Genomic DNA, 57,671 nt, shown 5'->3' with positions numbered 1-57,671 from the left:
CTCACATGCGGCAAAAGTGCCGTTCCTGGAAGTAAAGGGCCTGTTCACCAACGCCTTTGAGGCCATGGAGCACCTGAATAAAGAGCGTACAGACCTGCTTTTCCTGGACATTAAAATGCCGGACATCACCGGCATTGATTTCCTGACCAGCCTTACCAACCCACCCATGGTGGTTTTTACCACCGCTTACTCAGAACATGCCGTGCAAAGTTTTGAGCTGGATGCCATTGATTACCTGCTGAAACCCTTTTCCCTGACCCGTTTCCTGAAAGCCTGCAATAAAGCTCATACCCTGCTGCAGCTAAAACAGCAAAGCACCGCCGCCGGTTATGTACCTGATTACATTTTTATTAAAAGCGGCTATGAGCAATGCAAGATCCGGCTGGATGAGATCCTGTACCTGGAAAGCGCCGGCAACTACGTGAATTTTGTGCTGAAAGACCGTAAGGTTATTTCCCGCCTTTCCATGCAGGAAGCCCTGGACCTGCTGCCCACAACCCTGTTTACCCGGGTGCACCGTTTCTTTATTGTAGCCAACAGTAAAGTAGAGCGCATAGACCGGAACTACCTGTATATACAGCAGGCCTCTATCAGCATAGGAGCGGCGTATGCAGATGCGGTAGGGAAGATCTGGGGGAGAAAGGAAGGATAAAACAGGTGCTGTACAGGATCTGAAATAGATACGTAGATTATTCAACATTCATTCTTAACTAATTGATCTCTAAATTTTTGATATAAATTGTGACATAACTCCATCTTGCATTTTTTTAATTCCTAAAAAACAATACCTTTGCAGTCCTTTTCCTGTTTTGCAGCGTAAAAGACGCGGGTGTGGTGAAATTGGTAGACACGCCAGACTTAGGATCTGGTGCTTCGCGGCATGTAGGTTCGAGTCCTATCACCCGCACACTAAAGCGTGAAAAAGTGTTCATTTTAGAACATTTTTTCACGCTTTTTCTTTTATGGTATGTATGAATGAGGCAGTGGCAGGCTTATTTGCCACTGCCCAACCTATTAAGGTATCCTGTAATAAGGATTTACGCAGGCATCTTTGTACCAGCTTCGAAAAACACCACCTCCCAATGCGGTTTCACATAATACCCCTGTATTTGTTTCAGTACAAACACCTGGCAATGTGGTGGGTGGTAAACAAAGTGAACCCAGGTTACTCTGCGTATAACGCGCCTGAATGCTTTGTTTCTTCATTATTGAACTGCTAAACGCAATTAGGAAGGAGGATAGAATAACTATTCTTACTACGGTAAACTGAAATTTTTTCATACTTTGAAAATTTAGGTTTACTTAAATAGCCGTTTTTCGGCAGCGGCTTTTCCATATAAAAAATGATCCGGAAGATCAATATTTTATGGTTAGAGCAATGGCCAGTACTAAATGGCGAAAATAGTATACTTAAAATGAAAGCTGAATACCTGCAGTTAAAATCCGCAGAGGCGGGTAAGCCTCTACTGACGTAGTCATTTCAGGGTCTCTTCCTTTATAGTTCGTTAAGGTAAAAAGATTTACCCCCTGCAGGTATAGCTTACAGTTCTTCATTTTAATCCGCTCCAGTTTTTTGTTGGATAAATAGTATGCAAAGGAGAAAGACTGCAGGCGCACATAACTGGCATCTGTTATTCGCCGGTCGCTGAACAGGGCCGCGGAAAATAATTGACCTGCTTCGGTTTCCATATCAGCTGTAAATTTTTGAACGGCTGCCTGGTCGCCTGTGCGTTGCCATCTATCCCAAACAAACAAAGCCTGATTAATATCCGTACCGGGACTTGGGGCGCCGGATGCAAAAACATAATCGTAATTGTTTTGTTTGGCAAAGCGGATCAAAAAGTCTATCTCAAATGCCTTTATACGAAAAGTGTTCTGTAACCCTCCATAAAAGGTTGGGGCAAGCTGCTGCCCATATTTTAGATCTTCAAATTTGGAGGGGATATCTTTACCCCCACTTTCAAACTTGTACAATCCCGATGAGGGATCTACCTCCAAAAAGTGATATGACTGCACCATATCCAATTGCATTCCTAAACTATATAGGTATTTATAATTTGTTTGCGCAATGTCAGGGAATGAAACGAGTTTATTTTGCGGTAAGCTAAAATTAAAGGTACTGTTCCAGGTTATTTTGCCTGTATTTACCGGTACGGATGTTACATCTATTTCAAGCCCGCTGTTTTCCACAATAGCCGGAGAATTTACCGGAGTATATCTTATCCTTCGCCGGCCGGCATAAATATCACTTTCAAGCGTTTCGTATTGCTTTAATGAAAGCAGCTGATCCGTACTGCGGTTATTATAATAGCACAAAGTTGTTGTTACCCGTTCATTCATAAAGCCCAATTCCACAGCCAGTTCCGCCTTACGAAGTTTTTCCCAGCTATAGAAAGTGGCATAATTACGGCCATTAGTTCCCGGAATTTTTTTCTGCAAAATAAACGGTGGTAAATAAGTATCATTATTAAAATCGCTTGTATATTGATCATTCCCTGTGAACCCCAGGCTACCACGTATCTTCCCATAACTTATGAAGCTATTTCCGCTTAACCATTTTTCCCGGCTAAATACCCAGGCTGCCCCCAGGGCACCAAAAGTGCGATCCCTGTATGAAGGACTAAGTCTCGAAGATCGATCCCTGCTAATAGTCAGCGTTAATAAGTACTTATTAGCATGTTTATATTCAAAATGTCCGTATAGGGATTGATACCGGTAACTGGTATCAACAACTCCCAGTTTGGAAAGGGGGTTAGCGGAATCTCTGCACTCCAAAAAGGCATCGTTCCCATAGAATCCCATCTCACTCTCCTGTTGCTGTTCATCTTTTTGAAACCGCTTTCCAAGTAATAAACTTAGCTGTTCTTCACCAAAGCTTTTTTTCCAGGCCCCCTGGATATCCAGTGATATATTTCGATATTGATTATCAAAAAAATAAGAAAATCCACCCGATTGATAAAGTCCTTTCGATGGGTTTGCCTGAATCGCGTTGGACTTCATTAAACCATAACCTGCATTTACCCGAAACTCCAGGTCCTTGGTAATTTCATAGTTCAATTTCATATAAGCGCCAAGATTTTTCGATTGGGCTTTGTACGTTCGCAGCAGATAGGCAAATGGATTCTTAGAAAAGGTCCCATCAGCAAAATTCAATGTTTTGCTATCTGTATAAACAGGGGGTGTATTTGGGGGTAAGGAAGATAGGGTGGTCAGATCTGTTTCCGGCAAAAGATTTTGATCTGCGACATAGTTAACAGAGAATGCTAATTTTAATTTTTGATGGATTGCTTTTGTATTAACCTGTATACTTCCTCCGTTTTTCCTGTATTCAAATTCATTTGACGGATACACCGTGCTTTCTTTTCTAAACAAGCCGCTCAACCGGTACAAAGTAGTGGTATTGCCTAAGTTGAGATCCATGCTACCCTCATTAATTCTGGCGGTTCCACCGATCAGCGTCTTTTGCCAGTCAGTATATCTTGTGGTATCCCAGGCTTTAAGATCATAATCCTGGTCGGCCGGCTCTCTCCCGTCGTTCTTTATACCTTCCCTTCTCATTTGCAGGTATTGCCTGGTATCCAGGTAACGGATAAGTTTAGTAGCCTTTCCTATTCCGGTATACACATTAACATTAAATCCTTTTTTACCCCCAGGCATTTTCCTGTTGATCAATATGATCCCATTGACGCCTTTATTTCCGTAGATGGCAGTAGCGTCCGCATCCTTCAGTATATTAACGCTTGCAATATCATTGACATTTAGTAAGTTCAACGGGCTGGCTGCAACCGTTGCACCTTGTACGAAACCACTTCCTGCTATATTCAAAAAGTTCTCATTGAAAGAAACGGAGGGATAAGGAAAACCATCTATTAATATTAACGGAGTGCTCACGCTCTGAATACTGTTCCTTCCCCTTAACCTGATCTTATAACCTCCACCGGGTAACCCGGTAGTTTGATTGATGTAAAGCCCGGGTATCCGGCCCTGCAAAGCACTCAGAACATTGGCTATAGGCTGGTCATTTATATCATTTTCTGTGATACTGCTGATGGACCCTGTAAGAGTAGATTGCATAACACCATTTACGTTCACTTCACGTAACGGCGTTATCATAGGTACAAGCTGAATTAGAATAGAATCCGCATAGGTGGCAAGTTCCATAGATTTATAACCAGACCTGGAAACCAGTAGTTTTGCCTCACATTCAATATCTCTTAAAAGGAATTTCCCGTCTTTATTTGTAGTTGTCCCTTTATGGCTTCCCTTTACTGTAATTGAAACAGTATCTAATGGCTCATGTTTCTCATTTTTTATAAATCCGGTAACCGTTCTTCTTTTACCTTCCGGTAGCCTATCCTCATCAGGATTTACTCTTTTGGGAGAGCTAATAATAAGTGTTTCATCTTTATAGCACCAGCTCAATCCCCTTTTTTTTATAAGCAATGCAAGTACATTGTCCAGGGGCTCATTCTGAAAATTAACGGTGAGCCTTTCATGCAGGCTTAGCTGCTCTTCATTATAGAAAACCTCCATGCGGGTTTGGGCGTAAATAATTCTAAAAAGATCCGGAAAGCTGATGTTCTTCTGCTGGCATGAAACCAATCTTTTACCCGGATAGGATTGGGAGTACAGGTTCTTTGTAGAAACAGTGACTAAAAGTAAGAGGGGGAACATGAACTTATAAGGCATAAAACCATTGGTTCATTGTTATAATATAGTTATAACCTTATTAGATACCTACGGCATTTACGAAGTAGCGGATTTCTTGCAGGTCATTCCCCAGCTATTATTCCTTATCATTCTGAATATGTCTGTAGCCGGGCATACATGCCGGGGGCCTCTTCCTATCTAATTCTTAAATACAGTGTCTGTTTTACACGTTGGTTTGCGCCCGTCATACTTATGATGTATGTTATTGACGCTGTATATAAAATGTATTTTCAATTTCCATTAATAAAGCATTTCTTTGAAATGCAGGTGTTGCTCTTTATCAAAGTAATATGCAATTTTCCCGTTGACGCTGAGGGTCTCAAGAAAATCCTTCAAAGGTTTGCGGGTGTCAAAGAAGCCCGAAAATTGTTTACCGGCTATTTCTTTTTCATGATCCAAAATAACTTTTACACCATAGTTCGTCTCAATCATATCAGCTATTTCATGAAGCGTTTTCGTGGACATCACTTTAACCTTTTCTTCTTTTACTTTTTCTTTTTTAACCTTTTCTACTTCTTCTTTTACCTTTTCTCTTTCAACCGAAATATAGCTCCAATACCGGACAACAGCATATGTACATACGGCAAAAGCCAGTACCGCTATGAGTATGGCAACCCTTTTCCCATACTTGGGTTTAATAGGTACCACTAATGGAAACCGTTCATTCCGGAAAGTCTGCCGCACATCCTCCAATGCCCGTTTGGCTTCCGGGTTGTATTTTAATTCCCTTTGTATATAGTTATTTTCTTTTCGAGTGGTCAATTCCTTATTGCGCAGCAATAGAAGCTTTGTAAAGATCTCAACATCAAATGGCGCTCCTGGTGTTGGTATTAATTGCCTTAGAGGAACCTTATGTTTGATAGCCCTATAAATTATTATATAAATGTCTCTTATCATATGGTTAGGTTTTATTTTCATACTCCCCCCTGCTAACGATAGCACAATTGGCAGGTAGTTTAGGGTTGTTGTAGCATTTATGAAGATTTTTGTAATGAGGTTTTTTTCTTTTCTTAGTTGGGATCCTGTAAATATAGGGGATGATCGTCATCAGACTTGAATCCGAAAACTGATTGTTTTGGTAATAGGTTCTAAAATACGCCAACAAATCAAAGCTATCAGGGCTTTGTTGTATATAACAGTACATGTCCTCCCCGGACAACAAGAAATCTTTTGTTATTTATATCATGAAGTATCGGTTTATCATTAGTGCTGAAATACTAAATAGTTGGCAACTACCTCTTTTCAGCATATTAGTTTAGTTGTGATAAATTAAATCTATAAATACCATATTGACAATACAAAGTCTGATATAAATACTGTGTTCTCATATAATTGTACTACTTACTGAAAAAAAACAGCTTAAAATGCAGCCGGCTATTGTATCAGCAATACCTTATGCACCGCCTATTTGCAAAAGTTTTGTTGCTCGCGCTGTTTCCAAAGGAAATTATCCATTACCTTTGTCCACCAAATTCAAGGCTAACACTTACATAAAATATTTAATAAGTATGCATAATCAATGGGTTAAATGGCTTAAGCAATCAGAAAAGTGGCCGCGGAAATTCATATTAAAGATCCAATACCTGTAAGCGCAGCAACTGGTATTGCATAGTTATAAGGCATTGGCCATTTAATGCACATTTGCACATTTTTTAATATATATTTTGCCATAAAGGCGCTAAGTCACTCAGTACCTCTTTCCCTGCTGCCATTCCTTCGTGCCTTTTGTGACTTCATGGCAGAAATATAATCACGGAATCATTATTGCTTCATAAAGAACATTTTTATTAATAATTATTATGGCAACCGTTACCAGAGAAAACATCGGTTTATTGAATGATAAGATCACTGTGAAAGTGAGTCAGGAAGATTACCTTCCTAGTTTTGACAAAGCGGTAAAACAATTCAGCAAATCCGCCAATATCCCCGGTTTCCGGAAAGGGATGGTGCCCGCTGGTATGGTAAAGAAGATGCACGGACCGGCCCTGTTTGCCGATGAAGTGCTGAAAACCGTGGAAAAAGAGCTGACCGGCTACCTGCAGAATGAAAAGCTGGAGATCTTTGCCCAGCCTATCTCTATGGACAAAGAAGCCAAAAACCTGGACTTTAATCAACCTTCCGAATACGAATTTGATTTTGAAGTAGGCCTGAAACCCGCTTTTGAAGTATCTCCCCTGGAATCCGGCAAAACCTCCCTTACTAAATATAAGATCAAGGCTACCGAAAAAGAGGTAGATGAGGAAGTAAGCCGCCTGCAGCTGAAAGGTGGTAAAATGAACGAGCCGGAAGTAATTGATAATGAAGACAATGTACTGAGCATCACTTTTGAAGAAAGCGACGCGCAGGGCAATGTAGTAGAAGGTGGTATCAAAAAAGACAACTCCCTGCTGCTGAAATTCTTCTCTCCTGCCATCCAGGAACAGCTGAAAGGCAAGAAAAAAGACGACAGCATTGTGTTCCAGCTGGCTACTTCTTTTGATGAAGAAAGACTGGGCATGATCCTGAAAGACCTGGGCTTTGATGAACATGATAAAGAAGCTGCCCAGAAATATTTTAAGCTGACCCTTACCAAACTGGGCCTGATCGAAAAGCGCGAGCTGAACGAAGAGTTCTTTAAAGAGGTATACCCGAATGAAGAGATTACTACCGAAGCCGCTTTCCGGGAAAAACTGAAAAGTGAAATAGAAAAATACTGGGATTCCGAAAGCCGTAACCGCCTGCACAACGAGCTGTTTGAAGTGCTGGTGCATGAAACGCCTATGGAGCTGCCCAAAGACTTCCTGAAACGCTGGCTGCAAACCGGTAGCGAAAAGCCAAAGACTGCCGAAGAAGCCGAAAAAGAATATCCGAACTTTGACCATCAGCTGCGTTGGACGCTCATTAGCGATAAACTGATCCGCGATAATAAACTGGACGTATCTTTCGAAGAACTGAAAGAGAGCGCCAAACAAAAACTGCTGGGCTACTATGGGGCCGGCGCTGCTTTAGAAGGAGCCGACTGGCTGGATAGCTACCTGGACCGCCTGATGCAGGACGAAAAATTCGTGGACCAGACTTACCGCGAAATGGTGACCCAGAAATTGTTTGACTGGGCAGAAACGAAGGTGGATCTTAAAGAAGAGGAAATAACAGCCGAAGAATTTGCTAAATTACCTCATAAACATCACCATCATGAACATGAATAACGAATTTAGAAAATATGCGATCCATCATCATGGAATCAGCAGCCTGGTAGTAGATAGCTATGCCCGTCATCAGTTGAATTCGCTTACCCCGTACATCATCGAGGAGCGCCAGCTGAACGTAACGCAGATGGACGTGTTCTCCCGCCTGATGGCTGATCGTATCATATTCCTGGGCGACCCGATCAACGATTACGTAGCAAATGTGATCACTGCACAGCTGCTGTTCCTGGAATCAGCAGACCGTAACCGTGATATCCAGATGTATATTAACAGCCCCGGTGGCAGCGTATATGCCGGTTTAGGTATTTATGACACCATGCAGATCATTTCCCCGGAAGTGGCAACGATCTGTACCGGTATGGCCGCCTCTTTTGGCGCTGTACTGCTGGTAGCCGGTGTAAAAGGTAAACGTACGGCCCTGAAACATGCCCGCGTAATGATCCACCAGCCGCATGGCGGCGCAGAAGGCCAGACCTCTGACATCGAGATCACCGCCCGCGAGTTTGTGAAGCTGAAAAAGGAGCTGAACGAGATTATTGCCACCCATTGCGGCCAACCGTTCAAAAAGGTGGAAAAAGACTCTGACCGCGACTACTGGATGACCGCCGATGAAGCCAAAGAATATGGCATTATTGACGACGTGCTGGACCGGAACCCGAAGAAAAAACAGGAAAATACGCCGCAATAAGCGTATACCTAATTATAAAGGAGAAACGGGGTAAGCGCGCCTTGCTCCGTTTCTCCTTTCCTTTTTTCCGTTCCTGCTATTTTGCCTAACTTTGTGGGCTTACATTAGCTGCGAAAAAACAAATAAATCATTACGGATGAAAGAATCCAAAATACGTTGTTCCTTCTGTAACCGTTCCAAAGACGAGGTGCAGATACTGATTGCCGGTGCAGAAGGTCATATTTGTGAGAACTGTGTGGCCAATGCCCAGGAGATCATTGAACAGGAGCTGTTTCAGCACAACAAGAAAGCGCCCTCCCACTTTGTACCCAAAGTGGCTAAGCCGGTGGAGATCAAGACCTTCCTGGATGAATATGTGATTGGCCAGGACGACGCCAAAAAGATCCTTGCCGTAGCGGTGTACAACCACTACAAAAGGCTGAACCAGCAGGTAGGCGATGATGAGGTGGAGATAGAAAAGTCCAACATTATAATGGTGGGCGAAACCGGTACGGGTAAAACCCTGCTGGCCAAATCTATAGCCAAGCTGCTGAACGTGCCCTTTACTATTGTGGACGCTACCGTATTTACCGAAGCCGGTTACGTGGGTGAAGATGTGGAAAGCATTTTAACCCGCCTGCTGCAGGTATGTAATTATGACGTGGAAGCCGCCGAAAGAGGCATTGTGTACATTGACGAAATTGATAAAATAGCCCGCAAGAGCGATAACCCCTCCATTACCCGCGATGTTAGCGGCGAAGGCGTACAGCAAGGTTTGCTGAAGCTGCTGGAAGGTACCGAGGTGCTGGTGCCCCCGCAAGGCGGCCGTAAACACCCGGAGCAAAAACTGATCAAAGTGAACACCCAGAACATCCTGTTCGTTTGTGGTGGCGCTTTTGATGGGGTAGATAAGATCATTAGCAGAAGGGTGCAAACCCACTCTATTGGTTTTACAGTAGATAAGGAAAAGGAAGAAGCTACCAAAAAGCACATCCTGCGCTACGTAAACTCACAGGATCTGAAATCCTTTGGGCTGATACCTGAGCTGCTGGGCCGCTTACCCGTAGTAACTTACCTGAATTCCCTGGACCGGGATGCGCTGAAAGCCATTCTTACCCAGCCCAGGAACGCCCTTATCAAACAATACAAGAAACTGTTTAAGGTAGAAGGCATTGATCTGACAATAGAAGATGATGCCGTGGATTATATAGTGGACAAAGCCATGGAATTTAAGCTGGGCGCCCGCGGACTTCGCTCTATCTGCGAAGTGGTGATGAGCGATGCTATGTTCCATATGCCTTCCACTACAGAAAAAACATTTATCCTCACCAAGGTATACGCCCAGGAAAGACTGGAGCAATCACCGCTGGTAAAATTGAAAGTCGCTTAACTTTTTATATGCAGGATCTTATTCAACAACTACAGGAAAAGGCAGGGCTTAGCGCAGAGCAGGCCACGCAGGCTATTACGGTTATGCGCGACTATGTAAAAAGCAAAGTGCCCCCCTTTATTGGCGATACCGTAGATAAATGGTTTGCCGGTATGGACAGCCCGCAGCAGCCGGCTAAAGATGTAGCAGCCTCCGATGATTTCCTGGATGGATAAACCAAGATGACAGCACTTTTTTCATAATAGGAACATCCCGCTTTTTATGGCGGGATGTTCTGTTTTTGTACTACAGGCTTCTCAGATAAAGATAAAGCGCAGATAATTCTTCTTCCGTATAAGCAGTGGTCATTTGCCAGGGCATATCCTCATTATTCAGCTGTTTGCCCTCCGGCGTTTTACCCGTGCGTAAAGCCATCATAAACTGCTCCTGTGACCATTTGCCTAAATTCCCTTTAGTGGTAATATCAGCCACTGGCACACCGCCCGGTACGTGGTTAGGCCCGCCATGTAAATCGTCACGGTGGCATCCCGTACAGGAAATAGAAAGGTACTTGCCATAGGCCGGAGTAATTTCCTTTTTCACCATAGCCGGCGCCTGGTAGTGATGGTCTACTTTTTCTGCCGGTATCAAAGGTATTTTATCAAAAAATGTGAGCAGGTGCCCCAAAGGCCCTACCTGTATGAGTGGCAGCTCATGATCTACCGCAGGTTGCGTTTTACACCAGGCAATAATACTGGCCACATCGTAATCTGACAGCTTTGCATATTCGTAAGAGGGCATAATGAGCAGTGGTTTACCTTCCGGTGTTAAGCCATGGCGCAGGGCCATTAACCAGGCTTTATCATCATAACTAACCGGCAAACCACCCTTGCCTTTAGTAAGGTTAGATCCTGCAAATACACCCAGCTTGGGATCATTAATAAATACCCTGCCTTCCAGGTTGCGGCCATGGCAATCAAAACAACCTTTTACAACAAACAGATGGCTGCCATAGGCCAGCATGGCAGAATCCACAGTAACATCGAGCGGTTTTACCTGTACAGTATATTGTTTGTGAATACGGCGATTGGTAGAAAGATAGGTGACCAGGTAAAATATCAACAGCAAGGCCACAAGGGCGCCAACAGTGATGCCGGTCCACTTCAGAAGTTTACGCATATTTTTTGGGGTTCTGATTATGGAGGCAAAATTACAGGGCAGTGTTTAACTGTATCTCAGTAGAAGTACGGATTTTTTATAAACGGGAAGGCAAAAGTCTTGTTGGAAGGGGGTTATAGCGTGTATGTTATTGGGAGATCAGCGGGGTATCACAGTAAAAAAGCATCCTGTTGGTCAGGATGCTTTTTCGATTGCGTAAAAGTGTTTCAATCGTCTGTGTTTTGGGTTTAGGTTGATAAAAGGTAAAGAGTGATTGACTTAACCCAAATTTAACATTCCTTTTTCATACTTCCATAACACTTAAGGGTTATTGTTCATTTTTTTGTCAAAAACCGTGAACGGTTATGAATTGTCGTACCTTTTACATTATATATTTTAAAATATATACTTTGTTGACAAAAAGTTGGATGTCTGATCGCTTACTATTTTGTTGATAAGCGCTTTATTTTCATCTGTTTGTTTGGTTGCTACCATGGAACGGATGGAGAATGCACGCAATGCATCTGGTACGCTCAAAGTAGCCTCTGCACTGTCTTTACGGCCGGTGAAAGGAAAGGTATCCGGACCGCGTTGGCACTGGCAGTTAATGTTTACACGGCTTACCTGGTTCACCAGCGGATCTATCAGGGACGCCAGTTCTGATGCATTGTTGGTGAACAGGCTTACCTGCTGCCCATGTTCTGAATGTATCAGGTATTCAATAGGCGTGGTAATGTCATCAAATGGTAAGACCGGTATTACGGGCCCAAACTGCTCTTCGCTATACAGCTTCATACGCTCATTCACCGGGTACACAATAGCCGGGAACACCAGCGACTCGTAAGCCTTGCCACCATTGGGATTGATCACCTTTGCACCATTGGCCACCGCATCTTCAATACAGCTTTCCAGGTAAGCAGGCTTTTGTGGTTCCGGCAGGGGTGTTAAGAACACATCTTTTTCCCAGGGCATGCCTACTTTTAGCTTGCTCACCGCTTCACTCAGCTTGCTCAGGAAGCTGTCTGCAATACGGCGGTGCACAAATATGATCTTAATAGCGGTACAACGCTGACCATTAAACGATAAAGAGCCTAACACGCATTCTTTTACTGCCAGGTCAATATCTGCCTTATCTGTAACAATAGCGGCGTTCTTGGCATCCAGCCCCAGTATAGCCCGCAGGCGGTTTACCTTGGGATGCATTTTCTTCAGCTGGTTAGCCACCTTGCTGGAACCTATCAGCGTTAGTACATTGATCTTACCGGTTTCCATTAACGGCTGCACGATCACATTACCACGGCCGTAAATAGTATTTACCACGCCTTTAGGGAAACAGGTACGGAACGCTTCCAGCAGCGGATAATGCAATAAGGTTCCGTGTTTCGGAGGTTTGAAAAGCAGGGTATTACCCATTATGAGCGCCGGTATCAGCGTAGTGAACGTTTCGTTTAACGGGTAGTTAAAGGGCCCCATACATAATACTACGCCCAGGGGGGAACGGCGTATCTGCCCGATAATGCCCTGCTGTATCTCAAAGCGGGAGGAGTTACGGTCCAGGTCTTTCAGCGCATCAATAGTAGCATGTATGTATTCTACCGTGCGGTCAAATTCCTTCAGGGAATCTGTATAGGATTTACCTATTTCCCACATGATGAGCTTTACAACTTCTGTCTTACGCTCAATCATTTTACCGGTGAATTTTTCAACGCAGGCTATTCTTTCAGCCACCGGCATGGTAGGCCATTCGCCGCGTCCCTCATCATATGCAGCCAGCGCATCATCTAAGGAAGCCATGGCTTCCTTGGCGCTGCATAAGGGGTAGGAGCCTATTACCTTACGCTCCAGGCCATTGGCCGTGCGTATGCCCAGGGGGGATACTACAGTATGTACATCGCCGCTCCATTGTTTCATTTCACCACCAGACAAATACTCCCGCTGATGGATCTCTGCCGGCAGCTGGTATTCTGCCGATATCTCATTTTCCTTAGTTGGAAAATACTGTTGTAATTTTTCTTCAAAACTCATAGGAATTTATATTGCGACAACCAAGATAATTAATAATGAATAATTTATAATTAATAGTTTGGAGTGCGGGGTTGTAAGTGGCTGCCAGAACGGGGTTGGGACATGCTAAATAAATTAAGATGAAAGAGTGTACCTTAATTGATCACTCAATAAAAAAACCTGAAAGGCTCTAAGACCTTTCAGGTTTTAACTATCTTCAGCAGCTGTACTTCTTTCCTATTAATTATTAATTACCCTTTGAGTGCTTCACGTGCAATCACAATTTTCTGTATCTCTGAAGTGCCCTCTCCAATGGTGCAGAGCTTTGCATCGCGGTAATATTTCTCTACCGGGAAGTCTTTGGTATAACCGTAGCCACCAAAGATCTGCACTGCATCATTGGCCGTTCTTACTGCTACTTCAGAGGCGTAGTACTTAGCCATGGCCGCCTGTTTGGTACATTTTTGCCCGCGCTGTTTCAGATCAGCAGCCTGCATAGTCAGCATTTCTGCAGCTTCTATCTGCGTAGCCATATCAGCCAGCTTAAATGCAATGCCCTGGAAGTTGGCAATGGGCTGGTCAAACTGGTGGCGCTCCTGTGCATATTTTAACGCCGCTTCATACGCGCCTTTGGCAATGCCCAGGGAAAGAGCGGCAATGGAAATACGGCCGCCATCCAGCACTTTCATGGATTGTATAAAGCCCTCTCCTACCTCACCCAATATGTTGGATGCCGGAACCCGGCAGTTGTCAAAGATCATTTCTGCGGTTTCTGAAGCGCGCATACCCAGCTTGTTTTCCTTTTTGCCGCCACTGAAGCCGGGTGTGGCCTTTTCTACTACAAAGGCCGTCATTCCGTGGCTGTCGCGCACTTCACCGGTGCGGGCTATTACTACGGCTACATCGCAGCTTTTGCCATGCGTGATCCAGCTTTTTGTGCCGTTCAATACCCAGTGATCACCATCCTGTTTGGCTACGCACTTCATATTCATAGCATCGGAACCGGTGTTGGGCTCCGTTAAGCCCCAGGCGCCAATCCACTCTGCAGTGGCCAGTTTGGGCAGGTAACGCTGCTTTTGCTCTTCTGTGGCAAATTGTAAAATATGGCCGGTGCAAAGGGAGTTATGCGCAGCCACGCTTAAGCCAATGGCGCCGCAAAATTTAGCTACTTCGCTGATAACAGTTACATATTCCGGGTATCCTAAACCGCTGCCATTGTATTTTTCGGGCACCAGTACGGACATAAGGCCCAGCTCTCCCAGCTGTGTGAACAGGGGCCGTGGAAATTCCTGGGCTTCATCCCAGTCAATAACGTGGGGTTGTATATGTGTTTTTCCAAAATCGCGGATCACTTTCGCAATCTGTTGCTGCATTTCCGATAGCTGAAAATCCATATTAGGGGGTTTAGGTTTTGATGCTGTTGGCTTTTTGCCGTTAGCCATTGGCTTTTTGCCAACAGCTAATGACTAAAAGCTAATAGCTGATATATGGCTCAAGTTTACGATAAATACTATCATCTACCAATGGAATGTTCTTAAGCGCCTCCGGCTGGCCAAAAGGCCCGTGTACACTGCGATAGCGCGTTATCAGGCGGGCCAGTTTATAGCGTATATATGGATGTTGCGCCAAAGATTGCTCATCCATCTTGTTGATATCTACTTTTTTTAGAGAAACATTATCCGCACGCAGCGACGGTTGAATTTTTTTAAACGTGCTATCCGGCAAGCCATAGGTTTCTGCCACCTGCTCAATGGTATAAAAACCTCCCAGCTTGTCCCGGAAGCGGATAATACGCGCTGCCAGTACCGGGCCAACACCCGGCAGGGCTTCCCAGGCGGTAGAATCTGCCGTATTAATATCCAGCACTACCGGCTTGCGGGCGGGCCGGGGCGGGAAAGGCGTAAATGTTTTGCGCACATACGGACTATCCCGGTGAAAGTTATGCTGGTAGCCATTTACCGGCCGGTCCCATTTTTTGGAGTACCGGTTACGGTTATATGAAAAATTACGTTGCGCAGGTGTATCCGCTGCTTTTAGCTGCTGCTCAAATGCAGCTACTTCTGTAAGAAAGCTGCTGTCAGTATTCACTGTTACCGGGGTGAACGCTTCCCATACCAGCGGTATACAGCGGCATAGCCCAATGAGCACCAGCAGTACAATAATACCGGTACGCTCTCTTTTAGTGAAGGTAAAGTATTCCCGCAGCGATCTTTTTTCCATAAAAAGATGCCAAGTTAGGGGTTGGGGGGATGTGGGGAAGTTAATCCGGAGTTAAGAGTAGGTCCATGGTCGATAGTCCATAGTCCATAGCATACATCGGGTTAGCTGTATAAAAGCAATGGGAAGATGGCCGAAATCAAATGGGATATATACAAGCTGTAAACCGGTACCCAATGGGCATTCCATTAAAGAACTTCACCAACGCAGCCCGCCATGGACCATCGGCTATGGACCATGGACCTTTACCCTACCTCCAGCCCGTCATACGCCAGCGCCATACCGGCCGGCAGCTCCGCATTTATTTCTTCGTGAAGGCCCAGCTGGTGGCTAATGTGGGTAAAATATACCTGGGGTACCTGCAGCTCCTGCGCCAGGGCTATGGCTTCGTCCAGGGTAAAGTGGGAGATATGTTTTTCCTTACGCAGCGCATTCAGCACCAGCACTTTGGAGCCTATGATCTTTCCCTTTTCCTCGTCGGCAACAAAATTGGCGTCCGTAATGTAGGTAAAATCACCAAAGCGGAAACCCAGCACCGGCATTTTGTGGTGCATAACCTGTATGGGTATAATGGGAAAACCTTTTACGCTGAAAGCTTCGTCTGTAATGGTTTGCAGGTTCAGCTCCGGGATACCGGGATATTTAAAATCGGCAAAAGCATAGGCAAATTCCCGCATGATGGCATTCTGCGAAAAATCAGTGGCGTAAATATCAATGGGCTTTTGCTGAAAATAGTTAAAGGCCCGTATGTCATCCATACCGGCTATATGATCTTTATGAGAATGGGTAATAAGCACAGCTTCCAGGTGTTTTACCTGTGCCCGCAACATCTGGTAACGGAAATCCGGTGTGGTATCTACTACAATATTTCCTATCTCAGATTCAACTAATATACTACTGCGCAGGCGGGTATCTCTTTTGTCGGGAGAGGTGCATACCCGGCAATTGCAGGCAATAACCGGTACCCCCTGTGAGGTGCCTGTTCCAAGAAAAGTGATCTTCATTCTGCGGATTGTTCTTCTGAAGGTGGCAACTGTTCCGGCGTGCCGGGGTTTTCTGCATCGGCAATATTCTTATTGTTCTGCACCTGCTGGTACAATTTGGCAGATTCCGGGCTAAGCATCGTGGAATCCAGCTGCAGGCTGCCCAATATGTCCAGCAAAGTATTGATACGCCCTTCCAGGTTCAGGAACTTATTGATCACCACCACCTTCTTATGTTCCAACAAACAATACCCGGAGGTAAAGGTACCTTTCTCAAAACGAAGCACATACTTGGCCTCATCAAAGACCTTTTCCAGGCGGGTAAGGTTATTGGGTGTGATTTTAATGTTCATCCTGCAAAAATAAATATTAATGTGTTGATGTGCTAATATGCTAATGTGCTGATTTTTGTTGTTTCCAGCATATACCAGCACATTAGCATATTAGCATACCAGCATATAGCTCATTATTTGCTTACCAGCCTGGCCACCGGCACAATCATCTCCTCCAGGGAAATGCCGCCGTGCTGGAAGGTATTGCGGTAATAATTTACAAAGTAGTTGTAATTGTTGGGATAACACAGGTAACCATCCTCACGGGCAAATATATACGATGAGTTCACATTCGGCTTGGGCAAACCTGCGTCCCGCGGGTCACGGAAGGCCAGCACCTCTTTAGGATCGTAGTTCAGGTTGCGCCCGTGCTTGTAGCGCAGGTTGGTAGTAGTTTGTTTATCGCCTATCACCTTAACAGGCGTTTTTACCCGCACGCTGCCGTGGTCTGTAGCTATAATAAGGTTGATCTTCTTATCAGCAATGCGTTTAAGGGCCTGGTGCAGGGGCGAGTGCTCAAACCAGCTGATAGTAATGGAGCGGTAAGAGGTTTCGTCGCCAGCCAGCTCTTTCAGCACTTCCATTTCTGTACGGGCATGGCTCATCATATCCACAAAGTTATACACGATCACGTTCAGCGGATAATTGAGCATATTATGCACGTTGTTCACCAGGTGCTGCCCGTCGTTATGGTTAATAACCTTGGTGTAGGAAAAACGTTCGTCCATTTTCAAACGCGCCAGCTGGGCGGCAAAAAATTCTTCCTCATACAGGTTCTTCCCCCCTTCCTCATCATCATTCTTCCACTGCACGGGAAATTTGCTTTCAATATCCACCGGCAGCATCCCGGCAAAAATGGCGTTCCGGCTGTATTGGGTGGAGGTAGGCAGTATGCTGTAAAAACTATCTTCTTCCACCAGGCGGAAAGATTCCTGGAAAATGGGCAGAATAGCCTTCCACTGGTCATAGCGCAGGTTATCTATCAGTATAAAAAAGTTAGATACCTCCGGATCCAGGTTGGGCACTACCTTATCACGGAACAGGGTGTGCGACATAACAGGCGCATCTTTAGCTTTAGGCTGCACCCAATCCGCATAGTTACGGCTTATGAATTTGGCAAATTCCGTATTGGCTTCAGCCTTTTGGGTATTGAACACCTCCAGCATCTCCGGGCTGTTAGCCTTGCTCATTTCTATTTCCCAGTACACCAGCTTTTTGTAAATGTCCATCCATTCCCGCTGGTCGGGGTTAGAGCTCAGCGCCATGAACAGGGTGCGGAACTCCTGTTGGTAGGCGATGGTGGTTTTTTCTGCTACCAGGCGTTTATTATCTATGATCTTTTTCAGGGAAAGCAGCACCTGGTTGGGGTTCACCGGTTTTATAAGGTAGTCTGTGATCTGGCTGCCAATGGCATCGTCCATCACATTCTCCGCCTCGTTCTTGGTGATCATTACCACGGGGATCTGCTGATCTATTTCCTTAATTTTTCCCAGCGTTTCCAGGCCGGTAATACCAGGCATAGACTCATCCAGCAGCACCACATCCACTACCTGCTCTTTCAGGAATTCCAGCGCATCGTACCCATTGGTAAGGGCAGATACCTTGTAGCCCTTATTTTCCAGGAACAGGATCTGTGATTTCAAAGATTCTATTTCATCGTCTACCCAAAGTATATTTATTTGGCTCATGTACAATTATTAAAAGATTGTAAGGAAATGGAAAATCGCTGGCAGGCACCTGCAAGCCGGAACAATTTAACCCTATTTCAGGCAAAAATCATTCCCCGGCACTATCAACGAATTGTTAAAACATAAGATTGCCTTTGCAGCGCTTTATTTAGGTAGTGCTTAGCATAGTTCATTGGCGCGCAACATATTAAAAGTTTTGTTAAAATAGTGAAATTCCAGCCCGGCCCAATAAACTTTCTGCACTTTAAACGTTCTATTCAGAATGGCCGGCCAGGCCGTTGTATGGCCTGTTGCAGAGGCCTGTTGCAAAAAATGGATCTTAGCCGCAGTAACATATAGGGGTGATTTATTCATTAATCGTCTATACATTAGAAAAAGTTACCGATTGAAACTGTAGCTTTGTATATAAGCAAAGAGCGTATAATACAATGACGGAGCGTAAGCGGAAGATTGTAAACGACCCGGTGTATGGTTTTATAACAATAGATCATCCGTTGATCTTTAACCTCATCTCCCATCCGTACTACCAGCGGTTGCGGCGTATACACCAAATGGCCCTGGCACACCTGGTGTACCCGGGCGCCATGCATACGCGCTTTCACCATAGTATGGGCGCTTATCACCTGATGAGCTGTGCCCTGCAGGAGCTGAAAGGGAAAGGGATAACGATCACGGAGGAAGAGGAAGTAGCGGCCAGGATGGCCATTCTGCTGCATGACGTAGGGCATGGACCGTATTCACACGCACTGGAGCACGGCATTATAGAAGGAGTATCGCACGAGGCTATTGGCCGCTGGCTGATGGAGGACCTGAACAAGCAGATGAATGGAGCGCTGAGCCTGACGCTGGAAATATTTAATGACCGCTATCACAAAAAGTTCTTACATCAATTGGTTTCCAGCCAGTTAGATGTGGACCGGATGGATTATCTGAACCGGGATAGCTTTTATACCGGCGTATCAGAAGGTGTAATTGGCTATGACCGGATCATTAAAATGCTGACTGTACATAACGGGGAGCTGATGGTAGAAGAAAAAGGCATTTATTCTATAGAAAAGTTCATTGTGGCCCGGCGCTTGATGTATTGGCAGGTGTATTTGCACAAAACGGTGCTCAGCGCGGAAAATATGCTGGTGAAGATCCTGATCCGGGCAAAGGAATTAGCGCTAAAGGGAGTGGAATTATTTGCGTCTCCCCCGTTGCAATACTTTCTGTATCATACCATTACGGCCAGTAATTTTGAGCAGGAACCGGCCTGTCTGCAACAATTCTGTTTGCTGGATGATTATGATATCATGGGGGCCATTAAAGTATGGGCCCAGCATGAGGATAAGGTACTGTCGCTTTTGTGCAACTGGCTGATAAACAGGAATTTGTTGAAATGTATATTGAGTAATGAGACATTTGAGGATGATGCGATAGCCGTGCTGAAGAACCAGGTACAACGGAAATGGGGGCTGGAAGGCAATGAGCTGGATTACCTGGTATTTTCGGGAACTGCCAGCTTAAGGGCGTATAATATCAAGGATGAACAGATCAACATCCTTTTTAAGGATGGAACGGTGAAAGATATTTCCTCCATAGACAATGCCCTGGTAAGCCATACATTGGCTATACCCGTAAAAAAATTCTACATTTGTCATCCAAAAATGTAGGTAAGCAACGTTTTATAAGGAATTAAAATGTTAAAGAATAACTTTATACAATCCGGTGAGGGTAACTTTTATAACTTTTAACTATGCAATTTAGCGCAGTACAATTGGCTACCATGTTAGATGGTAAGCTGGAGGGAAACCCGGACGTTAAAGTGAGCAACATTGCCAAAATAGAAGAGGCCGGCAATGGAATGCTCAGCTTTATTGCCAATCCTAAATACGAAGAATTTATATATAGTACGCAGGCATCTATCCTGATCGTGAATGAAAGCCTGGTGATCGAAGGCACCGTGAAACCCACGCTCATACGGGTAAAGGACGCCTACAGCAGCTTTGCCCTGCTGCTGGAAAAGTATAAACAAATGGTGGGCAACAAAACCGGCATACAACAACCTTCCTATATTCCAAGCTCTGTTAAATTAGGCGCTAATGTTTTCGTAGGTGCGTTTGCGTACCTGGGCGAAAATGTAGTGCTGGGGAATAATGTAAAGATCTACCCCGGTGTATACCTGGGCGATAATGTGATCGTGAATGACGATTCTACCATTTACCCGGGCGTAAAAGTGTATGATAACTGTGTGCTGGGCAAACGGGTGATCTTACATGCCGGCTGCGTAATTGGCGGCGATGGGTTTGGCTTTGCCCCGCAGGAAGACCGTTCCTACAAAAAAGTACCGCAAATTGGCAATGTAGTGATCCATGACGATGTGGAAATAGGCGCCAATACCACCATAGACCGCGCTACCATGGGCTCTACCGTTATACGCCAGGGCGTAAAGCTGGATAACCTGATCCAGGTAGCCCATAACGTAGACATTGGTACCAATACGGTAATTGCCGCCCAGACAGGGGTATCCGGCAGCACCAAAATAGGCCAGAACTGCGTAATAGGCGGGCAGGTAGGCATGGTAGGCCATATACATATAGCGGATAATACCAAAATAAATGCACAGAGCGGCTTATCCAAATCCATCTCTAATCCAAATACCTCTCTGACAGGCTCCCCGGCGTTCGATTATAAAAGTTCGCTGAAAAGTCAGGCAATTTTTAGAAATTTGCCGGACCTTGAAAAAAGGGTAAAGGAGCTGGAAGACATGGTGAAACAACTTCTCTCTGAGCGGGAAGGGGTTTGAAGGGATTAAGTAAACAGTAAAACAACATGATGGAAAATTTAGAGTCGCAGAACCAACATACGCTAAAAGGACCTGTAACCATATCGGGTGTTGGTTTGCATACTGGAGCGCAAGTAAATATGACCCTGAAACCGGCCCCTCCCGGGTTTGGTATTAAGTTCCAGCGTATAGATCTCCCGGAACAACCTGTAGTAAAAGCGGATGTGGACTACGTAGTAGACACCACCCGCAGCACCACTTTAGAATATAACGGCGCCCGCGTAAGCACCATAGAGCATATTATGGCAGCCCTGGCCGGCACTGGTATAGATAATGTGCTGGTAGAGCTGAATGGTCCGGAAATACCCATTATGGACGGCAGCGCCCAGCCTTTTGTGGAGGTGATAGATGAAGTAGGTGCTCAGCAGCAGGATGCTAAAAAGATCTATTATTCTTTAGATACCAACATCTCTTATTACGACGAAGTAAAAAAAGTAGAAATGGTGGCCCTGCCCGCTGTTGACTACCGCATTACCTGCCTTATAGATTTTAACTCACCCGTACTGGGCACCCAGCACGCCAACTTAAAAGGCCTGCAGGAGTTCAGTAAAGAAATAGCGCCCTGCCGCACCTTCTGCTTCCTGCATGAGCTGGAATACCAGCTATCCCTGAACCTGATCAAGGGCGGAGATATTAATAATGCCATCGTGGTGGTTGACCGCCCGGTAACAGAAGAAGAGCTGCAGCGCCTGGCCAAGGCTTTTCAGCGTGAAAAGATCTCTGTGCAGCGTGAAGGCATTCTGAATAACATACAGCTGCGTTTCCCAAATGAACCGGCCCGGCACAAGCTGCTGGACGTGGTGGGCGACCTGGCGCTGGTAGGTTTTCCTATTAAGGCGCATATCATTGCCAACCGCCCGGGGCATGCCTCCAACGTGGAGTTTGCAAAAAAGATCAAACAGTATATCAAAAAGAACAAGCATGTACGGGACATTCCTACGTATGATCCCAACCAGCCTGCCATTTTTGACCTGCGCCGCATAGAAAAAACACTGCCCCACCGCTATCCTTTCCTGCTGGTGGATAAGATCATAGACCTTACGGATACCCAGGTAGTGGGCATCAAGAACGTAACGTTCAATGAATATTTTTTCCAGGGGCACTTTCCCGGTAACCCGGTAATGCCCGGTGTGCTGCAGATAGAAGCGCTGGCACAGGCCGGCGGTATACTGGCGCTGAACGCAGTGCAGGACCCCGAGAACTATGATACCTACTTCCTGAAAATAGACAACTGTAAATTCAAACAAAAAGTATTGCCGGGTGATACCCTGATCCTGAAAATGGAGCTGCTGAGCCCCATCAGGCGGGGTATTGTGGAAATGCGGGGTACCGTATTTGTCGGTAACAAAGTTGTCACTGAGGCTGACCTGGTAGCACAAATCATTAAAACTAGAGAAGGCAAATAAGCATGATCCACCCGCTTACGTACATTCATCCGGACGCCAAAGTTGCGCCTAATGTAAAAATTGATCCGTTCACCGTTATTCACAAAAACGTGGAGATCGGGGATGGCACCTGGATAGGTTCCAATGTTACCATTATGGAAGGCGCCCGCATCGGCAAGAACTGCCGCATATTCCCGGGCTCCGTTATATCCGCCATTCCGCAGGATCTGAAATTTGCAGGGGAGGACACCACGGTAGAAATAGGTGATAACACCACTATCCGTGAATTTGTGACCATTAACCGTGGTACCAAAGACCGGTGGAAAACCACCATTGGCAAAAACTGCCTGATCATGGCTTACTGCCATATCGCGCATGACTGTGAAGTTGGCAACAACTGCATTTTCTCTAATAATACTACCCTGGCAGGCCATATCACCGTAGGTGATTACGTGGTGCTGGCAGGGATGGTAGCCGTGCACCAGTTTTGCCAGATAGGACATCATGCCTTTGTAACCGGTGGTTCACTGGTGCGCAAGGATGTGCCGCCTTATGTAAAGGCAGCGCGCGAGCCTCTCTCCTACGTAGGTGTAAACTCAATAGGATTGAAACGCCGCGGTTTTTCCCTGGAAAAGATCAATCACATTCTGGATATTTACCGCGTAATATTTGTGAAAGGCTATAATGTATCAAAAGCCATCAGCATCATAGAAGCCGAATTTCCGGCTACGGACGAACGGGATGAGATCCTTTCCTTTATACGCGATTCCGGCCGGGGTGTGATGAAAGGTTATACCACCCGCAACAATGACGATATCGCTTAACCAGGCAGGCAAGCGCTTTAATTACGACTGGATCTTCCGTCGTATATCCTTTACATTCAGGGATAACGGGCGTTATGCAATCCTGGGGCCTAACGGATCAGGAAAATCTACTTTATTACAGGTTATCAGCGGTCACCTGCATCATAATGAAGGTACCGTTACTTATAGTATAGCGGAAAAGCCCATCGAAAACGATGCGTTTTTCCGCTATTGTGCTATTGCAGCACCCTATCTTGAGCTCATAGAAGAATTTACCCTGGCAGAGATCATACAATTCCATGTGCAGTTTAAAACGCTGCTGCCGGGTATCACCGACAAAGAAATAGCGGGCATGGTAGGCCTGGAAAAATCGATGGACAAACAGCTCCGTTATTTTTCATCCGGCATGAAACAGCGTATTAAGCTGGCACTGGCCATTTTTTCCGATGTGCCGGTGCTGCTGCTGGACGAGCCCTGTACCAACCTGGATGTTGCCGGCGTACAGCTGTACCAGCATTTAATTGAGCAATATTGCGGGCAGCGCATGCTGATCGTAAGCTCCAATGATGAACAGGAATATTATATGTGCCCGGAACGGATACAGATCGTAGACTACAAGTAAGAATTACGGATTGTCAATTACGAATGGGGTGGCATGTTGGGAAGATGAGCGTATTTGTAACTGGTAATTCATAATTTCCCTAAGTACTTTCATCACGCATTACATAATTCCTAATTACCCATGCAGACTGCCAGTAAAAAAGTGATCAACGGATGGGCCATGTATGACTGGGCCAATTCTGTTTATAACCTGGTGATCACCACCACCTTTTTCCCTATTTACTTTACAGAAGTTACCAAAGATCATTTTAAGAGCGAGATCATTCCCTTCTTTGGGATGAAGTTCGTAAACTCTGCGTTGTACGATTATGCATCTGCAGCAGCTTATTTGCTGATTGCGCTGCTGTCGCCCATACTGTCCTCTATTGCAGATACACGGGGCAATAAAAAGAACTTCCTGTTCAGCTTTACACTGCTGGGCAGCTTAGCCTGCAGTGCATTATTCCTGTTTTATGGCGATAATGTGGAGTATGGTACCATTTGCTTCTTACTGGCCACAGTAGGCTATTGCGGCGGCCTGGTATTTTATAATTCTTACTTACCGGAAATAGCTGCCCCGGAAGACCGTGACCGCATCAGTGCAAAAGGTTATGCGCTGGGGTATATTGGCAGCGTGATCTTACAGCTGGTGGGATTTGTGCTGGTAGCAGTACATCCTTTTGGATTAACGGGCGCTACACCGGTAAGGGTAACCTTCCTGTTAGTAGGCATCTGGTGGTTAGGTTTTGCGTTGTTTAGCCTCAGCCGCTTACCCGCATCCAAAGCCACTGTGCAAACACATTATGGCGGCGCTTTTAAAGAAGGTTTCTCTGAGCTGCGTAAAGTGTATGCACAGGTAAAGCTAATGCCCGTGTTAAAACGCTTTTTGCGCGGTTTCTTCTTTTACAGCATGGGCGTGCAAACCGTAATGCTGGCCGCCACGCTGTTTGGCAGCAAAGAGCTGAACCTGCCTTCCACCAACCTGATCATAGCTGTGGTAGTGATACAGCTGGTAGCAGTGCTGGGCGCCTGGGGCATGGCCAAACTTTCCGCCAAATTCGGCAACCTGCGTGTATTGATCGGCGTTATAGTGTTCTGGTTAGGTATTTGTATAGCCGGTTACCGTATGCAAACCGCTATGGACTTTTATATACTGGCTGTTGCAGTAGGTATTGTAATGGGCGGCGTGCAATCCCTGAGCCGCTCCACCTACGCCAAGCTAATGCCCGAAACAGAAGATACTACCTCCTTCTTCAGCTATTATGATGTAACGGAAAAGCTGGCCATTGTAGTAGGCATGTTCAGCTTTGGCTATATTGAAGAGCTTACCGGCAGCATGCGTAACTCTGTGCTGGCGCTGATGGTGTTCTTTGCCATTGGTTTAGGCTGGATCATATCTGCGTTGCTGAAGCAGCAGAAAGAATTAATAATGAAGAATTAAGAATTAATATATTGGTGTAGTAGGTGAAATAAGATTACTGCATTTAATGTACCTTCATTAGTGATGTACTGATATTAATTATTAATTATCCATGGAGCTTTACACAATAGATACAGGATTTTTTAAACTGGATGGCGGGGCCATGTTTGGTGTAGTACCTAAAAGCATCTGGCACAAGCTGAACCCCGCTGATGATAATAACATGTGTACCTGGGCCATGCGCTGCCTGCTTATTAAAGAAGGCAACCGGCTGATACTGGTAGACACCGGTATTGGCAATAAACAGGATGCAAAATTCTTCAGCTATTATTACCTGCATGGAAATGCCACGCTGGACAGCTCCCTGGCGGCACATGGCTTTCACCGGGACGATATCACCGATGTATTCCTGACGCATTTACACTTTGACCATTGCGGCGGCAGTATTATACGCGAAAGTGATAAGCTGGCACCAGCATTTAAAAATGCCGTTTACTGGAGTAATCCTGATCACTGGAAATGGGCTACTGAACCCAATGAGCGGGAAAAAGCATCTTTCCTGAAAGAAAATATTTTACCCATCCAGGAAAGCGGACAGCTGCAATTTATTGATCAGCAGGATGGCATTAAGTTCACTGAAAATATAGCAGTGCGTTTTGTACATGGCCATACAGATGCCATGATGCTGCCGCAGATCCGTTATAAAGACCAGACCCTCCTTTACATGGCAGACCTGCTGCCCTCTATAGGCCACCTGCCTATTCCCTATGTGATGGCGTATGACATGTTTCCCCTTACCACCCTGCAGGAAAAGAAAAGTTTTTTACAGGAAGCATTGGATAACAAGTACATCCTGTTCTTTGAGCACGATCCGAAAGTGGAGTGCTGCACGCTGCAGCAAACAGAACGCGGCATACGGGTGGAGAACATGTTTGCTTTGAAAGAGCTCTAGTGCCAGAATGGCACGCTCCCCCTCTCCTGCACGCAATTTGATATACCTTTGGTCTGAAAAGAGCAAATCAAATGGCTATACATCTCACACCCGATAATAAATTAAAGAAGCTGATCGTGGTAGGCGACCGCGTGCTGATTAAACCTTCCCAACCTAATGAACGCACAGACAGTGGGTTATACCTGCCGCCCGGCGTAGGAGAACGTGAAAAAGTGCAGCAGGGTTACGTGATCAAAACCGGCCCGGGTTACGCTATCCCGGTACCTGCAGAGGAAACGGAATCCTGGAAACCGGAAGAAGAAAAAGTAAAATATATTCCTTTACAGGCCAAAGAAGGCGATCTGGCCATTTTCCTGATCAGTGGCTCTACTGAAGTAGTGTACCAGGGCGATAAATTTTTTATAGTACCGCAAAGCGCAATCCTGATGCTGGAAAGGGAGGAAGATCTATAAATGTGCGAATGTGCAGATATGCAAATGTGCAAATTTTTTAATCATCAGCACATTTGCATATCTGCACATCTTCATATCAGTTTCCTTTCCGCCAGCTCCTTCTCACCCACATACTCCAATATATCTGCCGGCTGGCAGTGTAACACTTTACAGATCTCTTCCAGGGTAGAAAAACGGATGGCTTTTGCCTTACCGCTTTTCAGCACACTTAAATTGGCAATGGTAATGCCTACACGTTCGCTCAAAGCAGTGAGCGACATTTTACGTTTAGCCAGTATCACATCCAGGTTCACAACAATCGGCATAATTATATGGTTAGCTCCAGCTCCTGTTTATACGTAATTCCTTTTTTGTAGATGGCGGCCAGTACCAATACGCCCAGGCCAAGCAGGCAATAAGGCCAGTAATTCAGTAATCCATCCAGGAACATCATAACGCCCATGCCTCCCCCTGTTTCGCTACCGGCTATGAGCAACAATGCAAACAACAGGCTGGGAACAGGCGTCAGCAATAACAGATAGCCAATACGACGTATGTAATGCAGATTAAGATTGTCATACGTGTAACCTTTTAAGATCCGGAATATTGTTTTGTTAAGCAGTACCAGCATGTAGATCAGCCCTCCATAGTAAACGGATCTTAATAAAAGCATCAGCAATTCCGTCTTCAAAGAACCGGGGTTGCCGTGATGCGCATTGAACATAAAGAATGCAGGATATAAAAATAAAAGTATTACACCTGCAATAACAATATTCAGCGCCCAGAATAACATGCGAAGCATCATTATGTGGCTGTGTTTCATAGTAGATATTTTAAATTTTATGTTGATCTGATTTCATAATGAAGATAAAAGCCTTTTATCATTTAGCAAAATATTTTTATCGTTTTTCGATAAATAATATCCGATTAGGAATAATCACTATTATCTATCAACCAGTTATACTAACTGTAAAAAATTAAGCTATCTTCAACCAAATTTTATACACCATGGCAAATCAGGCAGCCTTCCTGGAAGCTATCAAAAACGGCTATACCTTTAAGGGAGAACATTTTAAACTGGGTTGCGCCATACTGGATGGCGAAGTAGTAGCTGGTGCAGATGTGAACCTTCCCCTGAAAACACTGAACAGGCACGGTTTAATTGCCGGGGCCACCGGTACCGGTAAAACCAAAACCTTGCAGATAATAGCAGAAGGTTTAAGTGATGCCAGCGTACCCGTGCTGCTGATGGATATAAAAGGTGACCTGAGCGGCATTGCAGCTGCCGGTGCCAACAATCCTAAAATTGAAGAACGTTATCAAAAAATAGGCGGCCAGTGGTCGCCGGCTGCATACCCTGCAGAATTACTCAGCCTGAGCCAGGAAAAAGGCGCCCGTTTACGCGCCACCGTTAGTGAGTTTGGTCCCGTATTATTATCCAAAATACTGGAGCTGAATGATACGCAGGCAGGCCTGGTAGGCATGATCTTTAAATACTGTGATGATAGTAAAATGCCCCTGCTGGACCTGAAAGATTTTAAAAAGGTGCTGCAGTACGTAGCTGCAGAAGGAAAGGCTGAGCTGGAAAAAGACTACGGGAAAATATCCACCACCTCTACCGGTACTATTTTACGTAAAGTAATTGAGCTGGAACAACAGGGCGCCGGTTTATTCTTTGGCGAAAAATCTTTTGAGGTGGATGATCTGCTGCGTATCAGCGATGATGGCCGCGGCATGATCTCCATTGTACGCGTATCCGATATCCAGGACCGGCCCAAACTCTTCTCCACCTTTATGCTTAGCCTGCTGGCAGAACTCTATGCCACCTTACCGGAAGAAGGTGATATGGATAAACCCAAGCTGGTAATGTTCATTGATGAGGCGCACCTCATTTTCCAGGAAGCCAGCGATGCGCTGTTGCAACAGATAGAAACCATTATTAAGCTCATTCGCTCAAAAGGGGTAGGCATCTTTTTCTGTACGCAAAATCCGATGGACGTACCACCTTCTGTGCTGGGCCAATTAGGCCTGAAAGTGCAGCATGCCCTGCGCGCCTTTACTGCCAACGACCGCAAGTCCATTAAACAAACAGCAGAGAACTATCCTTTATCTGACTTTTATAAAACCGATGAGCTGCTTACGCAGATCGGTATTGGTGAAGCGCTGATCACCTGCCTGAATGAAAAAGGCACCCCTACGCCGCTGGCTGCTACCATGCTAACCTCGCCCCGCTCCCGGATGGATGTGTTAACAGGCACAGAAATGGACAGCCTCGTAAGCGGCTCTAAGCTGGCTAAAAAATATAACCAGGAAATAGATAGCCAGAGCGCTTATGAAATACTAACTGCCAAGCTGGAAGAAGCAGCAGAAAAAACCGCGGCTGCTCCTGCCCCTAAAGCCGGCCGGCCCAAAGAAGAAAAGAGCGTGCTGGAAAGTATGCTGGATAGCCCGGTAGCCAGGCAGGTAGGCCGTACAGCAGCCAGCGTAATTACCCGCAGCCTGTTAGGCGCCCTGGGCTTAGGTGGCAAAAGTAAGAAAAAGGGCAGCTGGTTTTAAGACCGCCCGCCTGCTTTACCGGTACTTGTTTTTACAGCCCTGCCTTTATATCTTACGCAGCGAAAGCTGAAAAGCAATTTTGGTAACCATCGCTAAATAATAACTACCATATGGATAGGATCATTCAAACAGGCGTTTGCTCTTATGGCATGTCTGGAACAATATTCCACGTACCGTTTATACACGTGCACCCCGGATTTGAATTTGCTGCAGTAGTGGAAAGAAGTAAGAATTTAGCCCAGGAAAAATATCCTAACGTAAAAGTATACCGGAGTGTAGAAGATATGATCAAGGATCCCACCCTGGACCTGATTGTTGTGAACACGCCCAACTATACCCATTACCCATATACCAAAGCTGCGCTGGAAGCAGGCAAGAACGTAATTGTAGAAAAACCTTTTACCGTTACTTCTGCAGAAGGACAGGAGCTGATGGAGCTGGCCAAATCCAAAGGGCTGTTTTTAAGCGTATTCCATAACCGCCGTTATGATAGCGATTATAAGATCATTACAGAAGTAGTGCAGTCCGGCGTGTTAGGCGATATACAGGAAGCAGAAATCCATTATGACCGTTTCCGGGAAGAGCTCAGCTATAAAAAACACAAGGAAACTGCTAACCCCGGCACCGGTGCGTTATACGACCTGGGGGCGCACATTATAGACCAGGCTTTGTTGCTGTTTGGCATGCCTAAAAGTTTGTGGGCCGATATCCGCATTATCCGCAAAGAATCTGTAGTGGATGATTATTTTGAGCTGGTGTTCTATTATGACAACATGCGCGTAAGGCTGCATACCAGCTACCTGGTAAGGGAACCCATGCCCTCCTACCAGTTCCATGGCCGTTTAGGCTCTTTCATTAAAACCAAGGCAGATGTGCAGGAAGCGCAGCTGCAAAGAGGTTTGTTGCCTAACAGCCCGGGCTGGGGCGAAGAAGGCATTCATGAATGGGGGCTGCTGCATACGGAAAAAGATGGGAAAATTGTAAAACAGTTCCTGCCCTCTCCTGCCGGCAATTACCTGAACTATTACCAGGATGTGTATGATGCACTGGTGAATGGCGCCAAAAACCCGGTTCCTGCGGCTGACGGCTTGCGGATCATAAAAATTATTGAAGCGGCGTTCCAGAGCAGTAAAGAAAGAAAAGCAATAGATCTTTAATACTGAGATGATGTGGTGATGTGCCGGCATATCACCACATCATCTCATCTTCAATATTCCATCTTTATCACGGGTTACTTTTTCTTCTGATACCAGGAATTGTAACACGTCTAAGATCCGGTCTTCTTCTATACCGGGCAGCTGTTCCAGCAGCAGGGGCAGGTGCATAGGCAGCTGCAGCTGCTCCATAACTAATGCGGCTATACGCTCAAATTCAGTTTCGTTCAGGGGCTTGCGCTTACGGGCTGCGCATATATCGCAAATACCACACTCTTTACTTTCTTCTTCCCCAAAATAAGCTACCAGCGCTTGCGTACGGCAGGTTTGCCGGTTGCGCACATAGCGGAACATGGCGTGCAGCCTTTCTGTATAAGTACGTTTGCGCTCGGCTACACGCTCCATATTAATGCGCAGGTACTGCGCCTGCAAACGCTCCTGCAAAAAGCAAAGCTGCGGCTCATCTTTTTTAGGCCGGTAAAGGATAATACCGCGCTGGTGCAGCTGCTGCAGCTTTTCTGTTACCTGCGCTTCCTGCAGGCGTAAAATGCGGGCCAGCTGTTTTTCAAATACCCGTACCTCAATATCAAAAATACCTTCGTAGGTGCGTAACAATGCTTTTATAAGCGGATCCAGCGCGGGTTGCGTTTCCCCTACAGCATACAGCGTTTCCCGATCAGTAATGAACATGGCGCGGGAAGGCAGGTACACACTTTCACTCAGCTGCAAAATACCTTCCTGCTCCAGTATGCGCATAGCGCTGTAGGTGGTGGTAATATTTAGCTGGAAATGTTTTACAAATTCATTGATATCAAAATCAAAATAAAGGCCTTCTGCGCTGCCTACCGGCACCTGCAGGTAGTTCATAATACACTGGTAAATATGTTTTATTTCCGGCAGCGTAGGATATTGTTGTGCAATCCTTTCCTGCAGCTCATCCAGCTCCGGCTCGTTATATAACAGCACTGCATAGGCTTTCTGCTCATCACGGCCGGCACGGCCAGCCTCCTGGTAGTATGCTTCCAGGCTGTCCGGCATATCGTAGTGGATCACCAAACGTACATCAGGTTTGTCTATGCCCATTCCAAAAGCGTTGGTGCAAACCATTACACGCACTTCATTTTTGATCCAGGCTTCCTGCCGGGCCGTACGCTCTTCCGGCGGCAAACCGGCATGGTAGTGCGCGGCGGAAATGCCTTGTAAGTGCAGCAGGTCTGCCAGCTGGCGGGTACGTTTGCGGTTGCGGCAGTATACGATGGCGCAGCCGGGGACTTTGTCCAGTATATGTTTCAGCTTATGCCGCCGGCTTTCTTCTTCCAGCACGCTGTAAGAAAGGTTAGCCCGCGCAAAGCTTTTGGTGAATACTTTGGGCTGCTGCATCAGCAGCTGATCACAGATATCTGTTTGTACCCTGGGTGTGGCAGAAGCAGTAAGCGCCAGCACCGGTACTTTCGGGAAATAGCTGCGGATAGTGGCAATCTGTAAATAAGCCGGGCGAAAATCGTATCCCCATTGGGAAATACAATGCGCCTCATCCACTGCCAGCAGGTTCACCGGCATACCATCACAATACTCCAGGAAACGGCGGCCCTGCAACCTTTCCGGCGATACATACAGGAATTTATATTGCCCGCGCCGCGCATTTTCCAGCACCTGCTCCACCTCTTTATTGGTAAGCCCTGCATAAATAGCCACTGCTGAAATATCACGGCGCTGCAGGTTAGCCACCTGGTCGCGCATGAGGGCAATGAGCGGGGTAACTACCAGGCACACACCTTCCTGCAACAGGGCCGGCACCTGGAAGCAGATGGATTTACCACCGCCCGTAGGCATCAATGCCAGCGTGTCCTGCCCGGCTAATATGGATTGGATTATATCTTCCTGTAAAGGACGGAATTGGGCATAACCCCAGTATTGCTGTAATATGGAAGCAGGTGTGCTCACGGTTGCAAAGAAAGAGAAAAAAGGGGGAATACCTTACATGACCCGCTTATACCGCAACCTTACTGAATTTACCGCCAGCACGATGTCCGATACCGCCATTACCCCTGCGCCTACAATAGGGTTCAGGACGCCTAAAGCCGCTACCGGTATGGCCACTATGTTATAGGCAAAGGACCAGAAAAGGTTTTGCATAATGGTAAGATAAGTATGCCGGCCCAGGCCCAGTGCCAGCGGTAAAGCAGCCAGGCTGTCATTCAGCAGCACCACGTTAGCGCTTTGCATAGCCACATGCGTAGCATCGCTCAGGGAAATACCAATGGTAGCGCGGGCCAGTGCCGGCGCATCATTAATACCATCGCCCACCATGGCTACAGGCGCGGTTTGCATAAAGGCATCTATTTTTTGCAGTTTTTGTTCCGGGGTTTGTTCTGCATACACTTCTTCAATACCCACCTGCTGCGCCAGCTCCTGGCATTTGCGGGTGGTATCGCCGCTTAGCAGCACGGGTTGTAAACCTGCTTGTTTAAGCGCCTGTACGGCACGGGCGGCATCGGGTCTTAATTCATCTGTAAAATCGATCCAGCCGGCCAGCTGCCCGTTGCGGAGCAGGTAAATGTTATGACTGTCGTCCTGTGTGACTTGCTGCGCCATAATAAAAGAGCCCAGCTGCCACTGGTTACCTTCCTTATCCTGCGCCTGCATGCCGCGGCCTTTATACTCGCGCACCTGCTGCAATTGCACTTCGCCCAGGCCTTTCCACTGTGCGGTAACAGAGCGGGCAATGGGATGGGAGGAATACTTTTCCAGGCTGTATACTATTTTCTTAAAATCATCTTCCCCCATATCAAAAAAGCGGTAGCTGCTTAGCTGCAGCTTGCCGGTAGTAAGGGTGCCGGTTTTATCAAATACCACGTAACGTATGCTGCGAAAGGCTTCCAGCGTTTGGGCGCCTTTAATGAGTATGCCATTTTTGGCAGCGCGGCCCAGGCCTACCATTACTGCAGCGGGCGTAGCCAGGCCCATAGCGCAGGGACAGGCTATTACCAGCACGGCTATACTCCGCATCATGGCATTTACAACAGTGGTATGGCCTATCAGCCACCAGCCCAGGAAAGTGAACAGCGCAATACCTAATACCAGCGGCACAAAGATGGCGCTGATACGGTCTGCCAGCCGTTGCATGGGCGGCTTGGTACCCTGCGCCTGTTTTACCAGCTCTATAATATAGGAAAGTACTGTATCCTTACCGGTGGCAGTTACAAACATTTTCAGCGTACCATCTTCCAGGATGGTGCCGCCAATCACCTTTTCTTTTTCATTACGGTTTACCGGTGTGCTTTCCCCGGTGATCATGGATTCATTGATGGTGCCGCCGCCCCAGTAAATGGTGCCATCCATGGGTATCTTATCACCGCTGTTCACCAGCACCCGGTCGCCGGGGCGCAGGGTTTGGTTATCTACTTCGCGGATATGTTCATGCCCGTGACTATCATCTATCAGGCGGGCCATAGTTACCTGCATTTTTGCAAGGGCGGTAATCGCGGTGGTGGTTTGCTTTACAGATCTTTCTTCCAGCAAATTACCCAGGAATACCAGGGTAATAATGGCAGCAGCTGTTTCATAGAACATATAATCCGGCCCCAGGTGCTGCAGGGTACCGGCCAGGCTGTAACCATAAGCAGCAGTAGCGCCCAGGGTTATCAGCACATCCATATTAGCCATGCCATTGGTAAGGGAGCGCCAGGCGCTGCGGCCAAAATGCCACATGCCTACGAGATATACGGGGGTAGCCAATACCAGCTGCACCCAAGGGTTATGCAGCCAGGCCCAGCTTACCCACATGTGTAATAATAAAGGGGCGGTGAATACCAGGCAGGTAAAGAATTTGAACCGGAGTGTTTTAAAAAAAGCGTTCTCAGGGGCCTGCTCATTGGGCATCACTACCTGGTAACCCAGGTCATTAATGCCTTTCAGCACTATTTTGGGATCGTCCTGGCCCGGCATATTAAAGCTCACATCTTCGGTGGCAAAGCTCACCTGCACGTCCTGCATGCCTTTATTTTCAAGGTATTTGGATACCGTTAGCGCACAACTGGTACAATTCATCCCTTTTACCTTGCAACTGATCGTTTCCATGTTGTTCTGTTAATGGTCAATAAACCGCTCTCAACAAAATTAGAAACTGTGGTGGTTTGGTGGTAAAATATTAATGCAACGGAAATGCAAAAGCAATGTGCGTAATGTGCTAATATGCTAATGTGCTGGTGAGTATGGTAAAATGCGATCCTCAACAAATACCGGCACATTAGCATATTGGCATATTAGCACATTTAAAACTAATTTTGATTATGGAATGGATCTTCACTGAAGCCCAGCTACCGGATACTGCCCGGGATTTTTGGGCGCATTTTAGCAGCCCGCGGGTATTTACCCTGAATGGGCAAATGGGCGCCGGCAAAACCACTTTTATTAAAGCGCTCTGCGCCGCCAAAGGCGTGGAGGATGCTACGGCCAGTCCTACCTTTGCCATCATTAACCAGTATGAATATCATAACGGGCAAAACCAGGCGTTTACCATTTACCACCTGGACCTATACCGCCTGCGGGATGAAGATGAAGCCATTGCCGCCGGCATAGAAGATACGCTGTACCAGCCGGATGCCGTGTGTTTTGTAGAATGGCCCGGCATTGTAACCCGCCTGCTGCCGCCGGATAGCGTGCACCTGCAGCTGGAAGTATTGCCTGATCAGCGCCGCCGCCTTTCCGTGTTATTAAAAGCGCAATAACACTAATGAAAGGGCAATCTTTAAATAGCTTATCTTTGAAATCTCGTAATTTCACCGAACAATTTTGACACGAATATGGAGCAAAGGCAAAAACCTGTTGTGAGTGCTGGCTTTACTTATTCACCAATGGAGGAAACGCTGGATATCCCGCAGAAAAATTCCCGTTTATTCATTGGTATTCCCAAAGAAACCTCTTTCCAGGAAAACCGGATTGCCTTAACGCCGGATGCAGTAAGCATCCTGGCCAGCAACGGGCACCATATAGTGGTGGAACACAAAGCCGGCGACGGATCGCACTACTACGATACCGATTACTCAGAAGCAGGCGCTGAAATTGTGTACGATAAAAAAGAAGTATATAAGGCGGAGATCATTGTAAAATCCGCCCCGCTGAACGATGAAGAAATTGAACTGCTGCACCCGCACCAGATCGTAATATCGCCCATACACCTGGCTGCCCTCAAAGCCCCGCAGGTAGAGAAGATGATGGAGAAACGCATTACCCTGCTTTCTTTTGAGAACCTGAAAGACGATGCAGGCACCTACCCTATTGTACGGGCCATGAGTGAAATAGCTGGGGGCGCAGTAATGCTTATAGCCGGCCAGTACCTCAGCAACGGCAATAAGGGCAAAGGTATTTTGCTGGGCGGCGTTACCGGCATTCCCCCTACCAAAGTAGTGATCATTGGCGCCGGCATTGTAGGCGAATTTGCCGCCCGTACCGCACTGGCGCTGGGCTCCTCCGTAAAAGTATTTGACAATAATATCTATAAGCTGAAACGCCTGCAGAATAACATAGGCGTCCGGGTATTTACCTCTGTGGTACAACCCAAAGTGCTGGCAGAGCAGCTGCGTAATGCAGATGTAGCTGTGGGCGCCCTCTCTTCCCAGAGCGGCCGTACCCCTATAGTGGTTTCAGAGGCAATGGTAAGTAATATGAAAGCCGGTTCTGTGATCGTGGATGTAAGCATAGACCGTGGCGGCTGTTTTGAAACTTCCGAGATCACCAGCCATGAAAACCCGGTGTTTAAGAAGTATGATGTGATCCATTACTGCGTGCCCAACATCCCCTCCGGGTTTGCCCGCACTGCCTCAGAAGCCATCAGTAATGTGCTGATGCCCTTACTCCTGGAAGCCGCAGACGATGGCGGTTTTGAGAACCTGGTATGGATAAAGCGGGGCGTGCGCAATGGTATTTACCTGTACAAAGGCGCGCTTACCAACTACCACCTGAGCGAGAAATTCAAATTAAAATATACGGACCTGGAGCTGCTGCTGGCCGTGAAAGGATAATACCAATGTGCCAATAAAAAAAGTCCGGATCAATGATCCGGACTTTTTATTTATCTGAGTAGTGCACACATCTGCACATTACACCGTTAGCTTATACCCCATTGCAATGGCTATCAGGATGGCAATACCTACCAGGATGCGGTAATAACCCCACATTTTAAACCCGTATTTCTTCAGGGAATCAATAAAGAATTTAATAGCCAGCATGGCTACCACAAACGCTACTACGTTGCCTATCAGCAGCAGCTTCAAGTTTTCGGGGTGTCCTATGATCAGCTCCCGGCCTTTTAGCAGCTTATAACCGGTAGCAGCCGCCATAGTGGGCACTGCTAAAAAGAATGAAAATTCAGCGGCCACATTACGGGTAAGCTTTTGCTGCATACCGCCAATAATGGTGGCTGCGCTGCGGCTTACGCCCGGTATCATAGCTATACATTGCCAGAAACCAATACGTAGGGCCTTAAAAATATTCATCTTGTCGTCAGAATCTATCTCCGGATGCAGGAACCAGTTATCTACAAATAATAACACCACACCACCCAGCAGCAGGGTAATACCTACTACCAGCGGGCTTTCCAGCAGAGCGTCTATTTTATCGCTGAACAGGTAACCTATGATCAGGGCCGGTATTACGGCTATGATCAGCTTCACATAAAAGTTCAGGCGGTTCTTGTCAAACACCAGGAACTTTTTCCAGTACAGCACCACTACGGCCAATATAGCGCCCAGTTGAATGCATACCTCAAACAGCTTGGTAAATTCGTCTTTGTTAATACCCAGCAATGCGCTGGTAATGATCATATGGCCGGTGGAGGAAACCGGTAAAAATTCCGTTAATCCCTCTACGATGGCTATTATAATAGCTTCAAATGGTGTCATTCTCGATGGCTGGTGGGTCTACAATCAGGCTTTGGGTTTGCGCATAATAGCATATACTTCTACCAGCAGGCCCAGTACAATTACAATAGGCGCCAGGGTTATTCTGCGAAAGCTGTATACTTCCTCCGGTTTAAAGGTGTTGGGATCGCCGCTGGCGCCTCCCATCATCAGCAAAAAGCCTATAACAATCACGGCCAGGCCGGCAATCATGATCTTAAAATTGTCTTTGGCAAACAACGGGCGGCTTTCAATAATTACTTTTTCTGCCGGCGCCGTTTTAATTTCTTTAGCCATATAGCGTGTAAATTAGAATTATCTGATTATAAATTTTTTTGCTGTTAGCTGTTAGTACAGGTCATCCAGCTTTAAGCGCAAATACTTCATCACAGAACGGTGCGTACTTACCAAAGAGATACAGATACCGATCAGGATCATTCCCAGGAACAATACTGCGATCATGAAATAATCCCGCAGGCCACTGAGCTCCGGCAACCACTGGTCAGCAAAATACAGCAGCCCTATTAAGGCTATAATGGCCAATATGGCGCTTAATGCGCCATTGATGATGCTGCGTATATCAAAAGGTTTGGCAATAAAACCGCGGGTGGCGCCTACCATTTGCATGGTTTTGATCAGGAAACGGTTGCTGAACATGGCCAGGCGGATGGTATTATCGATCAGTACGATCACCACCAGGGCCAGTAAAGCGCTGATAGCCAGCACCACAATGCCTATTTTACGCACGTTCTCGTTCAACCGGTCTACCAGTAAGCGCTGGTAAGATATTTCCCGTACAACACTCTGCTGGGTAAGATTTTTTTCTATGATCCGCAAACTGTCTGCATTTACATAGCGGGCATTAGCCTTAATATTAATGCTCGCATACAAAGGGTTATATTGCAGCAGGTTAATGAAATCTTCACCAAACTCTTTTTTGAACCGGGTGGCCGCCATATCCTTTGACACATACTCAATGGATTTCACGTAAGGCCGGGCAGCAATGGAATCGCGCAGGGCCTGGGCCTGGTCTTCCCGGACATTATCCCGTAAGATCACCTGGATCTCAATGCTTTCCTTGAAGTAGGCACTCAGCCGGTTGGCGTGGATAATGATCAGACCCAACGTTCCCAGCAGGAACAATACCAGGGCTACTCCAATAATGGAGTATAAGTAGGAAGGTTTGGATCTCTTTGCTGATGATTTTCCCGGTTGCGCCATTAAACCTAGAGTTTATCGGCGAAAATAATAAAAATTGGGACTTATGTTTAATTTTGCCAATCCTAAAAGACAATTTTAACAATGTAACAATTTTGCAGTAACACATTGGTTATACGCTTTTATTGTTATATAGCTTTTTTATATGGAATACAACTACAGGGATATAGAGAAAAAATGGCAGGAGCACTGGAAGCAAACCAAGGCTTACCAGGTAAGTAATGACAGCTCCAAACCCAAATGTTATGTACTGGATATGTTCCCCTACCCTTCCGGCGCGGGCCTTCACGTTGGGCACCCGCTGGGTTACATTGCATCTGACATTTATGCCCGTTACAAAAGATTAAAAGGATTTAACGTGCTGCACCCCATGGGCTACGATGCCTTTGGCCTGCCGGCAGAGCAGTATGCGCTGGAAACCGGGCAGCACCCCTCCGTTACCACCGAGCAGAATATTAAGGCTTTCCGGGAGCAGCTGGACCATATCGGTTTTTGTTTTGACTGGGACCGGGAGTTCCGTACCTCCGACCCGGGTTATTATAAATGGACGCAATGGATCTTTCTGCAGCTGTTTGATAGCTGGCTGAACCGGGCTACCCAAAAGGCAGAACGCATCAGCACCCTTACCGCCCTCTTTGAAAAAGAAGGGAATGCGGCCAATGAATGCCCCGGCGACCGCACGCTGCGCTTTACGGCAGCAGAATGGAAAAGTTTTGATGAAGTGCGCCAGCGGGAAATTTTAATGCACTACCGCCTGGCTTACCTGGCCTTTGCAGAGGTGAACTGGTGCCCGGCCCTGGGTACCGTGCTGGCTAATGATGAAGTAGTGAACGGCGTAAGTGAGCGTGGTGGCCACCCCGTTATCAAAAAGAAAATGCGGCAATGGTTCCTGCGCATTACAGAATATGCTAACCGCCTGCTGGAAGGCCTGGAGCAGGTGGACTACAGCGATGCCCTGCGGGAAATGCAGCGGAACTGGATAGGAAAGAGCCAGGGTGCAGAGATCCGTTTTGATGTAAAAGACACTGATCAGCAAATTACCGTATACACCACCCGCCCGGATACCATTTTTGGCGTGGACTTTATGGTGCTGGCGCCGGAGCATGACCTGGTGAACCGTATTACCACACCGGATCAAAAAGCGGCGGTAGAAAAATACCTGGATTATGTGCAAAGCCGCTCTGAGCGGGAACGCCTGGCAGAGGTAAAACAAATTACCGGCTGCTTTACCGGCGCGTATGCGCTAAACCCGTTTAACGGGCAGCCCATACCCGTATGGATCTCCGAATACGTGCTGGCCGGTTACGGCACCGGCGCTATTATGGCGGTGCCCTGCGGTGATCAGCGCGATTTCCTGTTTGCCAAACACTTTAACATTCACATCACCAATATTATTGGCGATGCCTTTAACGGGCAGGAAGCCAATCCCACCAAGGATGCTGTTTTGCAAAACAGTGATTTCCTGGACGGCATGGTCATGAAACCCGCTATGGATGCAGCTGCTGCCAAAATAGAGGAAATGGGCATTGGCAAAAGGCAGATCAATTACAAAATGCGGGATGCCGGTTTTAGCCGCCAGCGCTACTGGGGCGAACCATTCCCGATTGTTTATAAAGAAGGTATAGCCTATCCCGTAGCAGAAAATGAGCTGCCGGTAGAGCTGCCCCATGTAGAACATTACAAACAGGGCGAAGATGGCGAAGGCCCGCTGGCCAACGTAACCGATTGGGTGAACGTGGCCCCCGGCATACGGCGGGAAACCAATACCATGCCCGGTTATGCCGGCAGCAGCTGGTATTTTCTGCGTTATGCCGACCCACACAACACTACGGCTTTTGCTGACCGCAAAGCAGTAGATTACTGGAACCAGGTGGATGTTTATGTAGGCGGTGCAGAACATGCCGTAGGCCACCTGCTGTACTCCCGTATGTGGACAAAAGCCCTGTATGACCTGGGTTATATTGGGTTTGATGAGCCTTATAAAAAGATCATTAACCAGGGTATGATAGGCGGCAGCTCCCGCCTGGTGTACCGGGTACGCGGCACCAACACCTTTGTATCCCATGGTCTGAAAGACCAGTATGAAACAGACCCGCTGCATGTGGATGTAAATATTGTAGACGGCACCGAGCTGGATACTGCTGCTTTCCGCCAGTGGAAACCGGATTACCGCGATGCAGAATTTATACTGGAAGACGGTAAATACATTTGCGGCGCCCTGCTGGAAAAAATGAGCAAGCGTTTATTCAACACCGTTAACCCCAAAGATGTGGTGGATAAATACGGTGCAGATACTTACCGCATGTACGAAATGTTCCTGGGGCCCATTGAACAGTCCAAACCCTGGGAAACCAAGGGAATTGAAGGGGTGCACCGCTTTTTGAAAAAGCTGTGGCGCCTGTATGTGGATGAGAACAAAGGGCTGATCGTGAAAGACGCACCGGCTACGCCTGAGGAGCTGAAGATATTGCACAAAACCATTCAGAAGATTGATGGGGATACCAGCAACTTTTCTTATAACACTGCTGTAAGCCAGTTCATGATCTGCATAAATGAGCTGTCGTCCCTGAAGTGTAATAAACGCAGCATACTGGAACCCTTGCTGGTATTACTTTGCCCCTATGCGCCGCATGTGAGCGCAGAGCTGTGGCAGCTGCTGGGCAATACCTCCGGCATACTGGAAGCTGCTTACCCGGTGTTTGAAGAACAGTATGTAAAGGAAAGCGCGTTCACCTATCCCATAGCTGTAAACGGTAAAACCCGTACAGAGATGGGTTTTGCGCTGGATGCGGATACTGTTATTATTGAACAGGAAGTGCTGGCGAATGAAGTAGTGCAGCGCTGGATGGAAGGTAAACCCTTGAAGAAGGTAGTGATCGTAAAAGGAAGAATGATCAACGTAGTTGTATAATTCAATGTGTGCCACATCTTAAAGGTGTGGCACACTTATTAATGCATATTAATTCCGCCCCCCATCATAAAAGCGGCCGTACACACGGAAAACCCCAGCAGTAAAACAATCCCTGAAGAGATTAAGAATACCTTTGCCCACGGCTCCACTTTGGTGATTAATAATATTAAACCTGCTATTAACATCAGTACAGGAATGACGAGCACACTGGCCATACCGGCGCCAAGGTCAGATGCGCATGCCAGTATGATCACCAGCAGGGCAATCACCGAAACAACCAGGATCTTTTTAAATACCTCACTCATTTTGCAGCTATTTTAGGCGAATAGTCATCAATCAAAGTACGTAAATAGGCTTCTTTTTCATCCCTGTAAAACAGGTTCATAGTTTCAAAGGGAATAATGCGCCCGTCTTTATGCACAATGTGCACGCACGATTTTTTGATAGCCCGCACATCAAAATCATAGGCGTCAATAAACCGCATGATCACAACACGGAAAAGATTGTTATAATTCAGGCCCGGTGCCTGGATCTGCGGCAAACAACATAACAGCGACTGCATATCATTCACGGCAGCATCTGTTGAAATACCGGTGCTAAAGATCTTCAGCACATGTTTGTGCAAAGTTTCATCCTGCTCATATACAATCGTATTCTTTGAATTGTTCAGCAGCACGGCTGGGTCTACAAAACGGGTAAGCGGAAAGGCCTGCCCGCCCAGCTTCAGGGCGTATCCCATCATTAACGCATCAGGGTTGCAGGGCACGGGTATAAGATCGTGCTCATTAAACACATTGGTTTGCGCCAGGATCTGCTGCCGTACTTCCGTAAGTGTAATACGGTCGGTGGCCGGATCAAAACCCTCCGTTCTCCCGGCAATTTGTGTGGGCTGCAGGGTTACGCCCCGCACACATTTCTGCTGCAGCGCAAAATCAATGATCTTACCTATTTCATCATCATTCAACCCCTTTTGTAAAGTAACTACCAGGGTGGTGCTCAGGTCCAGCTCATTCAGGTGCTCCAGCGCCTGCTGCCGTATGTCTGTAAGATCCTTACCCCGCAGCTGCTCCAGCGCTTCGGGCTTAAAGGAATCAAACTGCAGATACACTTCAAAGTCGGGCATATAGGTGGCCAGCCTGGCTGCAAATTCCTTATCCTTTGCAATACGCACGCCATTGGTGTTCAGCATCAGGTGGCGGATGGGTTTTCTTTTGGCAATGTCCAGGATCTCAAAGAACTGGGGGTGGATGGTAGGCTCTCCACCGCTGATCTGCACCAGATCCGGCTGCCCCTCATTGGCCACAATTATATCCAGCATACGCTCAATCTCTTCCAGCGTTCTATGCCGCCCGTAGTGCGGCGATGACATAGCGTAACAGGTAGGGCAGGTAAGGTTACAGCGGTCCGTTACTTCTATTACCGTTAAGCAGCTATGCTGCTCATGATCCTGGCACAGGCCACAATCATAGGGGCAGCCGTAATGTGTATGGGTATTGGTTTTTAGCGGCGCTTCCGATGGTTTATTATAATTACGTGTATTCTTATAATAGGCAATATCCGTAGCTATCAGCACTTTCTCCCGTCCATGTTCAGGGCAGTGTTTGATCATAAACACCTTATCATTCTCAAAAATAACCTTGGCATCTACACGGCGTAAACAGGTACTGCAAAGACTTATGGTAAAGTCATAATAGGTATAATCTTTTTCAGGCATATTGCTTCTGGATTAAACGGGATGGAAAAATGATTGACGGTGCGTAGTATAATAAACCGGCCAGGCAGGTCAGCTGTATACTCCCCAGGCCAAAGGCATACCGGTAGCCTGGTTTAATAAGATCAAGCAAAAAACGGAACAGCAGGTAAGCGATCATGAACAGCTTAAACCGGGCGCCGCATACCAGTGTATATTTCTTTTGGATCCAATACAACATACCGGCCAGCAACAGCAGGTAAATAATTTCGTATATGCTTACCGGATGGCGGATAACACCATCCCCCAGCTCCATGCCCCAGGGCAGGCTGGTGGCCACTCCATAGGTTTCCTCATACACGCCCATGCTGAAACAGCCTATGCGCCCCATGATCATGGCTAGTATTAACGGGTATACGAAAAGGTCGCCGGATGACTGGCGCTCCCCTATTACCTTTTTAATGCTTTCCACCCCAATAAGGCCGCCCAGCAAGCCCCCTACGATTGTTTTATTCTGGTAAATGTATAACAGCGGGTTTTCACTATGCAACAGTGCCGCCGGGTTTTCCAGGGCGCCCAGCAAACGGCTGCCCAGCACAGCCCCGAATATAGCGCCCGCAATCACCCACAGGCGGTTACTGTCCGGCAGGCCATCGCCCTGCTTTTTGCGCAGGTACAAAAAATAGCGAAAGCCCAGGAACATGCCCAGGGTTTCCATTACCGCATGTAATGGCAGTTTCAGGGAAAAAAGTGATACATAAACCGGAAAGTGCACGCTGTTATTGTTTTATCCACAGATCATGTGAAGGGTATCTTTCATAGGCAATAATACCATTTTCCCGGCTCAGATACACGCGGTATATGTGATCTCCCCCTTTCAGGCCCATGGTATCCTTTTCCAGCAGCTCCACGTTATTAAAAGTTCGTCCTTCCAGTATATGGCTGTAATAATAAACCGTTTTGTACGGACCTATTTCCGGTACATACCGTATGCCTGAATCGCCCATGGCGCCGCCGGAAAAGTTAAAATCGTCCAGGGCCAGGCTTACGGTCTGCGCCTCCTGGTTATCTATGTTCAATAATAAATTACCCTTACCGCGCACATACGCATAAATATGGCACCGGGGTCCATTAAACCCTGTTTTAATCTGCTCTGCCGCTGAACGCTCTACCACTTCGATCAGGATACTGTCTTTCTGCTGCCGGCTGTTTATAAAAAACAGCCACTGACCCTGCTGATAAGGAAGCCAGGTATCAAAAGCTGCGTCGCTAAAAGCCGGGCAGCTGATGGTACGTGAACAGAAGGTAAACACCTGCAGCACCGCAAAGGCTACTAAGGTTATCATCACCCAAAAGGTAAAACGGAAGCGGGTTTTAACAGGAGAACGTTGCATAGGTACAGAGTTGTATCTTATAAATTTAAGCTATGCATTGCCGATTTAAAACTTAAATGCCTGTAACCTTTTACAAGCCTACCCGTTACCGGGTGCTTACAAAAAATTAATACGCCCTTTGCCTTTCTTAAAAAAACCCGTAATACTTTTATGAGCTTAATACCATCCTTATGAGTAAAAGATTATTATGGTTGCTGCTTTTGCTTAGCGGCAGCAGCGCAATGGCGCAAATACCGTTAAAGGTGATCACCTTCAACATCCGCATGAATACGCCGGCCGACAGCCTGGATGCATGGCCTTACCGCAAGGACAAAGTGGCCAGTGAAGTGCTTTTTCATGAAGCAGATCTGTTAGGCGTACAGGAAGCTTTATATGTGCAAATGACGGATCTGCAGCAGCGCCTGCCGCAATATAAATACATTGGCGTAGGCCGGGGCGATGGTAAAACAGCAGACGAGTTCTCCGCTATTTTCTATGATACCACGCGGCTGCAGCTGCTGCAGGGCGAAACCTTCTGGTTATCCACTACACCCACAGTACCGGGCAGCAAAGGCTGGGATGCGGCTATTACCCGCATTGTAACCTGGGGCAAGTTCCGTGATAAAAAGACGAAGAAAGTATTCTTCCATTTCAATACTCACTTTGATCATAAAGGAGAGGTTGCGCGCCGGGAAAGCGCCCACCTGCTGTTAAAACAGGTGCATGACATTGCAGGCGCCACACCAGCTATTATTACCGGCGACTTTAATGCTACCCCGGATGATGAGCCTATACAGGTAATTGTAAACAACCAGGACCCGCTGCATTTAACAGACAGCAAGGCTATTAGCCAAACGCCGCATTACGGGCCCACCGGCACTTTCAATGGGTTTAAGAAAGCAGAGCTATCAGACCAGCCCATTGATCATATTTTCCTGAAAGGTAAATTCAAGGTGCTGCAGCATGCTACGCTGTCGCCCACCTGGAAGGGAAGATTTTCTTCTGATCACTTTGCCGTGTTCTGTAAATTATTAATTATTTAATTAAATCCCGGTCATTGCGAGGAGCAAAGTAAAGCCAGTGCGTGTGGGGCGACGAAGCAATCTACTGTTATTCCGGAGATTGCTTCGTCGCCCTTCCCGCTGTAGCTTCGCGCCTCCCCGCAATGACGGAATAATTAATAAAAAAACAGGAACGGAAAGTAACCTGGCAAGCGGTTGTTCTTTCCTGTTCCTGTTTTAATTTCTTCCTTCACTGATCAATCAATCATGCCCATGATCGGCGTGCATACAGCTTTCAAAGCCGCTACGGCATTTCTTACCGGTACCTGTATCCATATTCACATTGATCACCAGGTGACCGCCGCTGAATGAGCCGGTGAAATCCCCGATCTGCAGCTTGGCTGCAATGATCTTCAGATCCAGCTTCAGCTTACCTTTCATAGAGAGGGTGCTGTCCCCTACCACTACATCCCGGGCATCAGCCTTCAGGGTCATGGAGCCGGACAGGCGAATGGTGAACGGTATGTCGTCTCCCTGCCAGGTAATTTTACCTGCAAGCACGGCAGCGGGTTTAGGCTCATTACCTTCGGCCTTTACATATACTTTTACGTACTTGTAAGTGCCTTTGGGAATGTCTATTACCCCCAGGAAACCGATGGCTTTTAATACATCCACCTGCCGGTCGCCTTTGACGCTGAAGTTAACTTCATTGTTGCCTTTTTTGGCACTGAATTTAACTTCCCGTACCCTTAGCATAATTTCTGTCCAGGTAAAATCAAACAGACCGCTGGTTTTAGCCATGGATGGCTTGTTGGTGATAGCTGCCAGCTTTTCTATACCGGCTGCATCCCCGCCAATGGTAGTGGCCGCATTCTCTGCAGACATTTCATAACTGATCTGTCCGTCGGCATTTGCATCCTGTGGCTTTGAAGATTCTTGTTTCGAGCATGCGGAAAAGAAAAGTACTGACGCCAAGGCCAGTCCTCCGCAGACATGGTGGAATTTAGGTTGCATTTTTCGATATGGTTTAAAGTTGGGGAATTGTGAAACCGGAGTGAATATAACCTTTAATGGCGAGATAAAATGTTAACCGGATGCAATTTTAGGTTTTAGATTTACGATTTTAGACTAATTGGTAAAGTGCGTTGACCAAATCTAAAATCGTAAATCTGAAATCTAAAATCAAAATCAGTGTTGCGGCTTTAACCCTTCTGTAGCTACGCGCGAAGGTGTATCCTTCCCATCTACAATAGAAACGGCGCTAACGGCAATAGCCTGTATGGTGCTGGTAATGTTCTGTATATCTAAGGTTTCTACTTCATCATTTACGGAGTGGTATAAACTATCGGTATCTATCTGGTCGGTGGATATAGTGTGTGCCGGTACGCCTAAACGGGCCAGGGTAGCGTTATCCGAGCGGTAAAACAGCTGTTGGTCCGGATAAGGGTCCGGGTAAAAATGGAAGATGGAGCCTTCCAGGTTACGCTGTAAGATCTGCCCGAAATCTGATCTTTCAAAGCCGGTAATAAAAGCGCTGTTCTTGCCAAACTTGGATTCCTTACCGATCATTTCAATATTAAACATAGCCACTACTTTCTCCGGCGGCATGAGCTGGGAAAAGAACCGGGCGCCATAGCTGCCCATCTCTTCACCGGTAAAGGTGGCAAAGATCAGGGTGCGGGCAGGTTTGTGGTTCTTGTAATAATTGGCCAGCATCATTACCGCGGTAGAGCCGCTGGCATCATCATCAGCGCCGTTGGCAATACTATCCTGCTCCACGGGTTTTAAGATACCAATATGATCATAGTGGGCGGAGAAGATCACATATTCATCCGGACGGCTGCTGCCGGGTATCATACCTACCACGTTAAACAATGGCAGGGGTGTTACCTGCTGGCGCACATCCAGGTTCACGCTGCGTATAGCCGTATCAGTGGGTTCCTGCAATACCAGCACCAGGTTGCCGCTGTCTGCCATCTGGAAGTTCTGCTGCAGGTACTCACCGTATTGGCGGAAGCTTTCGCTTTGCGCGGCATCTACCCATACAATGGTATTACCTTTCTGCGAACGCAGGGCCCGTACCCGGTCAAAAAAGTTATCGCCGGATTTAATATGCTGTTCTGCCACCTGGCCTTCCTGGTTCCAGTTCAGCTGTCCGGCCGTACTTTTCACAATAACGTTTTCGGATACACGCTTTTCGCCATTGATGGTCAGGTTCACGCTTACCGGTTTTACGCGGTACATGTAAAAGGTTTGGCGGTAGCCTTTGGCATTCTGCCAGGGCTGCAGGCCGGCCTTTTGAAACTCCTGCTCAATGAACGTAGCTGCCTTATCTATACCGGGCGAGAATGTTTTGCGTCCCTGCATATCATCTGCCGCCAGTGTGCTGATAATACGTTTAACTTCTGAGCTGCTGATACTATCCTGTGAACGGGCATTTAGGCTAAAGGCTGCTAATATGACGGTGGTGGTTAACCAAATTCTGTACATAGAGATGCTTATTATAACACAAATAAACTAATATCTGCATAAACAAGCAAACCCATACGCCATAATTACGTATTTTTGGACACTTTCAGTACATTATGTCTAATCCGCATTTAAGACCAGAAGAAAACCGCCTCAGTGCAGCGGAAAAAGAGTTTGAGAATAGTATACGGCCCAGGGATATCGTTGATTTCTCCGGGCAGGAGCAGATCATTGACAACCTGAAAGTGTTTATTAAAGCGGCTAAAATGCGGGGCGAGGCATTGGATCACATCCTGTTCCATGGCCCTCCGGGACTGGGAAAAACCACCCTCTCGCGCATTGTGTCCAATGAAATGGGGGTAAGCATCAAGGAAACTTCCGGCCCGGTCATAGAAAAACCGGGCGACCTGGCCGGCCTGCTCACAAATTTAGAGGAACGGGATGTATTGTTCATTGACGAAATACACCGCTTAAGCACCGTGGTGGAGGAATACCTGTACTCCGCCATGGAAGATTACCGTATAGATATTATGATAGACAGCGGCCCCAGCGCCCGCTCTATACAAATAAACCTGCATCCTTTTACGCTGATTGGGGCTACCACCCGCAGTGGTTTGCTTACAGCGCCCCTGCTTTCCCGCTTTGGTATTAAATCCCGGCTGGAATACTACAATGCCGCCACCCTGCAAAAGATCATCTGGCGGGCTGCCGGCCTGCTGCAAACCAAGATCACTTCCGATGCGGCTATGGAAATAGCCCGGCGTTCCCGCGGCACCCCGCGTATTGCCAACGGGCTGCTGCGCCGTGTGCGTGATTTTGCGCAGGTAATGGGTAACGGCAGCATTGACATGGCCATTTCCGAGTTCAGCCTGAAAGCGCTGAATGTGGATGAATATGGCCTGGATGATATGGATAACCGCATCCTGAACGTGATCATTGAAAACTTTAAAGGCGGGCCTGTAGGTATTACCACCATTGCCACCGCAGTAGGGGAAGAACCCGGCACCCTGGAAGAAGTGTATGAGCCCTTTCTGATTCAGGAAGGTTTTATTAAACGCACGCCCCGTGGCCGCGAAGTAACGGAAAAAGCCTACACGCATTTGGGTAAGACGCCGAATAAAGGCGGAGGAAGCCTGCTGTTTTAATTACGAATTTTCAATTACGAATGAAGTAGCGATGTAGTAGCCATTTTAATCAGAACTTTAAATTATTTTTTATAAGAAAAGCCCTGCATGTTAATCATGCAGGGCTTTTTTATAATTTATGCTTATAGTCATCCGCCTTAAGTACTACCCAATTCGTAACTACTCCTTTACCACCAGCCTGAAGCCATTGCCGTGAATATTTACGATCTCAATATCCGGATCGTCTTTCAGGTACTTGCGCAGTTTGGCAATGTATACGTCCATACTGCGGCCGTTAAAATAAGTATCGCTGCCCCAGATCTTCTTCAGCGCCAGCTCCCGTGGCAGCAGGTCGTTCTTATGCTCACACAACATGCGCAGCAGCTCATTTTCTTTCGGGGAAAGGGTATGTGATTCACCGTCGTGCACAAGGGTACGCAGGCGGGCATTGAACTCGTAGCGGCCAATAGTAAATTCATGCTGCTCTTCTTCCTTATTGCTGAGCTCCTGGTTACGTTTCAGGATCGCTTTTATTTTCAGCAGCAGCAGCTCGCTGTCAAATGGTTTTACAATGTAATCGTCAGCGCCCAGCTTGTAGCCCTGGATAATGTCTTCCTTCATCGTTTTAGCGGAAAGGAAGAACAGGGGAATGTCCGGGTCTACATCGCGGATCTCCTCCGCCAGCTTAAAGCCATCCATATTGGGCATCATAATATCCAGCAGGCACAGGTCAAACTTTTCCCGGCGAAAGGCCGCCAGGGCCAGTATGCCGTCCCGGCACAATTCCACTTCATAGTCATTTAATTCCAGGTAGTTCTTGAGTACCATACCCAGGTTGGTATCATCTTCTGCCAGCAATATGTTTGGTTTACGCTCTTCCATAATACTTATGGGTTATTAGTTTAAACAAATATAGAATTTTATATAGCAAGAGGTCTTGCTAAATTGTTAAAATCGTCCATGGACCATAGTCCATAGTCCATTGCATACCTCATATGATAAATACTATCCAAGTAGGAAACAGCAGTAACTGCTAACTACAACCCATCATATCACATACTATGTAAAATCAGCACCGGTGAACCAGTCCATGGTCTATGGACCATCAACCATGGACTGCACCGCCTACAGCAGTGCACTAACGTTTATCTACCAACGAAGTAAAGGGATACCGCAGGTTCTTATAATCGATCATGTCCACTACAATGCTGCCTACGGAAATGGCGCTTTGAATGCGCAGGGGTACTTTATTAGGGTCATCGCTCACCCAAACATCCATCTGCTCTCCGCCCTGAAACATGGTGCCTTTGATCAGCAGGGGCTTAAAACGGATGGCCTTAAACTTGCCATAGCGGGTATCTATTACTTCCTTGCCCAGGTAACGGATATAAATGTTGTACACCTGGTCGTCCAGGAACATGTTGAAGGGTATCCTATCATTCACCTTGTACTTGTCAAAGTTAATGTTACGGGCGTAAAACACGGCGCTGATCACATCCTGCACGCATTCCGGCACTTTAAAGGTACCATTGGTGCTGGTGGCTATGTGCTGGGTTTGATCAAAGGTTACATTGTTATAGATCTTATAGCCGCCTTCATTTACATTCCGTACAAACTTCAGGGGCCGCATGCTGGCGGTATCAATATAACTTTCGTATTTATCGCGCACTTTAAAGAACCAGTCGTAGGCACGGTAGGTTTTGCCTTCGCCTATAACATGGTATACATCTTTACCGCCCAGCTTTTCCAGCAGGCACTTAAAGGTGGCCTCTCCGGCGCCCACATACACGCCGCTCAGGCGGTAATATACTTTCAGGGTTATACTTTCTCCGGGTTTAAAACTGCCATTGGTAATACCACAAAATTCACTCTGGGCTTTAACGGGATAACTATGGAACAGACCTGTAAGTAAGAATATGAGTATAAAATACCTCATGGATGGATGCTATTTATCCTTAAAAATCTTTACTCCCAATAACAGGATACTTCCCAGAACGGCCGGCAAAAGCAGGTTTATCAGCCAAATGCCTACAGTAGCAGCAATGATGGCCGCGGTATTATTGCTTAACAAGCCCAGGAAATAGATGCTTACCTTACCTCTCAGCCCCAGCTCAACTACGGCAATGGTGGGCACTAAAGCCATTACCAGGTAGATCACTGCATTCAGCAGAAACCCTTGCCACCACAGCATATCCACACCAAAGGTATCCAGCAAAATCAAATACTGTGCCGAGAAGATCACGTACCGGCAGGCGGAAAGCAGCAGCAGGTATTGCAGATCCGCACTGGTATAGCGGGTGATGATCTGTATAAATACTTTGGCCTTCCTTAGTACCGGTATCTTTTCAAAGATCGCTATTACAATCTGTAACCGAAAATATAATATAATGGTCAAGGCTCCAATAAGCATGAGCACCCCCAGCAAAATTTTTTCCCAGAAGTTAGGGGAAAAATAGGCGTTTGCCTTGATCAGCGGGAAGTTATTGATATAGTAAATGAGCCCTGTTAACCCAAAGATAATAGTAACAATGAGCTGACTGAGGCCGCCGATCATGGTGGCGGCAATAGACTTCAGCTTGTTCTGGTTGCTCATATACAGCATACGGCCACCGTATTCGCCTATACGGTTTGGGGTGTTGATAGACAGGGATACCCCGGACAGCACCGCGCTGAAAGCCCGCAGGAACGATACCTCCTCCAGGGAGCGTACCAGCAGCTGCCACTTACGCGCCTCCAGCCCCCAGTTAAAAAGCATTAATATAAACACTAACGTTAGTGCCACCCCTCCCTTTTGCCGGAGGGTAAACCACATGTGATGTAAAGAAAGGGCCAGATCGGGCTGATGTTTTACCTGGGAGTAGATGGAATAGGCTAACCAGCTAAAAAGGACCGCGCCTAACAGGTAATTGAGAATTATTTTGGTACTTTTGTTCAGACATTAAGATTTTGGCAAAAATAAACCGCGGTTGGCAAACAAGTCAAAAATAATTCTGGGGATAGACCCAGGTACGCTGGTAATGGGGTATGGCCTTATACAGGTTCAAGGCAAAAATGCCAGTCTTATAAAAATGGATGTGCTGAAACTATCCAATCGTAAAGACCACTATGAAAGGCTACAACTGATTCATTCCTGTATTAATGAGCTTATACTGTTACACAAACCTGATTGTTGTGCAATTGAAGCTCCCTTTTTTGGTAAGAACGTTCAAAGTATGTTAAAGCTGGGCCGCGCGCAGGGGGTAGCCATTGCTACTGCCATGCAGGCCGGCCTTACTGTAGCTGAATACTCCCCTAAAAAAGTGAAACAGTCCATTACCGGTAACGGTAATGCCGACAAGGAACAGGTATGGCAGATGTTACAGCGTATACTTACGTTCTCAGAACGGCCCGATTACCTGGATGCAACCGATGCCCTGGCAGTAGCCGTGTGCCATCATTTCCAGGAAAGCAGCCCCCTGGCCGGCCTGCCCAAAGCAAAAGGATGGGAACAATTTTTGCAACAGCACCCCAACCGGATCGTGAGCAAGTAGCTTCCCCAGCCCTGAGGCAGCCCCATTTTGCCCACTGCAAACTGGTAACAGTGAGGAAGTTATACAATCCATCATTAAAAAGGTTATTTTATAAGTTCATAAATTGTATTTATTTTGACTAAAAATCTCCTTGATAACTCCATGAATAACTGGGCCGGGGACAGCGCCATTGCTACAATGATTACCAATTCAAACCGGATTATTCGTAGAAAACGAGACATTTATATTAATTCAGCATCACTGCAACTATGAAAGCAAGAATCCTATTTGTGGAAGATGATCAGAATGTTGGTGCAGCCACGAAACGAAGACTTGAGGAACAGGGCTATGAAGTACGGCATTGTACAGACGGGCTAATGGCCTGGGAAGAGTTCCAGCACCGGACTTTCGATATCTGCCTGCTGGATGTGATGATCCCCAAAAAAGGCGGGGGTCTTGAAAAAGGCGGCATTTCCGAAAAAGACCATGGTTTTGAGCTGGCCAGGCAGATCCGCAAGCGGAATGATTTGATCCCTATCCTGTTCATTACTTCCAAATCCATGATGGAGGATAAGATCGCCGGGTTTAAGACCGGTGCGGATGATTACATTACCAAGCCCATTAACCTGCAGGAGCTGGTTTTGCGGATAGAGGTGTTCCTGAAAAGGACCAAGAACATGGTACAGGCTACCCAGGCGGCAAAACCTTCCCAGTACGTAATTGGCAAGCTCACCTTTGATTACGCCGACCTTAGGCTGCATGACAGTACGCAGGACAAGTCGTTCACCCTTACCCAAAAAGAGGCCGACCTGCTACGGTACCTGTGTGATAATGTCAATAAAGCGCTGAAGCGGGAAGATATCTTATTTAATGTATGGGGCAAGGACGATTACTTCCTGGGCCGCAGCATGGACGTGTTTATTACCAAACTGAGGAAGTATTTTAAATCAGACCCTGAGATAAAGCTGGAAACCCTGCATGGTGTAGGCTTCCGTTTTAATGTGCCCCACACGCCTAATGTGTCAACATCTCTGCCCTGATCTTTTCCTGCACTGCTTTAAACTCCGCCTCCGTCAACTTTAGCTTGGGATGAGCAAAGTTCATATCATCTGCCGAATTGATCGGGATCAGGTGCATGTGCGCATGCGCTACCTCCAGCCCTACTACGCTAACGCCTACCCGGTTACAGGGAAAGGAGCGCTCCAGGGCTTTGGCAATGGGCCGGGCAAATACCAGCCACTCTCCCAGCAGCTCATCCGGCACATCAAAGAATTTGTCAACTTCCAGCTTGGGCACAATCAGCGTATGCCCTTTTACCAGCGGAAAAATATCCAGGAAAGCATAGAAGTGGTCATTCTCTGCTATCTTATAGCTGGGGATCTCTCCTTTAATGATCTTAGTGAAAACGGAAACAGACATACTATTTACGATTTATGATTTACGGGGATTTGAACAGATCTGAAATGCAGATCTAAGATCTGAAATAAAAAACCCCGGCGCAAGGCCGGGGTGGTGTAACAAGTGTATCAGTTTATCAAACGCTTATATTATCAATCTTGAATTTGATGTGCCCGTTAGGCGCCTGTACATCAGCTACCTCGCCTACCTGTTTGCCTAACAAACCTTTACCAATAGGAGAAGTTACAGATATCTTACCCGCTTTCAGATCAGCTTCTGTTTCAGACACCAGCTGGTAGGTAACGGTTTTTTTATTGGCTACATTGGTAATAGTTACCTTACATAAAATGGATACTTTGGAGGTATCAATGGTATCTGCTTCTACTATCCTGGCGGTAGCAATCGCATTTTCCAAAGTAGCAATTTTAGCTTCGTGCAATCCCTGTGCTTCTTTAGCCGCATCGTATTCGGCATTCTCCTTCAGGTCGCCTTTTTCCCGTGCTTCTGAAATGGCCCTGGCAATTTCTGCCCTGCCCTTCGTTTTCAGGGCACTCAGCTCATCCCTCATTAGATCCAGGGTTTCTTTCGTAACATAGTTGACGCCAGACATATCTTTTGGGTTTTAGAAATAAGAAAAAAAAATCAACGCCTCCATTTTCACAGAAGCGTTGGTACTATGTTTGTATTTAGGCAAATATAACTATTTTTCGATTCCGCCCAACTTAAATTCCCAGCTTATCCAATACATAGCGGGGCATTTTAATACTTGCCTCATGGGAGTATCCGGCGATGTGCGGGGTAAGCACTACGTTGGGTAATTGCAGCAAACGTTCCAGCTGTTGCTGCTCTGTTTCTGAATAGGTGGGCAGCTTTTCATTTTCCAGCACATCCAGCCCGGCGCCCGCCAGGGTACCTGCTTCCAGGGCTTCAATAAGGTCCGCTGTATTCACTATTTTACCACGCGCTGTGTTCAGGAAATAGATCCTTTTATGGAACGACTTAAAGAAAGCAGCATTGGCCAGGTGGCGTGTTTCTTCTGTTAAGGGCAGGTGAATGCTGATCACATCTGCCTTTGTGAACAGCTCCTCCATGGTAGCTTCTTTTACATGATCTGTGCTGAAGCCTTTTTTATATTTATCATAGGCCAGTATCTCCACATCAAATCCCTGCAGCTTATGCGCAAAGGCGCCCCCGGTATGCCCAAAGCCAATAATGCCTACGGTGCGGCCATTCAGCTCATAACCCCGGTTGCCATCCCGCTCCCAGATGCCGCGGCGCAGCTCCAGGTTGCTTTTTAAGATATTGTTCATCAGGGCTAACAGCATACCCAGGGCCTGCTCCCCTACTGCATCACAGTTGCCTTCAGGGCTGCTTTCACATTGTATGCCCTTGCTTTCTGCATAAGGCACATCTATCAGCTCCATGCCGGATCCCAGCCGTCCTATCCATTGCAGCTGCGGGGCATTATCTATAAATGATTTGTCTATACGCAGGCGGGTGGTAACTATGAGGCCGGTACAATCATGCACGGCAGCAACCGCTTCATCATATGTAATGGAAGGCTGGTAGCTTACTTCGTATCCTTTTTCTTCCAGTCTGTTCACCAGGTATTCATGCACCTTGGCGGTAATTAATACTTTCTTCTTCATATCATCTTATGCGATAATGCTACAAAATCGGCCACAGAAAGCTCTTCTGCCCTTTTGCTGAAGAGGCTGTCCTGCAGGTATTCCTTATCAAATAATGTTTTTAACGGGTTGCGCAGCTGTTTACGGCGCTGGTTAAAAGCGGTTTTCACCAGGTTAAAGAACTTGCGCTCACTGGCAATCTCATAGGGCTGTTCCAGGCGGGTAAGCCTTATTACGGCCGACTTTACTTTGGGCGGCGGGTTAAAACACTGCTCATGTACTTCAAACAGGTACTCTACCCGGTACCAGGCCTGTAACAGCACGCTCAAAATGCCATAATCCTTATTGCCATGGCTGGCGGCAATGCGCAGCGCTACCTCTTTCTGGAACATGCCTACCACCTCCGGCACCTGGGTTTTCCATTCCAGCACCCGGAACATGATCTGGGAAGATATGTTGTAAGGGAAATTGCCGATAACGCTAAACTGGCCCTGGAAGGGTACTTCCATATCCAGGAAGCTCTTGTGAATGAGCTTGTCCTTTATATCAGGATAAGTTTTTTCCAGGTACTGCACTTTTTCCCTATCCAGCTCCACGGCTTTAAAGTTAATACCCGGTACCTGCAGCAGGTATTTGGTGATGGCGCCCGCGCCGGGGCCTACTTCCAGCACTTGCTGGCCTTGGATTACAGGTAACGACTGGACAATCTTTTTGCACATGTTCTCATCTTTGAGGAAGTGCTGGCCCAGTGATTTCTTTAATGTGTACATGTTCCCGCAAAGATACCAAATACCGCATTGTACTTTGTATTTGGTATCTTTGTATCTTGGTATTTTATCCACCCATGAGTAATACGCACACTAACAAACCGGTTATCGGCATCACCGTAGGTGATCTGAACAGCATTGGTACGGAGCTCGTTATCAAAACCTTTACGGATAACAGGATGCTGGAGTTCTGCACTCCCGTGATCTTTGCTTCCAATAAAACCATTAACTTCTACCGGAAGCTGATGAATGAGAACAACTTCAATTACCAGAGCCTGAAAGAGTTTGCCCGCCTGAACCACAAGCAGGTGAATGTTTTCAATTGCTGGGAAGAGGAAGTGCAGATTATGCCGGGCGCGCTGAATGAAGCCGGCGGCAAATATGCAGCCCGCTCCTTAGCCGTGGCTATCCAATGCCTGAAAGATGGCGTTATACAAGGGCTGGTAACCGCGCCTATTCACAAAAAGAATATACAAAGCGCCGACTTCAATTACACGGGGCATACGCCTTTCCTGCGGGATGCCTTTAGTGCAAAGGATGTGCTGATGTTTATGACGGCCGATAATATGCGTATTGGCCTGCTTACAGAACATGTGCCGGTAGCGGAAGTAGCCCAATATGTAACAAAGGAAAATATCCTGGGTAAGCTGCAGCTGATGCAGGACAGCCTGATCAAAGACTTTGGGATTGACAGCCCCCGCATTGCGGTGCTGGGCTTAAACCCCCATGCCGGCGATGACGGGCTGATAGGCCAGGAAGAAATTAATGAGATCATCCCCGCTATTAATAAAGCTAAAAGCAACGGCATCCTGGCCTTTGGGCCTTACAGCGCCGATGCGTTCTTTGCCCGTACCATGTATGCCCAGTTTGACGGGGTGCTGGCTATGTACCACGATCAGGGCCTGATACCCTTTAAATCACTGGCCAGCGGCGAAGGTATTAACTACACCGCCGGGCTGCCTATTGTACGCACTTCCCCGGACCACGGTACCGCGTTTGACATTGCCGGTAAGAACCTGGCAGATGCCGCCTCTTTCCGGCAGGCCATTTTCAGCTGCCTGGATATCCTGGAAAAGCGCGAGATCTATGCGGAAAATACCCGGAACCCGCTGAAGAAGATGGAGCTGGCATCGGAGTAGCTTGCAGTTAGCTGTTAGGTGTTAGCTGTTAGCTGCCTGGTATGGCAGACATCATATAACTTTAGAAACTTGCAATACAGATGATTGTATAAAGGAGGCCAGTT

At 46.7% G+C, this 57,671-nt stretch carries 52 protein-coding genes and 1 tRNA gene (1 of these 53 cut by a window edge); 24 read left to right on the top strand and 29 right to left on the bottom strand.

The features are described from left to right. On the top strand, positions 1 to 652 hold the 3' portion of the coding sequence (locus tag KVT36_RS19605) for a LytTR family DNA-binding domain-containing protein (protein WP_217605152.1). 56 nt of this gene lie to the left of the window's left edge; the window shows 652 of its 708 coding nt (coding positions 57-708); the start codon falls outside the window, past its left edge; it ends in the stop codon at positions 650 to 652. 173 nt (positions 653 to 825) lie between these two features. Next, positions 826 to 907, top strand: a tRNA-Leu gene (locus tag KVT36_RS19600). Positions 908 to 1,410: 503 nt separating this feature from the next. Here the strand turns inward: KVT36_RS19600 and KVT36_RS19595 are convergent. Further along, positions 1,411 to 4,689, bottom strand: a complete 3,279-nt coding sequence (locus tag KVT36_RS19595) for a SusC/RagA family TonB-linked outer membrane protein (protein WP_217605151.1) — start codon at positions 4,687 to 4,689, stop codon at positions 1,411 to 1,413. Positions 4,690 to 4,950: 261 nt separating this feature from the next. Beyond that, positions 4,951 to 5,607 carry a DUF4974 domain-containing protein gene (locus tag KVT36_RS19590; RefSeq protein WP_217605150.1) on the bottom strand — a complete coding sequence of 219 codons (657 nt, stop codon included), beginning with the start codon at positions 5,605 to 5,607 and terminating at the stop codon, positions 4,951 to 4,953. Between the two features lie 902 nt (positions 5,608 to 6,509). Between KVT36_RS19590 and tig the strand changes: the two genes are divergently transcribed. The 4 genes from tig (at position 6,510) to KVT36_RS19570 (ending at position 10,167) form a co-directional block, all read left to right on the top strand. Further along, a complete protein-coding gene (gene tig, locus KVT36_RS19585; protein ID WP_217605149.1) occupies positions 6,510 to 7,895 on the top strand; it encodes a trigger factor in 1,386 nt (461 codons plus the stop codon). After that, positions 7,882 to 8,583 (top strand): ATP-dependent Clp endopeptidase proteolytic subunit ClpP, encoded by a 702-nt coding sequence (gene clpP / locus KVT36_RS19580; protein WP_217605148.1) that lies wholly within the window; start codon positions 7,882 to 7,884, stop codon positions 8,581 to 8,583. Before tig ends, clpP begins: the two co-directional genes overlap by 14 nt. A gap of 136 nt (positions 8,584 to 8,719) precedes the next feature. Further along, positions 8,720 to 9,952 carry an ATP-dependent Clp protease ATP-binding subunit ClpX gene (gene clpX / locus KVT36_RS19575; RefSeq protein WP_217605147.1) on the top strand — a complete coding sequence of 411 codons (1,233 nt, stop codon included), beginning with the start codon at positions 8,720 to 8,722 and terminating at the stop codon, positions 9,950 to 9,952. Between the two features lie 8 nt (positions 9,953 to 9,960). Further along, positions 9,961 to 10,167, top strand: coding sequence for a hypothetical protein (locus tag KVT36_RS19570; RefSeq protein WP_089920248.1), 207 nt, complete (start codon positions 9,961 to 9,963; stop codon positions 10,165 to 10,167). A 70-nt stretch (positions 10,168 to 10,237) separates the two neighbouring features. Here KVT36_RS19570 and KVT36_RS19565 read toward each other — a convergent pair whose 3' ends face one another. From KVT36_RS19565 to KVT36_RS19535, 7 genes are all read right to left on the bottom strand, one after another. Then, a complete protein-coding gene (locus tag KVT36_RS19565; protein ID WP_217605146.1) occupies positions 10,238 to 11,110 on the bottom strand; it encodes a cytochrome c in 873 nt (290 codons plus the stop codon). 375 nt (positions 11,111 to 11,485) lie between these two features. After that, positions 11,486 to 13,114, bottom strand: a complete 1,629-nt coding sequence (locus KVT36_RS19560) for an NADP-dependent glyceraldehyde-3-phosphate dehydrogenase (RefSeq protein ID WP_217605145.1) — start codon at positions 13,112 to 13,114, stop codon at positions 11,486 to 11,488. Between the two features lie 230 nt (positions 13,115 to 13,344). Next, positions 13,345 to 14,487, bottom strand: coding sequence for an acyl-CoA dehydrogenase family protein (locus KVT36_RS19555; protein ID WP_217605144.1), 1,143 nt, complete (start codon positions 14,485 to 14,487; stop codon positions 13,345 to 13,347). A 79-nt stretch (positions 14,488 to 14,566) separates the two neighbouring features. Further along, entirely contained in the window at positions 14,567 to 15,313 is a 747-nt protein-coding gene (locus KVT36_RS19550) for a helix-hairpin-helix domain-containing protein (protein ID WP_217605143.1), read from the bottom strand. Positions 15,314 to 15,555: 242 nt separating this feature from the next. Continuing rightward, positions 15,556 to 16,314 carry an MBL fold metallo-hydrolase gene (locus tag KVT36_RS19545; protein WP_217605142.1) on the bottom strand — a complete coding sequence of 253 codons (759 nt, stop codon included), beginning with the start codon at positions 16,312 to 16,314 and terminating at the stop codon, positions 15,556 to 15,558. Beyond that, positions 16,311 to 16,646, bottom strand: a complete 336-nt coding sequence (locus tag KVT36_RS19540) for a hypothetical protein (protein ID WP_217605141.1) — start codon at positions 16,644 to 16,646, stop codon at positions 16,311 to 16,313. Before KVT36_RS19540 ends, KVT36_RS19545 begins: the two co-directional genes overlap by 4 nt. A gap of 113 nt (positions 16,647 to 16,759) precedes the next feature. After that, positions 16,760 to 18,313 (bottom strand): response regulator, encoded by a 1,554-nt coding sequence (locus tag KVT36_RS19535; RefSeq protein WP_217605140.1) that lies wholly within the window; start codon positions 18,311 to 18,313, stop codon positions 16,760 to 16,762. Positions 18,314 to 18,741: 428 nt separating this feature from the next. On the opposite strand from KVT36_RS19535, the gene KVT36_RS19530 reads away from it, so the two are divergent. From KVT36_RS19530 to KVT36_RS19495, 8 genes are all read left to right on the top strand, one after another. Beyond that, positions 18,742 to 19,968 (top strand): HD domain-containing protein, encoded by a 1,227-nt coding sequence (locus tag KVT36_RS19530; protein WP_217605139.1) that lies wholly within the window; start codon positions 18,742 to 18,744, stop codon positions 19,966 to 19,968. An 83-nt stretch (positions 19,969 to 20,051) separates the two neighbouring features. Then, positions 20,052 to 21,101: a UDP-3-O-(3-hydroxymyristoyl)glucosamine N-acyltransferase gene (gene lpxD / locus KVT36_RS19525; RefSeq protein WP_089920265.1), complete on the top strand. Its 1,050-nt coding sequence runs from the start codon at positions 20,052 to 20,054 to the stop codon at positions 21,099 to 21,101. A gap of 26 nt (positions 21,102 to 21,127) precedes the next feature. Beyond that, positions 21,128 to 22,546, top strand: coding sequence for a bifunctional UDP-3-O-[3-hydroxymyristoyl] N-acetylglucosamine deacetylase/3-hydroxyacyl-ACP dehydratase (locus KVT36_RS19520; RefSeq protein ID WP_254640097.1), 1,419 nt, complete (start codon positions 21,128 to 21,130; stop codon positions 22,544 to 22,546). Between the two features lie 2 nt (positions 22,547 to 22,548). After that, positions 22,549 to 23,349 (top strand): acyl-ACP--UDP-N-acetylglucosamine O-acyltransferase, encoded by an 801-nt coding sequence (lpxA, locus tag KVT36_RS19515; RefSeq protein ID WP_217605138.1) that lies wholly within the window; start codon positions 22,549 to 22,551, stop codon positions 23,347 to 23,349. Next, positions 23,333 to 23,950: an ATP-binding cassette domain-containing protein gene (locus KVT36_RS19510; protein WP_217605137.1), complete on the top strand. Its 618-nt coding sequence runs from the start codon at positions 23,333 to 23,335 to the stop codon at positions 23,948 to 23,950. Before lpxA ends, KVT36_RS19510 begins: the two co-directional genes overlap by 17 nt. 120 nt (positions 23,951 to 24,070) lie before the next feature. Continuing rightward, positions 24,071 to 25,369 carry an MFS transporter gene (locus KVT36_RS19505; RefSeq protein ID WP_217605136.1) on the top strand — a complete coding sequence of 433 codons (1,299 nt, stop codon included), beginning with the start codon at positions 24,071 to 24,073 and terminating at the stop codon, positions 25,367 to 25,369. A gap of 91 nt (positions 25,370 to 25,460) precedes the next feature. After that, positions 25,461 to 26,300: an MBL fold metallo-hydrolase gene (locus KVT36_RS19500; RefSeq protein ID WP_217605135.1), complete on the top strand. Its 840-nt coding sequence runs from the start codon at positions 25,461 to 25,463 to the stop codon at positions 26,298 to 26,300. Between the two features lie 71 nt (positions 26,301 to 26,371). Further along, positions 26,372 to 26,752 (top strand): co-chaperone GroES family protein, encoded by a 381-nt coding sequence (locus KVT36_RS19495; protein ID WP_254640096.1) that lies wholly within the window; start codon positions 26,372 to 26,374, stop codon positions 26,750 to 26,752. A 71-nt stretch (positions 26,753 to 26,823) separates the two neighbouring features. Here KVT36_RS19495 and KVT36_RS19490 read toward each other — a convergent pair whose 3' ends face one another. After that, positions 26,824 to 27,057, bottom strand: coding sequence for a helix-turn-helix transcriptional regulator (locus KVT36_RS19490; protein ID WP_089920275.1), 234 nt, complete (start codon positions 27,055 to 27,057; stop codon positions 26,824 to 26,826). Positions 27,058 to 27,059: 2 nt separating this feature from the next. Then, positions 27,060 to 27,554, bottom strand: a complete 495-nt coding sequence (locus tag KVT36_RS19485) for a DUF2975 domain-containing protein (protein WP_217605134.1) — start codon at positions 27,552 to 27,554, stop codon at positions 27,060 to 27,062. Between the two features lie 185 nt (positions 27,555 to 27,739). On the opposite strand from KVT36_RS19485, the gene KVT36_RS19480 reads away from it, so the two are divergent. Continuing rightward, positions 27,740 to 29,287: a helicase HerA-like domain-containing protein gene (locus KVT36_RS19480; RefSeq protein ID WP_217605133.1), complete on the top strand. Its 1,548-nt coding sequence runs from the start codon at positions 27,740 to 27,742 to the stop codon at positions 29,285 to 29,287. Between the two features lie 110 nt (positions 29,288 to 29,397). Next, the gene (locus KVT36_RS19475) at positions 29,398 to 30,444 is read left to right on the top strand and encodes a Gfo/Idh/MocA family oxidoreductase (protein WP_217605132.1); all 1,047 of its coding nucleotides are present in this window, start codon (positions 29,398 to 29,400) and stop codon (positions 30,442 to 30,444) included. 39 nt (positions 30,445 to 30,483) lie between these two features. Here KVT36_RS19475 and KVT36_RS33235 read toward each other — a convergent pair whose 3' ends face one another. Further along, positions 30,484 to 32,385, bottom strand: a complete 1,902-nt coding sequence (locus KVT36_RS33235) for an ATP-dependent DNA helicase RecQ (RefSeq protein ID WP_217605131.1) — start codon at positions 32,383 to 32,385, stop codon at positions 30,484 to 30,486. Positions 32,386 to 32,418: 33 nt separating this feature from the next. Next, a complete protein-coding gene (locus tag KVT36_RS19465; protein WP_217605130.1) occupies positions 32,419 to 34,521 on the bottom strand; it encodes a cation-translocating P-type ATPase in 2,103 nt (700 codons plus the stop codon). Positions 34,522 to 34,733: 212 nt separating this feature from the next. On the opposite strand from KVT36_RS19465, the gene tsaE reads away from it, so the two are divergent. Continuing rightward, the gene (gene tsaE, locus KVT36_RS19460; protein WP_217605129.1) at positions 34,734 to 35,171 is read left to right on the top strand and encodes a tRNA (adenosine(37)-N6)-threonylcarbamoyltransferase complex ATPase subunit type 1 TsaE; all 438 of its coding nucleotides are present in this window, start codon (positions 34,734 to 34,736) and stop codon (positions 35,169 to 35,171) included. A gap of 99 nt (positions 35,172 to 35,270) precedes the next feature. Continuing rightward, entirely contained in the window at positions 35,271 to 36,464 is a 1,194-nt protein-coding gene (locus KVT36_RS19455; protein WP_368670033.1) for an alanine dehydrogenase, read from the top strand. A gap of 78 nt (positions 36,465 to 36,542) precedes the next feature. Here KVT36_RS19455 and KVT36_RS19450 read toward each other — a convergent pair whose 3' ends face one another. Genes KVT36_RS19450 through KVT36_RS19440 form a run of 3 tightly spaced genes read right to left on the bottom strand, consistent with a single transcriptional unit; the run spans position 36,543 to position 38,561 of the window. Further along, a complete protein-coding gene (locus tag KVT36_RS19450) occupies positions 36,543 to 37,343 on the bottom strand; it encodes an undecaprenyl-diphosphate phosphatase (protein WP_217605127.1) in 801 nt (266 codons plus the stop codon). Positions 37,344 to 37,367: 24 nt separating this feature from the next. After that, positions 37,368 to 37,637: a DUF3098 domain-containing protein gene (locus KVT36_RS19445; RefSeq protein ID WP_217605126.1), complete on the bottom strand. Its 270-nt coding sequence runs from the start codon at positions 37,635 to 37,637 to the stop codon at positions 37,368 to 37,370. A 51-nt stretch (positions 37,638 to 37,688) separates the two neighbouring features. Further along, positions 37,689 to 38,561 (bottom strand): ABC transporter permease, encoded by an 873-nt coding sequence (locus KVT36_RS19440; RefSeq protein ID WP_217605125.1) that lies wholly within the window; start codon positions 38,559 to 38,561, stop codon positions 37,689 to 37,691. A 142-nt stretch (positions 38,562 to 38,703) separates the two neighbouring features. Between KVT36_RS19440 and leuS the strand changes: the two genes are divergently transcribed. Then, on the top strand, positions 38,704 to 41,469 hold the full coding sequence (gene leuS, locus KVT36_RS19435) for a leucine--tRNA ligase (protein ID WP_217605124.1): 2,766 nt from the start codon (positions 38,704 to 38,706) through the stop codon (positions 41,467 to 41,469). Positions 41,470 to 41,507: 38 nt separating this feature from the next. Here leuS and KVT36_RS19430 read toward each other — a convergent pair whose 3' ends face one another. Genes KVT36_RS19430 through KVT36_RS19415 form a run of 4 tightly spaced genes read right to left on the bottom strand, consistent with a single transcriptional unit; the run spans position 41,508 to position 44,553 of the window. Beyond that, positions 41,508 to 41,774 carry a hypothetical protein gene (locus tag KVT36_RS19430; RefSeq protein ID WP_217605123.1) on the bottom strand — a complete coding sequence of 89 codons (267 nt, stop codon included), beginning with the start codon at positions 41,772 to 41,774 and terminating at the stop codon, positions 41,508 to 41,510. Next, complete coding sequence (locus KVT36_RS19425) at positions 41,771 to 43,183, bottom strand: radical SAM protein (protein ID WP_217605122.1); 1,413 nt, start codon at positions 43,181 to 43,183, stop codon at positions 41,771 to 41,773. Before KVT36_RS19425 ends, KVT36_RS19430 begins: the two co-directional genes overlap by 4 nt. Continuing rightward, positions 43,176 to 43,934 carry a prolipoprotein diacylglyceryl transferase family protein gene (locus tag KVT36_RS19420; RefSeq protein ID WP_217605121.1) on the bottom strand — a complete coding sequence of 253 codons (759 nt, stop codon included), beginning with the start codon at positions 43,932 to 43,934 and terminating at the stop codon, positions 43,176 to 43,178. The genes KVT36_RS19425 and KVT36_RS19420 overlap by 8 nt, the downstream gene beginning before the upstream one ends. Before the next feature lie 4 nt (positions 43,935 to 43,938). Further along, positions 43,939 to 44,553 carry a hypothetical protein gene (locus KVT36_RS19415; RefSeq protein WP_217605120.1) on the bottom strand — a complete coding sequence of 205 codons (615 nt, stop codon included), beginning with the start codon at positions 44,551 to 44,553 and terminating at the stop codon, positions 43,939 to 43,941. A 170-nt stretch (positions 44,554 to 44,723) separates the two neighbouring features. Between KVT36_RS19415 and KVT36_RS19410 the strand changes: the two genes are divergently transcribed. After that, positions 44,724 to 45,575, top strand: coding sequence for an endonuclease/exonuclease/phosphatase family protein (locus KVT36_RS19410; protein ID WP_217605119.1), 852 nt, complete (start codon positions 44,724 to 44,726; stop codon positions 45,573 to 45,575). Positions 45,576 to 45,794: 219 nt separating this feature from the next. Here the strand turns inward: KVT36_RS19410 and KVT36_RS19405 are convergent, their stop codons facing one another. Together KVT36_RS19405 and KVT36_RS19400 are read right to left on the bottom strand one after the other, a co-directional pair. Continuing rightward, the gene (locus tag KVT36_RS19405; protein WP_217605118.1) at positions 45,795 to 46,547 is read right to left on the bottom strand and encodes a hypothetical protein; all 753 of its coding nucleotides are present in this window, start codon (positions 46,545 to 46,547) and stop codon (positions 45,795 to 45,797) included. 174 nt (positions 46,548 to 46,721) lie between these two features. Further along, positions 46,722 to 48,023 carry a M28 family peptidase gene (locus KVT36_RS19400; RefSeq protein ID WP_217605117.1) on the bottom strand — a complete coding sequence of 434 codons (1,302 nt, stop codon included), beginning with the start codon at positions 48,021 to 48,023 and terminating at the stop codon, positions 46,722 to 46,724. Between the two features lie 95 nt (positions 48,024 to 48,118). Between KVT36_RS19400 and ruvB the strand changes: the two genes are divergently transcribed. Next, positions 48,119 to 49,147, top strand: a complete 1,029-nt coding sequence (gene ruvB / locus KVT36_RS19395; RefSeq protein ID WP_217605116.1) for a Holliday junction branch migration DNA helicase RuvB — start codon at positions 48,119 to 48,121, stop codon at positions 49,145 to 49,147. 159 nt (positions 49,148 to 49,306) lie between these two features. Here the strand turns inward: ruvB and KVT36_RS19390 are convergent, their stop codons facing one another. From KVT36_RS19390 to KVT36_RS19380, 3 genes are all read right to left on the bottom strand, one after another. Then, a complete protein-coding gene (locus KVT36_RS19390) occupies positions 49,307 to 50,008 on the bottom strand; it encodes a response regulator transcription factor (RefSeq protein WP_217605115.1) in 702 nt (233 codons plus the stop codon). A gap of 256 nt (positions 50,009 to 50,264) precedes the next feature. Continuing rightward, positions 50,265 to 51,062: a DUF3108 domain-containing protein gene (locus tag KVT36_RS19385; protein WP_217605114.1), complete on the bottom strand. Its 798-nt coding sequence runs from the start codon at positions 51,060 to 51,062 to the stop codon at positions 50,265 to 50,267. Between the two features lie 9 nt (positions 51,063 to 51,071). Next, positions 51,072 to 52,028, bottom strand: coding sequence for a lysylphosphatidylglycerol synthase domain-containing protein (locus tag KVT36_RS19380; protein WP_254640099.1), 957 nt, complete (start codon positions 52,026 to 52,028; stop codon positions 51,072 to 51,074). A 64-nt stretch (positions 52,029 to 52,092) separates the two neighbouring features. On the opposite strand from KVT36_RS19380, the gene ruvC reads away from it, so the two are divergent. Then, positions 52,093 to 52,656: a crossover junction endodeoxyribonuclease RuvC gene (ruvC, locus tag KVT36_RS19375; protein WP_217605113.1), complete on the top strand. Its 564-nt coding sequence runs from the start codon at positions 52,093 to 52,095 to the stop codon at positions 52,654 to 52,656. A 248-nt stretch (positions 52,657 to 52,904) separates the two neighbouring features. Next, the gene (locus KVT36_RS19370; RefSeq protein WP_217605112.1) at positions 52,905 to 53,675 is read left to right on the top strand and encodes a response regulator transcription factor; all 771 of its coding nucleotides are present in this window, start codon (positions 52,905 to 52,907) and stop codon (positions 53,673 to 53,675) included. On the opposite strand, the gene KVT36_RS19365 is transcribed toward KVT36_RS19370, so the two are convergent. The 4 genes from KVT36_RS19365 to rsmA form a co-directional block, all read right to left on the bottom strand. Next, positions 53,650 to 54,054 (bottom strand): HIT family protein, encoded by a 405-nt coding sequence (locus KVT36_RS19365; RefSeq protein ID WP_217605111.1) that lies wholly within the window; start codon positions 54,052 to 54,054, stop codon positions 53,650 to 53,652. The genes KVT36_RS19370 and KVT36_RS19365 overlap by 26 nt on opposite strands. Before the next feature lie 115 nt (positions 54,055 to 54,169). Next, positions 54,170 to 54,643: a transcription elongation factor GreA gene (gene greA, locus KVT36_RS19360; RefSeq protein WP_217605110.1), complete on the bottom strand. Its 474-nt coding sequence runs from the start codon at positions 54,641 to 54,643 to the stop codon at positions 54,170 to 54,172. A 112-nt stretch (positions 54,644 to 54,755) separates the two neighbouring features. After that, entirely contained in the window at positions 54,756 to 55,682 is a 927-nt protein-coding gene (locus tag KVT36_RS19355) for an NAD(P)-dependent oxidoreductase (protein WP_217605109.1), read from the bottom strand. Further along, positions 55,679 to 56,431: a 16S rRNA (adenine(1518)-N(6)/adenine(1519)-N(6))-dimethyltransferase RsmA gene (rsmA, locus tag KVT36_RS19350; RefSeq protein ID WP_217605108.1), complete on the bottom strand. Its 753-nt coding sequence runs from the start codon at positions 56,429 to 56,431 to the stop codon at positions 55,679 to 55,681. Before rsmA ends, KVT36_RS19355 begins: the two co-directional genes overlap by 4 nt. Before the next feature lie 74 nt (positions 56,432 to 56,505). Here rsmA and pdxA point away from each other — a divergent pair, with 74 nt between their 5' ends. Further along, positions 56,506 to 57,567 carry a 4-hydroxythreonine-4-phosphate dehydrogenase PdxA gene (pdxA, locus tag KVT36_RS19345; RefSeq protein ID WP_217605107.1) on the top strand — a complete coding sequence of 354 codons (1,062 nt, stop codon included), beginning with the start codon at positions 56,506 to 56,508 and terminating at the stop codon, positions 57,565 to 57,567. Positions 57,568 to 57,671: the final 104 nt, after the last annotated feature.

The sequence above is a fragment of the Chitinophaga sp. GbtcB8 genome (assembly GCF_019091455.1).
Taxonomy (GTDB): domain Bacteria; phylum Bacteroidota; class Bacteroidia; order Chitinophagales; family Chitinophagaceae; genus Chitinophaga.
The sequence above is the reverse complement of the archived record's forward strand: the minus strand, read 5'-3'. Positions and strand labels throughout refer to the sequence as shown.

What these genes read in the sequence shown, in the direction of transcription:
- lpxD (WP_089920265.1), top strand. Translation starts at nt 20,052, where the DNA reads ATGCAATTTAGCGCAGTACAATTGGCTACCATGTTAGATGGTAAGCTG.
- KVT36_RS19530 (WP_217605139.1), top strand. Translation starts at nt 18,742, where the DNA reads ATGACGGAGCGTAAGCGGAAGATTGTAAACGACCCGGTGTATGGTTTT.
- KVT36_RS19480 (WP_217605133.1), top strand. Translation starts at nt 27,740, where the DNA reads ATGGCAAATCAGGCAGCCTTCCTGGAAGCTATCAAAAACGGCTATACC.
- KVT36_RS19520 (WP_254640097.1), top strand. Translation starts at nt 21,128, where the DNA reads ATGATGGAAAATTTAGAGTCGCAGAACCAACATACGCTAAAAGGACCT.
- KVT36_RS19430 (WP_217605123.1), bottom strand. Translation starts at nt 41,774, where the DNA reads ATGAGTGAGGTATTTAAAAAGATCCTGGTTGTTTCGGTGATTGCCCTG.
- leuS (WP_217605124.1), top strand. Translation starts at nt 38,704, where the DNA reads ATGGAATACAACTACAGGGATATAGAGAAAAAATGGCAGGAGCACTGG.
- tig (WP_217605149.1), top strand. Translation starts at nt 6,510, where the DNA reads ATGGCAACCGTTACCAGAGAAAACATCGGTTTATTGAATGATAAGATC.
- KVT36_RS19595 (WP_217605151.1), bottom strand. Translation starts at nt 4,689, where the DNA reads ATGCCTTATAAGTTCATGTTCCCCCTCTTACTTTTAGTCACTGTTTCT.
- KVT36_RS19540 (WP_217605141.1), bottom strand. Translation starts at nt 16,646, where the DNA reads ATGAACATTAAAATCACACCCAATAACCTTACCCGCCTGGAAAAGGTC.
- KVT36_RS19510 (WP_217605137.1), top strand. Translation starts at nt 23,333, where the DNA reads ATGACGATATCGCTTAACCAGGCAGGCAAGCGCTTTAATTACGACTGG.
- KVT36_RS19485 (WP_217605134.1), bottom strand. Translation starts at nt 27,554, where the DNA reads ATGAAACACAGCCACATAATGATGCTTCGCATGTTATTCTGGGCGCTG.
- rsmA (WP_217605108.1), bottom strand. Translation starts at nt 56,431, where the DNA reads ATGTACACATTAAAGAAATCACTGGGCCAGCACTTCCTCAAAGATGAG.
- KVT36_RS19475 (WP_217605132.1), top strand. Translation starts at nt 29,398, where the DNA reads ATGGATAGGATCATTCAAACAGGCGTTTGCTCTTATGGCATGTCTGGA.
- KVT36_RS19490 (WP_089920275.1), bottom strand. Translation starts at nt 27,057, where the DNA reads ATGCCGATTGTTGTGAACCTGGATGTGATACTGGCTAAACGTAAAATG.
- KVT36_RS19500 (WP_217605135.1), top strand. Translation starts at nt 25,461, where the DNA reads ATGGAGCTTTACACAATAGATACAGGATTTTTTAAACTGGATGGCGGG.
- KVT36_RS19365 (WP_217605111.1), bottom strand. Translation starts at nt 54,054, where the DNA reads ATGTCTGTTTCCGTTTTCACTAAGATCATTAAAGGAGAGATCCCCAGC.
- KVT36_RS19410 (WP_217605119.1), top strand. Translation starts at nt 44,724, where the DNA reads ATGAGTAAAAGATTATTATGGTTGCTGCTTTTGCTTAGCGGCAGCAGC.
- clpX (WP_217605147.1), top strand. Translation starts at nt 8,720, where the DNA reads ATGAAAGAATCCAAAATACGTTGTTCCTTCTGTAACCGTTCCAAAGAC.
- KVT36_RS19390 (WP_217605115.1), bottom strand. Translation starts at nt 50,008, where the DNA reads ATGGAAGAGCGTAAACCAAACATATTGCTGGCAGAAGATGATACCAAC.
- KVT36_RS19505 (WP_217605136.1), top strand. Translation starts at nt 24,071, where the DNA reads ATGCAGACTGCCAGTAAAAAAGTGATCAACGGATGGGCCATGTATGAC.
- KVT36_RS19535 (WP_217605140.1), bottom strand. Translation starts at nt 18,313, where the DNA reads ATGAGCCAAATAAATATACTTTGGGTAGACGATGAAATAGAATCTTTG.
- KVT36_RS19385 (WP_217605114.1), bottom strand. Translation starts at nt 51,062, where the DNA reads ATGAGGTATTTTATACTCATATTCTTACTTACAGGTCTGTTCCATAGT.
- KVT36_RS19545 (WP_217605142.1), bottom strand. Translation starts at nt 16,314, where the DNA reads ATGAAGATCACTTTTCTTGGAACAGGCACCTCACAGGGGGTACCGGTT.
- KVT36_RS19445 (WP_217605126.1), bottom strand. Translation starts at nt 37,637, where the DNA reads ATGGCTAAAGAAATTAAAACGGCGCCGGCAGAAAAAGTAATTATTGAA.
- KVT36_RS19550 (WP_217605143.1), bottom strand. Translation starts at nt 15,313, where the DNA reads ATGGAAAAAAGATCGCTGCGGGAATACTTTACCTTCACTAAAAGAGAG.
- KVT36_RS19415 (WP_217605120.1), bottom strand. Translation starts at nt 44,553, where the DNA reads ATGCAACGTTCTCCTGTTAAAACCCGCTTCCGTTTTACCTTTTGGGTG.
- lpxA (WP_217605138.1), top strand. Translation starts at nt 22,549, where the DNA reads ATGATCCACCCGCTTACGTACATTCATCCGGACGCCAAAGTTGCGCCT.
- KVT36_RS19495 (WP_254640096.1), top strand. Translation starts at nt 26,372, where the DNA reads ATGGCTATACATCTCACACCCGATAATAAATTAAAGAAGCTGATCGTG.
- KVT36_RS19560 (WP_217605145.1), bottom strand. Translation starts at nt 13,114, where the DNA reads ATGAGTTTTGAAGAAAAATTACAACAGTATTTTCCAACTAAGGAAAAT.
- KVT36_RS19370 (WP_217605112.1), top strand. Translation starts at nt 52,905, where the DNA reads ATGAAAGCAAGAATCCTATTTGTGGAAGATGATCAGAATGTTGGTGCA.
- clpP (WP_217605148.1), top strand. Translation starts at nt 7,882, where the DNA reads ATGAACATGAATAACGAATTTAGAAAATATGCGATCCATCATCATGGA.
- greA (WP_217605110.1), bottom strand. Translation starts at nt 54,643, where the DNA reads ATGTCTGGCGTCAACTATGTTACGAAAGAAACCCTGGATCTAATGAGG.
- KVT36_RS19450 (WP_217605127.1), bottom strand. Translation starts at nt 37,343, where the DNA reads ATGACACCATTTGAAGCTATTATAATAGCCATCGTAGAGGGATTAACG.
- ruvB (WP_217605116.1), top strand. Translation starts at nt 48,119, where the DNA reads ATGTCTAATCCGCATTTAAGACCAGAAGAAAACCGCCTCAGTGCAGCG.
- KVT36_RS19440 (WP_217605125.1), bottom strand. Translation starts at nt 38,561, where the DNA reads ATGGCGCAACCGGGAAAATCATCAGCAAAGAGATCCAAACCTTCCTAC.
- KVT36_RS19400 (WP_217605117.1), bottom strand. Translation starts at nt 48,023, where the DNA reads ATGTACAGAATTTGGTTAACCACCACCGTCATATTAGCAGCCTTTAGC.
- tsaE (WP_217605129.1), top strand. Translation starts at nt 34,734, where the DNA reads ATGGAATGGATCTTCACTGAAGCCCAGCTACCGGATACTGCCCGGGAT.
- KVT36_RS19405 (WP_217605118.1), bottom strand. Translation starts at nt 46,547, where the DNA reads ATGCAACCTAAATTCCACCATGTCTGCGGAGGACTGGCCTTGGCGTCA.
- KVT36_RS19555 (WP_217605144.1), bottom strand. Translation starts at nt 14,487, where the DNA reads ATGGATTTTCAGCTATCGGAAATGCAGCAACAGATTGCGAAAGTGATC.
- KVT36_RS19465 (WP_217605130.1), bottom strand. Translation starts at nt 34,521, where the DNA reads ATGGAAACGATCAGTTGCAAGGTAAAAGGGATGAATTGTACCAGTTGT.
- KVT36_RS19425 (WP_217605122.1), bottom strand. Translation starts at nt 43,183, where the DNA reads ATGCCTGAAAAAGATTATACCTATTATGACTTTACCATAAGTCTTTGC.
- KVT36_RS19355 (WP_217605109.1), bottom strand. Translation starts at nt 55,682, where the DNA reads ATGAAGAAGAAAGTATTAATTACCGCCAAGGTGCATGAATACCTGGTG.
- KVT36_RS19570 (WP_089920248.1), top strand. Translation starts at nt 9,961, where the DNA reads ATGCAGGATCTTATTCAACAACTACAGGAAAAGGCAGGGCTTAGCGCA.
- pdxA (WP_217605107.1), top strand. Translation starts at nt 56,506, where the DNA reads ATGAGTAATACGCACACTAACAAACCGGTTATCGGCATCACCGTAGGT.
- KVT36_RS19565 (WP_217605146.1), bottom strand. Translation starts at nt 11,110, where the DNA reads ATGCGTAAACTTCTGAAGTGGACCGGCATCACTGTTGGCGCCCTTGTG.
- KVT36_RS19590 (WP_217605150.1), bottom strand. Translation starts at nt 5,607, where the DNA reads ATGATAAGAGACATTTATATAATAATTTATAGGGCTATCAAACATAAG.